A 40,637-nucleotide genomic window follows, 5' to 3' on the forward strand; every position below is an offset into this window, starting at 1 on the left:
TGGGCTGAGGCTCCCAGCGCCGTGGGGGGGGGGCCGGGGGGGGCGCCCGGGCGGGCGCCCCGGCGCGGGCCCGGGGGTGGCGGGGCCGGCTTCCGCGGCCGCGGCGGTGGGGGCGGTCGCGCCGAGGAGGGCCGCGGCGGTGGCGCCGGCGGCGACGCCCAGCATGTTCCGTCTGCTGAGCTTGTGGGTGAGCTCCGGGTCGGCGGGGGTGCGGCGGGTGCGGCTCATCTGTGGATAACTCCTTGTTGTCGGACGGGTCTGCTTCACTGGAGTCCGGTCAGTGAAGACCGGCCAGCTGGAGCAAGAGGGACTTCACATCGGTGGCCGCGACGCGGCCGCTTACAGCGCGGGGGGTGGAGCACAGAATGAGCGGACCTTCGTCATCGCTCGTGGGGAGGCGGCCATGGCTGCCGCGAATAGGTGAGGGGTCGAGGGGGACCACCGCCAGCCGGTAGCGCATGCCGAGCTTCTTGCGGGCGATCGCCTTCGCCGCCTTGATCCGTACGTACGGGTCGAGCGGGTCCATGAACAGCTCGACGGGGTCGTAGCCGGGTTTGCGGTGGATCTCGACGAGCTGCGCGAAGTCCGGTGCCATCGCGTCGTCGAGCCAGTAGTAGTACGTGAACCATGCGTCGGGTTCGGCGAGGGCGACGAGCTCCCCGGAGCGGGGATGGTCGAGGCCGTGCTCCTTCTTGCCCTCGTCGTCGAGGAGCCGCTCGATGCCGGGCAGTCCGGCGAGGGTCTCCCGGACGACATCGAGGTCTTCGGGACGCCGGACGTAGACATGGGCGAGTTGATGATCGGCGACCGCGAAGGCCCGGGAGGCCATCGGGTCGAGGTACTCCATGCCGTCCTGGGTGTGGACCTCGAGGAGGCCGGCTCGGCGCAGGGCCCGGTTGATGTCGACGGGCCGGTTCACGCGGGTGATGCCGTACTCGGAGAGGGCGACGACCGTCCGGCCTTCCGCGCGGGCGTCGTCGAGGAGGGGGGCGAGGGCGGTGTCGAGTTCGGCGGCGGCGCGGAAGGACCGCGGGTCGTCGGGGCCGTACCGCTGGAGGTCGAAGTCGAGGTGCGGGACGTAGCAGAGGGCGAGGTCGGGGCGGCGGGTGCGCAGGATGTGGCGGGTGGCGTCGATGATCCACCTGCTGGAGACCAGGTCCGCGCCCGGGCCCCAGAAGTGGAAGAGGGGGAAGGTGCCGAGCTCGTCCGTGAGTTCGTCGTGGAGGGCCGGGGGCCGGGTGTAGCAGTCGGGTTCCTTGCGGCCGTCGGCGTAGTAGACGGGACGGGGGGTGACGGTGATGTCGGTGTCCGCGCCCATGGCGTACCACCAGCAGATGTTGGCCACGATGTAGCCGGGGTGGGCGCGTCGGGCGGCGTCCCAGAGTTTGTCGCCGGAGACGAGGCCGTTGTGCTGGCGCCAGAGGAGGACGTCGCCGAGTTCGCGGAAGTACCAGCCGTTGGCGACGATGCCGTGTTCGGAGGGGAGGGTGCCGGTGAGGAAGGTGGACTGGGCGGTGCAGGTGACGGCCGGCAGGACGGTGGAGAGGAAGGCTTGCGATCCGGTCCGGCCGAGAGCCTGGAGGTGGGGCATGTGCTCCAGGAGGCGGGGGGTGAGACCGACGACGTCGAGGACCAGGAGGGGGGTGGGTCGGGTGTCGCTCCGGGGGCTGGTCATGGGAGTTCCTTGAGGCCGAGGTCGGTCAACAGGTCACGGGCCAGGGTCAGTTCGGCTGCGATGCCGTCGGCGAGGCGGGCGCGGGTGCGGGGGCGCCGGTCGGCCGGAAGTGCCTGCCACGTGTAGGTCTCGACCTCCAGGTGGTGGGTCCGGGGGCGGGGGCCGCCCACGAGCAGAGCGAGGGCGGCCCTGAGTACGGGAAGGGTGGAGGTGAGCGGGGGCGCCGGTGGGGCGTGGAGGGGGACGTGGAAGTGCGCGCGCCAGGGGGCGCCGTCGGGGAGCGAGCGGCCCGCGAGGGCTTCGGGCAGGTCGTCGGTGCCGCGGAGGCCGGCGGCGGTCCGGGTGCGGGTCTGATGGAGGAAGCGGGGTTCGGCGAACTCGGCGAGCGCGGCGCGGACCTCGGGGAGATGGGGGTGCTCGGCGTGCAGTGCGGCGGAGAGCTGGGTCTTGACGACGGGGATGCCGGCTGAGCCGAGGGCGTCCAGGGCGGTCTGCGGGTCTTCGAAGGAGGTGGCGAGATGGCAGGTGTCGACGCAGACGCCGATACGGGGGCTTGAGAGGGCGGTGAGCGGGGCGATCGCGTCCGCGGTGGTCTCGACGGTGCAGCCGGGTTCCGGTTCGAGTCCGATGCGGACGGACTTCCCGGTGAGTTCCTCAAGGGCGTCGAGGCGTTCGGCGAGGGTGGCCAGGGCGGTGCGGGCGATGTCCGCCGACTGGGAGTCGAAAGGGGTGCGCCAGGCGATCGGCAGCGTGGAGACGGTGCCCTCGGTGATGTCTTCGGGAAGGAGGGCTGCGAGGAGACGGGCCAGGTCGGTGGTGTGGGCGAGACGTTCGGGGCGGGTCCAGTCCGGCTGGTAGACGCGGTACTTGACCTCTTCGGCGCCGAACCCCTCGTAGGGGAAGCCGTTGAGGGTGACGACCTCGAGGCCGCGGCGGTCGATCTCTGCGCGCAGTGCGCGCAGGGAGGCCGGGTCGGTGATCAGGGAGCGGGCGGCGTCCCGGGCGAGCCAGAGGCCGATGCCCAGCCGGTCGCGGCCGAGGCGCCGGCGGACGGGTTCGCAGTGGTCGCGCAGCTGGGCGAGGACGCCTTCGAGGGTCTCGGCGGGGTGGACGTTGGTGCAGTAGGCGAGGTGGACGGTGGAGCCGTCGGGGTGGCGGAAGCGCATCGGCGAACTCGCCTCATTCCCCGCCGCGGAGGATGGAGTTGCCCTGGTGGGACGTGTCGGGTGAAGGGGGGTCGAGACGGAGCCGGCCGCTGAGGCCGTAGAAGGCGACGGGGTTGCGCCACAGCACCTGGTCGACGTCGTCGTCGGAGAATCCGGCGGCGAGCATGGCGTCGCCGACCTTGCGGGTCTTGAGCGGATCGCTCTTGCCCCAGTCGGCGGCCGAGTTCACGAGGACGCGCTCGAGCCCGTGGTCCTTGAGGACGGCGACCATGCGGTCCTCGTCCATCTTCGTGTCGGGATAGATGGAGAAGCCGAGCCAGGCGCCGCTGTCGGCGGCCTCCTTGACGGTGGTCTCATTGAGGTGGTCGAGGAGGACCCGGTCGGGTGCGAGCGCGGACTCGCGGACGACGTCGAGGGTGCGGCGCAGGCCGGCCAGCTTGTCGCGGTGGGGGGTGTGGACGAGGGCGGGCAGGCCGTGGTCGGCGGCGAGCTGGAGCTGGGCGGCGAGGGCGGTGTCCTCGGCCGGGGTCATGGAGTCGTAGCCGATCTCGCCGACGGCGACGACGTTGTCCTTGGCGAGGTAGCGGGGCAGGGCGTCGAGAACGGGGGTGCAGCGGGGGTCGTTGGCCTCTTTGGGGTTGAGGGCGAGGGTGCAGTGATGGGCGATGCCGTACTGGGCGGCGCGGAAGGGCTCCCAGCCGAGGAGGGAGTCGAAGTAGTCGAAGAACGAGGCGGGTGACGTGCGGGGCTGGCCGAGCCAGAAGGAGGGCTCGACCAGGGCGCGTACTCCGGCGTCGTACATCGCCCGGTAGTCGTCGGTGGTGCGCGAGGACATGTGGATGTGGGGGTCGAAGATGCGCATCAGGACTCCTCGGTGGGGGCGGTGAGGGCGAGGACGCGGTGGAGGTCGGCGGGAACGGGGCGGTCGGCGGCGGTGCGTTCGGCGGCGTAGTCGGTGAGCATCCGGGCGAGTTCGCGGTCGCCGCGGGCCCGGTGGGACAGGCCGTCGACGACGTCGACGGGGACGCCGGTGAAGAGGCACTTCAGGACGGCATGGCGCCAGGAGTGCGGGGCGAGATGGGAGGCGGCGTAGGGGCCGAGGGCGGCGGAGAACAGGGTGGTGTCGTTGGTGCGCAGCGCGTCCTCGATCAGAGGCAGGGCATCCGGCCCGGTGACGAGTGAGGGGAGGGCGAGGAGGACGGCGCGTCGTTCGGCGGTGGAGCCTTGGTGGTAGAGGCGGGTGAGGACGTCCGTGTCGGCTTGGGCCGCCTTGAGGAGGAGGACGCGGGCGGAGTCGGCGTGCTCGGGGCCGCAGTGCCGGCCGGCGGACGCGAAGCGCAGCTCCCAGAGGGCGGTGTGGGCCGCGGCGGCGGTGAGGGCCTCGTCGAGCCAGGCGCGGGCGGAGTCGGTCATCATGCCGGGGCCTCCCGAGGGGCGGGCTGGTCACGGAGGAACGAGAGGGAGGAGCGGGCGAGTTCGGGGCCGGCGTGGGAGTGGCGGGGCAGTTCGACGACGGTCAGGCCCGGGTAGCCGGCGGCGGTGAGGTCGGCGAGCGCCGCGAGGACGGGCGGGAAATCGATCTCTCCGTCGCCGAACGGGAGGTGCTCGTGGACTCCGCGGCGCATGTCCTCGATCTGCACGTGGTGCAGCCACGGGGCGGCGGCGCGGACGCAGTCGGCCGGGGAGGCGGACTCCAGGCACTGGCAGTGGCCGATGTCGAGGGTGAGGCCGAGGAGGCGGGGGTCCGGGTCGCCGAGGAGGCCGCGCAGGGTGTGGAAGTCGTCGAGGGTGGCGAGGAGGTGACCGGGCTCGGGTTCGACGGCCAGGGGGACGCCGGCGGAGTCCGCTGCTTCGAGGACGGGGGTGAGGGATGCGGCGAGGCGCTTCCAGGCGGTCGGCTCGGAGGCGGCCGCGGGGGTGATGCCGCTGAAGCAGTGGACGGCGTGGGCGCCGAGGTCGGCGGCGACGCGGACGGCTCGGAGGAGGAGGTCGGTGCGGGCGGCGCGGGCGGCGGGGTCCGGGTCGAGGAGGGATGGTCCGTGCTTGCGGCGTGGGTCGAGGACGTAGCGGGCGCCGGTCTCGACGGTGACTCCGAGGCCGAGTGACCCGAGGCGTCGGGCCAGTCGGGCGGTCCGGGCGGCGAGGTCGGGGGCGAGGGGGTCCAGGTGCATGTGGTCGAGGGTGAGACCGACGCCGTCGTAGCCGAGGTCGGCTAGCAGGGCGAGGGCGTCGTCGAGGCGGAGGTCGGTGAGGCCGTTGGTGCCGTAGCCGAGGCGGAGTCCACGGGGTCGGTGGGTCATGTGGGGCTCACCTTCCGGGCGAGGGCGCGGGCGAGCGGGGTGAGGCAGAGGAGCGCGAGTGCGGTGCGGGGTGCGCCGGCCCGGGCGGCGAGGGTGGCCTGGAGGGGGATGACGGCACGGATGCCGGCGCCGACGGAGCGCTGGGTGAGGGGAGGTGACGGGTTGAGGGCCGCGTGGAGCAGCGGGGTGGCCGGGGTGTGGGCGTAGGCGGCGGCGAGCACGGCGGTCACGAGGGGGCGCGCCTTGGCGGTGCGGGTGGCTTCGGCGGCCAGCGCCAGGGTGGTGGCGAGGGCCAGCAGCGGGGTGCGGGTCGAGCCTCCCTGCGCCTCGTGCCGGGAGACCGTGGTGACGCCGTAGATGTGCGCGCCCAGGAGCGCGGCCGAGCGCAGCGCCTCCCTCGGCGGGCGGTGGGAGGGGCGGAGGGGAGGGTGGGGGGAGGGGGAGGGGGAGGGCCCCCCGGTGGAGGTCGCGACCGTGCCGAGGAGGAGGTCCAGCGCCCGTGCCCCCGCCATCGCCGCGGGCCCGGCGGGGGTGTGTTTGAGGTGGAGGTCGTAGGCCCAGACGGTGGCGGCGAGCGCGGTGGCGACCGTGAGCGCCGGGCGGCCGGCGCGGGCGGCGAGGCCGAGGCCGGCGGCGGTCAGGGCGGCCGAGGCGGTGAGGGCCGCTCGGGGAGTGATGCGGCCGGAGGGGATCGGGCGGTGGGGGCGGTCGACGGCGTCCTCGGCGCGGTCGGCCCAGTCGTTGAGGGCCATGCCGGCCTCGTACAGGCAGAGGGAGGAGCCGATGGCCAGCAGAGTGGACCGGTTCGGGCGCAGGCCCGTGGCCGCCGCGCCCGCGAGTGCGTCGCCGGGCACGGTGAACAGGGCGGAGACGCGCAGCAGTTCCGCCCAGGGGGCGAGGCGTCCGCTCACCGTGCCTCCCCGAGGCGGGCGCCGAAGGCCAGGAGCCGCGCGTACTGTTCGGCCAGCGCGGCGGGGGCCTCGCCCTCCGGGTCCTTGAAGTAGAAGGCCAGGTCCTCCAGGGGGCCCGTCAGTCCTGTCTCGTGGGCGCGGGCGGTCAGCCGGGCCAGGTCGAGCACCAGGGGCGCGGCGAGGGCGGAGTCGCAGCCGTGCCAGGTGGTCTGGAGGGTCATGCGGGAGCCGAGGAAGCCGTCGAAGGCGATGTGGTCCCAGGCGGTCTTCCACTCCCCCAGGGCGGGGACGTCGTCGATGTGGACCTGGCCTTCCGGGGCTCGGCCGAGGATGTCGGCGAGCACGCGTTCCTTGCCGGCGTTCTTGGCCGCGGCGGCGGCCGGGTCGGCGAGGGCGGCGCCGTCGCCGCCGCCGAGGAGGTTGGTGCCGGACCAGGCCCGTACGGTCAGGGCGCGTTGGAGGAACATCGGGGCGAGGGCGGAGCGCAGGAGTGTCTGGCCGGTCTTGCCGTCGCGTCCCGCGTGGGGAAGGCCGCTCGCTTCGACGGTGGCGGTGAGGGTGGGGTGGCGCAGTCCGGTGGAGGGGGTGAAGTTGACGTAGGGGCAGCCGGCGCGCAGGGCGGCGGCCGCGTAGAGGGAGCTGGGTGGGAGCCCGGCGCCCCCCGACGCCGGCTCCGTAGAGGCCACATTGACGACGATGACTCGTCTCAATGCCAGCCGGTTCCGGAAGTCTGTCATGTCTGCGGCGAAAGTGGTGATGAGTTCCCGCTCTTCACGGGTGTCGCCGGGCAGTGGCCCGCCGGCGCGTATCTCCGTGTCGGCGGCGGCGAGTTCGGCGCCGACGGCGGCGGCGAGGCCGTGCGGGAGGACGCCCGCTGCGGTGAGTGCCTCGGCTCGTTTGGGGAGCGGACACGCCGCCGTGTCGTGTCCGCCGAAGACGAGGGAGGCGAGGGGTGGCAGGCCCGCGGTCGTGAAGGGGTCGGTCTCGGTCACCATGCCGGTCGGTGGGTGCAGGCCGGCCGTGGTCGCGGCGCAGCCTGCCACCGCGGTGGTGGCCACGGAGCCTCTCGCTCCGATGAACCAGACTCCCGTGCGCGTTCCGGCTCCCGTGCGTGTTCCTGTGGTCACGGCCCTGCCTCCCTGGGACGGTGGTGGAGACGGCGGGCGGGGGGTACGGCGCCTCCCCGCCCGCCGCCGGCTGTGCGGGAGCTCTACGGGGCGAGCTCCCTGAGCTGGATGTTGCGGAAGGAGACCTGGTCGTCGGCGCCGTGGTTCTGGATGCCGATGTGGCCGTCCTTCAGGCTGCGGACCGGGTCGGTGTTGGTGAAGTCGTTGATCTTCACTCCGTTGAGGAACACCTGGAGCCGCTCGCCCTGCACGCGGATCTCGTAGCTGTTCCACTGGCCGGGCGGCCGCAGCACGGCGTCGCGTGCCTTGAGGTCGGCGGACTTGAAGCCGTAGACGGCTCCGGTGGTCCGGTCGGCGGCGTCGGTCGCGTCGATCTGGATCTCGTAGCCGTTGTTCACGGCGGACCAGGGGTCGTCGGAGGCCGGGAAGCCCACGAAGATCCCGGAGTTGTCGTCTCCGGCGGCCTTCCAGTCGAGCTTGAGGGAGTAGGAGGAGTACTCCTTGGCCTGGTACCAGAGCATCCCCATGCCGCCGACGGAGCGCAGTTCGCCGTCGGTGACGTCGAAGCTGCCGGGTCCGGCCTGCTTCCAGCCCTCGCGGGTCTCTCCGTTGAAGAGGTCGCGGTAGCCGGTCTGGGGCCGGCAGTCGGCGGTGACCTGGCCGGCGGCGTAGCGCAGTCCGCCGAGGAGGTGCTGTCGGAAGGCGGCTTCGGTGTAGGACTCCTTGGTGTGGCCGCCGCCGGTGTAGAAGGAGCGGCCGCCGCCGTAGGACTTGCACCAGGCGATGGGGTGGTCGCCCTTCATGGTGCCGCCCTGGTAGGTGGTCTCGTCGAGGGTGGCGAGGACGCGGGCCTGGCCGCGCGGGTTGGTGCGGTAGTTGTACCACTCGTCGGTGCGCTGCCAGGGGCCGTCGATGTGGGCGGTGGCTGGGTGGTTGTGGTCCTCGACGCGGACGGTGGCGGGCTGGATCTGCGGGTGGGAGGCGAAGTGGGCGCCGACGAGTCCGCCGTAGAACTCCCAGTCGTACTCGGTGTCGGCGGCGGCGTGGATGCCCATGTAGCCGCCGCCGGTGGAGACGTAGTTCTCGAAGGCGGTCTGCTGTTCGGCGTCGAGGACGTCGCCGGTGGTGGAGAGGAAGACGACGGCGTCGTAGCGGGCGAGGTTGTTGGTGGTGAACTGGCGGGGTTCTTCGGTGGCGTCGACGGTGATGTTGCTGCCGGCGCCGAGTTCCTTGAGTGCGGTGATGCCGGAGGCGATGGAGTCGTGCCGGAAGCCGGCGGTGCGGGAGAAGACGAGGACCCGCTTGGCGGTGCGGTCGACGGGGCTGTTCGAGAGGGTGAAGTCGTCGACGTCGTAGAGCGCGCCTGCGCCGCCCTTGAAGACGAGGAAGAGTTCGGTGGTCTTGCGGGGCACGCTACGCAGGGGTACGTCGATGTCCTGGAAGGTCTCCCAGCCGCCGGTGACGGGGACCGGGGCGGAGCCGAGGAGGGTGCCGGTGGGTGATCCGGTGCGGACTTCGAGGAAGCCGCCAGCGCCGCCGGAGGAGACGCGGGCGGTGAGCTTGGTGGATCCGCTCAGGTTGTAGGGCTTGAAGGAGATCCAGTCGCCGTCGTTGATGTCGCCGACGGTCCGTCCGCCGTTCGCCGGGGCCTTGTCGATGACGGCGACGCCGTTCTGGGCGTCGAAGTGTTCGGCCTGGCGGTGGCGGGGCTGGAGTTTGGCCTGGTCGTGGGTGGTGAGGGCGGCCTGGCCGCCGCCTCCGCCGTCGGTGTATTCGGCGTCGAAGACGGCGAATATGTTGGCGTCGTCGTCGTGGCCTCCGTCGGCGGAGGTCTTGATGGTGCCGGTGCAGCCGTTGGCGGAGGTGATGGGGTGGCCGTGGCTGTCGTGGCCGAGGACGTAGGTGACCTTGACCTTGGCGCAGTCGATGGTGCCGTCTTCGGGGTCGGTGACGGTCACCTTGAAGGGGATCTCGTCGCCGAAGCCGAAGAGGGCTCCTTCCGCGGGAAGTTCGAGGGTCACCTTGGGTGCGGTGTTGCCGACGACGACGTGGACGGATGCGGAGCCGGTGCGGCCGCCGGCGTCCTTCGCGGTGACGGTGGCCGTGTAGGTGCCGTTCTTGCGGTAGGTGTAGGTGGGGTTGGCGGCGGTCGATGTGCCGCCGTCGCCGAAGTCCCAGCTGTAGGTGAGGGCGTCGCCGTCCGCGTCGGTGGTTCCGGCGGAGGAGAAGGCGACCCTGAGCGGTGCCTTGCCGGAGGTCTTGTCGACGCTTGCCTCGGCGACCGGGGAGCGGCCGCCGGTGGCGTTCTCGATGCGGTAGAGGCCGGAGTTGTGGTCGCCGCCGAACCAGGCGGTGCCGTAGTCGAGGACGTACAGTGCGCCGTCGGGGCCGAAGGCCATGTCCATGACCTGGGTGCCGGTCCACGGTACGGAGTTGATGGACTGGACGGTGCCGTCGGAGCCCTGTTCGATGCGCTTGATCCAGCGGCGGCCGAACTCGCCGGCGAAGAAGTCGCCGTCGTACGACTCCGGGAACTTCACCGGGGAGGTGGAGTCGGCGTCGTAGCGGTAGACGGGTCCGCCCATGGGTGATTCGGATCCGGTGCCGAACTCGGGTACGGAGCCGCCGTTGTAGGGGATCCAGGCGGGCTCGGCGGGCGGGAGGTCGACGAGGCCGGTGTTGTACGGGGAGTCGTTCTTCGGCGCGGCGCAGTCGAAGGTGCCGCCGGAGACCTTGGTGGCGAAGTCGTAGTCGACGTAGGGGTCGTTCTTGCCGGTGCAGAAGGGCCAGCCGAAGTTGCCGGGCCTGGTGATGCGGGCGAATTCGACCTGGCCGGCGGGTCCGCGGGTGGGGTCGGCGGCGCCGGCGTCGGGGCCGTAGTCGCCGACGTAGAGCACGCCTGTCGCCTTGTCGACGCTGAAGCGGAAGGGGTTGCGGAAGCCCATCGCGTAGATCTCGGGGCGGGTCTTGTCGGTGCCGGGTGCGAAGAGGTTGCCGTCGGGGACGGTGTAGGAGCCGTCGTCGGCGACCTTGATGCGGAGGATCTTGCCGCGGAGGTCGTTGGTGTTGCCGGAGGTGCGTCGGGCGTCGAAGGCGGGGTTGCGGCCGGGGCGTTCGTCGATGGGGGTGAAGCCGTCGGAGGCGAAGGGGTTGGAGTCGTCGCCGGTCGACAGGTAGAGGTTGCCCTGGGCGTCGAAGTCGATGTCGCCGCCGACGTGGCAGCAGATGCCGCGGGTGGCGGGGACGTCGATGACCTTCTTCTCGCTGGCGTTGTCGAGGGTGCCGTCGGCCTTCAGCGTGAAGCGGGAGAGTCGGTTGACGCCGTCGTACTTGGCGAAGTCGTCGGCGGTGCCGTTCTCGGGGGCGTCGCCCGCGGGGGTGGTGAGCGGCGGGGCGTAGTAGAGGTAGATGGCCTTGTTCTGGGCGAAGTCGGGGTCGAGGCCGATGCCCTGGAGGCCTTCCTCGTCGTGGGAGTAGACGGGGATGGTGCCGATGACCGTGGTGTTGCCGGCGGCGTCGGTGCGGCGCAGTTCGCCGCCTCGTGAGGTGTGCAGGACGCTGCGGTCGGGGAGTACGGCGAGCGACATGGGTTCGCCGACTTCTTCGCCGCCCTTGGCGAGGGTGACCTGTTGGAACTCCTCGGCCGCGGCGGTGGTGTCGGCGGGGTCCGCCGCTTCGGCGGCGAGGACCTGGGGGGTGCCGAGGGCGAGGAGTCCGACGGTGAGCAGGGCGAGTGACTTCCTGGTTCGGAGTCGTTTTCTGTGCACGGGTGTCCTCCGGAGTAGGGCCGGGTGTGCGGGTTGTCCGGGGACCGGCGTGCGCCGTCACGCTGGTCGCGTATTCACAGTTACGTCATGTACACATCAGCCACACAGGGACCGTAGCGGGGTTCGTCCATGCCCGAAAGCCCTTGTGCGTCGGTGCTGTCGAACTTTTCACCGCGAGAGGACAAAGCCGCTCGCGGGCAGGGCGGACCGGCCTGATGGCGTTGTCGCCACCAGGCGCCGACCTGCGGATATGAAGCCCCGAGGGCTACCGATCACCGCCGAACGCGGCGTCGAAGGAGGCCGCCGGCGGGTCGAAGTCGAACCGCTTCAGATGGGAGAGCGCTTCCGGAGCGCCGGTGAGCCGGTCCATTCCGGCGTCCTCCCACTCCACCGAGACGGGCCCCGCGTAGCCGATCGAGCGGAGCATCCGGAACACGTCCTCCCAGGGCACGTCGCCGTGCCCGGCGGAGACGAAGTCCCAGCCGCGCCGCGGATCGCCCCAGGGAAGGTGCGAGCCGAGCCGCCCGTTGCGGCCGTCGAGGCGTTTGCGGGCCTCTTTGCAGTCCACGTGGTAGATCCGGTCGCGGAAGTCCCACAGGAAGCCGACCGGGTCCAGGTCCTGCCAGACGAAGTGGCTCGGGTCGAAGTTGAGCCCGAAGGCCGGCCGATGGTCCACGGCCTCCAGGGCGCGCTGGGTGGTCCAGTAGTCGTAGGCGATCTCGCTCGGATGGACCTCGTGGGCGAAGCGCACCCCTTCGGCGTCGAAGACGTCGAGGATCGGGTTCCAGCGCTCGGCGAAGTCCTCGAAGCCGCGCTCGATCATCCGTTCCGGCACCGGCGGGAACATCGCCACCAGATGCCAGATCGACGAGCCGGTGAAGCCGATGACGGTGTCGACGCCCAGCGCCCCGGCGGCCCGTGCGGTGTCGGCCAGTTCGCGTGCCGCCCGCCGCCGTACGCCTTCGGGCTCTCCGTCGCCCCAGATCCGGGCCGGCACGATCGCCTGATGGCGCTCGTCGATCGGATGGTCGCAGACGGCCTGGCCCACCAGATGGTTGGAGATCGCCCAGCACTTCAGGCCGTACTTCTCCAGAAGGGCGCGCCTGCCGTCGACGTACGACGGATCGGCCAGAGCCTTGTCGACCTCGAAGTGGTCGCCCCAGCAAGCGAGTTCGAGGCCGTCGTAGCCGAAGTCCCGGGCGAGCCGGCAGACCTCCTCCAGCGGCAGATCGGCCCACTGGCCGGTGAAGAGGGTGAAGGGACGGGTCACGGTGGACGGCCTCCTAGACCTGTACGGGGGTGTAGACGGCGTTCTTCTCGGCGCTCTCCTCCACCGCGGCGAGGACTCGCTGCACCTGGAGCCCGTCGGCGAAGGACGGCGCGGGACCGGCCCCGGACGCGATGGCGAGGACCAGGTCGCGGGCCTGGTGGACGAAGGTGTGCTCGTAGCCGAGCGCGTGCCCGGGCGGCCACCAGCCCTCCAGGTACGGGTGGTCCGGCTCGGTCACGAGGATGCGGCGGAAGCCGGCGGAGGCGGCGGGCTCGGTGTGGTCGTGGAACGAGAGCTCGTTGAGCCGCTCCAGGTCGAAGGCGAGCGAGCCCTTCTCTCCGTTGATCTCCAGCCGCAGGGCGTTCTTGCGGCCGGCGGCCATCCGGGTCGCCTCGAAGGAGGCGAGCGCCCCGGAGGCGAGCCGCCCGGTGAACAGCGCCGCGTCGTCCACCGTCACCGTCCCGTACGCCCCGCCCGCGGGGGCCCCGGCGAGCCCGGCCGACACCCCGGCGAGCAGCGGCCGCTCCCGTACGAAGGTCTCGGTGAGCGCCGACACCCCGACCAGGAGCTCCCCCGCCAGGTACTGGGCGAGGTCGACGGCGTGCGCGCCGAGGTCTCCGAGGGCTCCCGAGCCCGCGTGCTCGCGCTCCAGGCGCCAGGTCAGCGGGAAGCCCGGGTCGACGAGCCAGTCCTGCAGGTAGGTGACCCGTACGTGCCGGAGCGCGCCGAGCCTGCCGTCGGCGATGAGCCGGCGGGCGTACGCGATCGCCGGCACCCGCCGGTAGTTGAAGCCGACCATGGCGACCTGGCCGCGGGCGGCCGCCGCCGTGGCGGCGGCGACCATGGCCTCGGCCTCGGCGACCGAGTTGGCGAGCGGCTTCTCGCACAGGACGTGCTTGCCGGCCTCCAGCGCGGCGACGGCGATCTCCGCATGGCTGTCGCCCGGGGTGCAGACGTCCACGAGCTGGACGTCGTCGCGGGCGACGAGGGCGCGCCAGTCGGTCTCCGTCGCCGCCCAGCCGTGCTGCGCGGCGGCGGCCCGGACGGCGGTCGCGTCACGGCCGGCGACGGCGGCGAGGACCGGCCGCATCGGCAGGTCGAAGACGCGTCCCGCGGTGCGCCACCCCTGGGAGTGGGCGGCGCCCATGAACGCGTATCCGACCATGCCGATGCCGAGTGTCGGCGGCGTGGCCTCGCCGGCCTCGCTGTCCCTCTGTTCCATACGGATTCCTCCTCGTCGGTTGCGCGGTGGGGGCGGCCGGGGGCCGGTCAGCTGAAGCCGGTCGGCAGGTACTCGTCGACGTTCTCCTTGGTCACGACGGCCGAGTAGAGGGTGATCGAGGCCGGGATCTCCAGCTCCGCCATCCCGCCGACGCCCTTCTTCTGGCCGAGGGCGCGGGCCAGGTCGATGGCGGAGGCGGCCATGGTCGGCGGGTAGAGGACGGTGGCCTTGAGGACGCTGTCGTCGGCCTTGATGGCGTCCATGGCGGACTTGGCGCCGGCGCCGCCGACCATCAGGAAGTCCTTGCGGCCTGCCTGGGCGATGGCGCGCAGCGCGCCCACTCCCTGGTCGTCGTCGTGGTTCCACAGGGCGTCGAACTTCGGCTGGGCCTGGAGGAGTTGGGCCATCTTGGCCTGCCCGGACTCGACGGTGAAGTCGGCGGCCTGGCGGGCCGCCTTGCGGATGTTGGGGTAGTTCTTCAGGGCGTCGTCGAAGCCCTGGGTGCGCTGCTTGGTCAGTTCCAGGCTGTCCATGCCGGCGAGTTCGATGACCGTGGCGTTGGGCTTGTCCTTCAGCTGCTCGCCGATGTAGCGGCCGGCGTTGAGGCCCATGCCGTAGTTGTCGCCGCCGATCCAGCAGCGGTAGGCCTGCGGGGAGGCGAAGATGCGGTCCAGGTTGATGACGGGGATGCCGGCCTTCATCGCCTGGAGGCCGACCTGGGTGAGCGCCTTGCCGTCGGCGGGCAGGATGACCAGGACGTCGACCTTCTTGTTGATGAGGGTCTGGATCTGGCCGATCTGGATGGCGGTGTCGTTGGAGCCCTCGGTGATCTCCAGCGTGACCTCGGAGTACTTCTTCGCGCGCTCCTTGGCGTTCTGGTTGATGGCGTTGAGCCAGCCGTGGTCGGCCTGCGGGCCGGCGAAGCCGATGGTGACGGGGGTGCCGGGCTTGTCGTCGGCGGCCGGGACGTTGCTCGCGGCCGGAGCCTGGTTCTTGGGCTCGTTGCTGGTGCAGGCGGTGAGCAGCGCTCCGGCGGAGACGGCCGCGGTGCCGAACAGCAGTCCTCTGCGGCTGGTTTCTGGCATGGCGATGGATCCCTTCGGGGGTGAGGGAGGTACGGGGCGGTGCGGGGGTAGGGGGTCAGGCCTCGCCGTGGCGGGCGGTGCGGCGCTGTACGAGGACGGCGGCGACGATGATCGCGCCCTTGGCGATCTGCTGGACGTCGCTCTGCAGGTTGTTGAGCGCGAAGATGTTGGTGATCGTGGTGAAGACCAGGACGCCGAGGACGGAGCCGACGATGGTGCCGCGGCCGCCGGAGAGCAGGGTTCCGCCGATGATCGCGGCGGCGATGGCGTCGAGTTCGTACAGGTTGCCGTTGGTGTTCTGGCCCGAGCCGGACAGGATGATCAGCAGGAACGCCGCGATGCCGCAGCACAGTCCGGAGAGCAGATAGAGGTAGAGGCGCTGGCGGCGTACGTCGATGCCGGCGAGGCGGGCGGCTTCCGCGTTGCCGCCGACGGCGACCGTGCGGCGGCCGAAGGTGGTCCGGTTGAGGATCAGCCAGCCCACGACGGTGACGGCGGCGAAGACGAGGACGAGCGGCGGGATGCCCAGGATGTAGGCGTCGGGGATGCCGAGGTCGAGGACGGAGTCGATGGTGACGATCTGGGTCCGGCCGTCGGTGATCTGGAGGGCGAGTCCTCGGGCGGAGGCGAGCATGGCGAGCGTGGCGATGAACGGCACCATCCCGCCGTACGCGATGAGCAGGCCGTTCACCAGGCCGCAGCCGAGCCCGACGACGACGGCCGTGAAGAGGATGCCCGCGAAGCCGTACTCCTGGGTGGCGAGCGTGGTCGCCCAGACGGAGGCGAGGGCGACGATCGCGCCGACGGAGAGGTCGATGCCGCCGCTGGTGATGACGAAGGTCATGCCCACGGTGACGACGCCGATGACGGACGCCTGGGTGAGGACGAGTTGGAGGTTGGAGGGGCTGAGGAACTCGTCGGGCTTGGTGAAGCCGCCCACGGCGATCAGGGCGGCGAGCACCCCGAGCAGGGAGAGGTTGCGGACGTCGGCCTTCAGCCCGAGCGAGCGCCAACCACCCCCTTGCACAGGCGCCTTGGTGCTCTTGGCGGTGGACAGCGTCATGACGTGGGGCTCCCTTCCATCACGAGGTCGAGTACGCGGTGTTCGTCGAGCTCACGGGCGGGCGCCGTGTGGACGACCCGGCCCTCCTTGAGCACCAGGACACGGTCGGCGAGGCCCAGGACCTCGGGCACCTCGCTCGACACGAGCAGGACGGCGAGGCCGTCGTCGGCGAGACGGCGGATGACGGCGTAGAGCTCGGCGCGAGCTCCGACGTCGACGCCGCGGGTCGGTTCGTCGAGCAGCAGGACGCGGCAGCCGCGCAGCAGCCACCGTGCGAGGACGGCCTTCTGCTGGTTCCCGCCGGAGAGGGTGCGGATCCGGGCGTCGGGGTTGTCGGGGCGCAGCGACAGCTCCCGGGTGGCCGTCCGGGCGGCTTCGCGTTCGGCGTCGCGGTCGATCCAGCCGGCGCGCGAGAAGCGGGCGAGGGTGGAGACCGACACATTGCGGGTGACGGACTCCAGCATCAGCAGCCCCTGGGCCTTGCGCTCCTCGGGAGCGAGGCCGAGACCGGCGCGGACGGCGTCGCGGACGCTGCCGGGGCGCAGGGTGTGGCCGTCGACGACGACCCGTCCGGCGGTGGCCTTCCGGGCGCCGTAGATCGTCTCCAGGATCTCGGAGCGGCCCGATCCCACGAGTCCGGCGAGGCCGACGATCTCGCCGGGCCGCAGTTCGAGGTCGACGGGGTCGAACTCGCCTTCCCTGGCGAGTCCGTGGACCTGGAGGACGGGTGCGGCGGCCGGCGGCTCGGCGGGGCGGGGCGGAAAGACGTACTCGACATTCCGACCGGTCATCATGGCAACGATGTCTCGGGTGGGTGTGGAGGCCGCGGGCAGCCCTCCGGCCACGGCCCGGCCGTCCTTGAGGACGGTGACCCGGTCGCCTATGCGGCGGATCTCCTCCAGGCGGTGGGAGATGTAGACGACCGCGACGCCGGCCGAGGTGAGGTCGGTGACGATGCGGAAGAGGTTGTCGACCTCGTCGGGGTCGAGGGCGGCCGACGGCTCGTCCATGACGATGAGACGGACGTCGTGGGAGAGGGCGCGGGCCATCGAGACGATCTGCTGCTGGGCGGCGGACAGGTCGCCGACGAGGCGGGCCGGGTCGATCTCGGGATGGCCGAGTCGCTTGAGGAGTGCGGCCGTGGACGTCCTGGCCTCGCGGCCGCGGACGACGAAGCCGGCGGTGGTGGGTTCGTGGCCGAGGTGGACGTTCTCGGCGACGGACAGCCCTTCGACGAGGTCGAGTTCCTGGTAGATGGTGGCGATGCCGAGCCGCATGGCGGCGATCGGGGAACGGAGCTGGACGGGCTCGCCGAGCCAGGTGATCCGGCCGCCGTCGGGTTGGTGGGCGCCGGCGAGGACCTTGATGAGGGTGGACTTGCCGGCGCCGTTCTGGCCGAGGAGGCAGTGGACCTCTCCGGGGGCGACTTCGAGGTCGACGCCGTCGAGGGCGCGGACGCCGGGGAAGGACTTGGTGATGGCGGACATGGTGAGCAGGGGTGCGTGCGGTGGCGACTCTTGCGGCATGGGTGGGATCCCCTCGGCGGGTGCGGGCTGCGCCTGAGCGAGTGGGTGCTGAGGTGTTTCCGGCGGACGGGGCCGGCGGGTGGTGTGTGCGCATCCGTTCCGTGCCGGGGAATGGATGCCCGTGAACACCCGCGGGCGGGGTTACGCCGGGGAGAAGAGGTGGTCGCTGATGAGGCGGGCCGCGCCGATGACGCCGGCGGTGGGGCCCAACTCGCCGAGCACGATGGGGAGGTTGCCGGTGGCCAGCGGCAGGGACTGCCGGTAGACCTGGGTGCGGACACTGGCAAGGAGGTTGTGACCGAGGCCGGTGACCCCGCCGCCGATCACCACCAGACCGGGATTGAAGAAGCTGACGAGTCCGGCGATGACCTGCCCGACCCGGTTGCCGCCCTCGCGGATGAGCGCGAGGGCGGTGGCGTCGCCCGCGGCGGCCGCCGCGGCGACGTCGATCGCCGTGAGCCGGCCGGCCGCCGCGAGGCGTCCGGCGAGCTCGTCCGATCTGCCCGCGCGCGCCGCGTCCTCGGCGTCGCGGGCGAGGGCGGCGCCGCTGAAGTGGGCTTCCAGGCAGCCCTTGTTGCCGCACGCGCAGGCGCGGCCGTCCGGTTCCACCTGGATGTGTCCGATGTCGCCGGCGCTGCCCGTGGTACCGCGGTAGACGTCACCGCCGACGACGATGCCGCAGCCGATACCCGTACCGATCTTGACGCAGAGGAAGTCGCCGACCGAGCGGGCGACGCCCGCGTGCTGCTCCCCCATGGCCATCAGGTTCACGTCGTTGTCGACCATGACCGGGCAGCCGAGTTCCTGACTGAGTGCCTCCCGTACGGGGAAGCCGTCCCAGCCGGGCATGATCGGCGGTGCGACCGGGATGCCCTCGGGGAAGCGGACCGGGCCGGGGACGCCGATGCCGGCCCCGTCGAAGCCTTCGGCGAGCCCGGAGGCGCGGAGTTTGGCCGCCATCGACAGGGCCTGCTCGAAGACGGCGACGGGTCCTTCGCGGACGTCCATCGGGTGGTTGAGATGCCCGAGCACCTCCAACTCGGCGTTGGTGACGGCCACATCGACGGAGGTGGCGCCGATGTCGATGCCGAGGAAGCGGAGTTCGGGGGCGAGCCGGATGTTGTGCGAACGGCGTCCGCCGCGGGAGGCGGCGAGACCGTCCGCGACGACGAGACCGGTCTCCAGGAGCCGGTCGACCTCGACGGCGAGCTTGGAGCGGGAGAGGTCGATCTGATCGCCCAGCTGTGCACGGGAGTTGGGTCCTCCGTCGCGCAACAGCCGGAGCAGACGCGCCTGGTGCGCGTTGGCAGGTCGTGCCGTCATGCGTCTCACGCGCCCCTCCCCTGGTGCCGTGTGGCGGGCTCTCCGTCGTGCTTTCGAGGGGAACGTAGCAGCGGTGTCCCGGGGTGGGAAGAAGTCGCGCAGGAATCCGAGCAGACTTTTTCCTGAACGAGGACAAAGCCGGGGGGCTTCGGGGTGGCGCGCCGGTTCAGCGCACGGCGACCAGGCGGGCGGAGACGACGACGTTGCCCGCGTAGCCCCGCTGCCGCGAGAAGTCTCCCCCGCAGGTGATGAGGCGCAGCTCGGAAAGGGTGCCCCCCTTGTAGACCCGCTCGGCCGGGAAGCCCTCCTTCGGGACGAGCTCGACGCCGTAGACGGAGAAGACCGCCGTCCTGCCGTCCTTGCGGGCGATCTCGACGCGGTGACCCTTGTCCAGCGCGCCGAGGTCGTAGAAGACGGCCCGCCCGTCCGGGGTGTCGACATGACCGACGACGACGGCGGTGCCCCGCTCGCCGGGGGTGACGGCGCCGGTGTACCAGCCGGCGAGGTTCCTCTCGTACGCGGGCGGGGTGTCGATCCGTCCCTCGGCGTCACGGCCGACCTCCGTGACGGGGGCGTCGATACGGACGGCCGGGACACGGACGCGAAGGGGGCGGGAGGCGGGCAGCGGGCCGGGGGCGGTGTCGCGCTCCGGGGCCGCGACGCCGCTCGCACGGTCCGGGGCCGCGGCGGCGACCGCACGGTCCGGGGCCGCGGCGGCGACCGGCTGCGGGGGGCCTCCGGCCCGCCATTCCTCCGTACCGGTCTGCACGAGGTGGATCCCGACCAGCAGGACGACGGCCACGACGCCCCATGCGCCGCGTCTGGACGTTCCGTTCGGCCCGCTCGACCCCTGCACGATCCGCTCTCCTCGTGTACGCGTGGGCGCTCCTCCGCCCCGGACCTCGTCACCCCGGGCCGGAGGAGCCGTATCGGGTCCCCTCGCCCCGGCGTCAGGCGCGGCCGTCGGCGCGGCGACGGCGCGTCAGCAGCACCCCGGCGCCGCCGAGCGCGCCCGCGATCAGCGCGGTGCCCGCGACGACCTCGGCGGTGCCGAACTCCCCGGCGCCGCCGCCGAAGCCTGCCTTGACGCCCTTGTGCATACCGGTGTCCTGGGCGCCCGTCTCGTAGCCGCCCATGGACAGGGCGCCCGTCTCGTAACCGCCCGCGGACAGGGCGCCCGTCTCGTAGCCGCCCGCGGACTGACCGCCGGTGGAGTCGCCGCCCGCGTGATGGTCGGTGGGGGCGCCGACGATGACGAGGGGTGCGGTGCCCTTCTCGCCCTTGCAGTCGAAGGTCACCTGGTACTCGGCGCCGACCTCCGCCTCGACGTCGACGGTGGCGGTGCCCGCGTTGCCCTCGTCGAGGGTGACGGTCTCGAAGACACCGGACGAGACGGTGACGGACGGGACCTCGCAACTGTCGGACTTCAGCGTGACCGTGCCGCCGGGGGCGACCGTCGAGGGCGAGACGGAGAAGCCGAACGACGTGATACCGCCGCCGGTACCTTCGTCGGCCAGGGCCGCCGGCGCGGCGAGGGCGACGACGGTGGTGGCGAGCAGGGTCGCGGAAGCGACACGTATCGCGCGCATGGCGATCCTCCAGATCACGCGAGGGGCGGGCGCGGACGGTTTCCGCGTACGGCCGGAACTGTCCCTCGACGCGATCGAAGCTAGGGCGGCCCGGGCCCCCTCGCCACCGGGCTCCGCCGAACGGGGAACGGGGAGCGCCGAACGGGGAACGGTGCGCGAGAAAGGCGTCGGCCCTCCACCGCCCGGCGGCCGGACCGCCCGGTCGGCGGCCGGCCCGCCCGGTCGGCGGCCGGCCCGCCCGGTCCGCTCAGCCCTGGCTGTGTTCGCGGTAGGTCGCGCGGGTGTGTTCCGTGTGGGCGCGCATGATGGTGGTCGCGCGGGCCTCGTCGCGGGCGGCGATCGCGTCGATCAGCTCCCGGTGTTCCTTCCAGGACTGCTTGCCGCGCTGCCGGGCGACGGGCGTGTAGTACCAGCGGACCCTGCGGTCCACCTGGCCCGCCAGCTCGGACAGGACCAGGTTTCCGGCCAGTTCCATGACCTTGGCGTGGAAGGCCGCGTTGGTGGCCACGGCGAGGTCGACGTCGTCGTCCGCGACCGCCTGCTCGCCCCGTTCGCACAGCTCTTCCAGCGCGGCGATGCCGGCCGAGCCCGAGTTCGCCGCGGCGAGCCGGGCGGCTTCGGCCTCCAGGAGCGTACGGACGGAGAGGAGCTGGTCGGCCTCCTCGTCGGTGGGCTCGTGGACGAAGGCCCCCTGCGCGGGACGCAGGTCCACCCAGCCCTCGGTGTTCAGACGCTGGAGCGCCTCGCGCACCGGCTGCCGGGAGACACCGAGATGTCCGGCGAGCTCGCTCTCGACCAGGTGCTGGCCGGGGCGCAGGGCGCGGGTGGTGATCAGTTCGAGCAGCGCCTCGTAGACCCGGTCGCGCAGCGGCCCGGGCCGCTCCAGCCTGGGCACGGCTCCTTGCGGCAGTCCTGCGGACAACATCGCGGCCCCCTCGATTCGCCGTGAGCGATCAACGCGGATTGGCTATCGTCTACAGTCTACCGGCGCCGATGTCCAGCCGTGCGGGCCGTCGCGATCTCGGCCGAAACGCTCCCACGTCCGGTCACGGCACCCGCACGACCTGCCCCGCGTACGAGAGGTTGCCGCCGAAGCCGAAGAGCAGGGTCGGCGCGCCGGACGGGAGTTCGCCCCGCTCGACCAGCTTCGCGAGGGCCAGCGGGATCGAGGCGGCCGAGGTGTTCCCGGACTCGATGACATCGCGGGCGACGACCGCGTTGACCGCGCCGATCTTCGCGGCGAGCGGCTCGATGATCCGCAGGTTGGCCTGGTGCAGCACGACGCCCGCGAGGTCCTCCGGCGCGAGGCCCGAACGCTCGCAGGCCTGGCGGGCGAGGGCGGGGAGCCGCTGGGTGGCCCAGCGGTAGACGGACTGGCCCTCCTGCGCGAAGCGCGGCGGGGTGCCCTCGATGCGCACGGCGTTGCCCATCTCCGGGACCGAGCCCCACAGGACGGGACCGATGCAGGGCTCTTCGCCCTCCGCGACCGCCTCGACGACCGCCGCGCCCGCGCCGTCGCCGACGAGGACGCAGGTCGTGCGGTCTGTCCAGTCCGTGACCTCGGTCATCTTGTCGGCGCCGATGACCAGCGCGCGCCGCGCGCCACCCGCCCGGATCGCGTGGTCGGCGGTGGCGAGGGCGTGGGTGAAGCCGGCGCAGACCACGTTGAGGTCCATGGTGGCGGGCGAGCCCATCCCGAGCCGGGCGGCGACGCGGGCCGCGGTGTTGGGCGAGCGGTCGATCGCCGTGGAGGTGGCGACGAGGACCAGGTCGATGTCGGCGGGGCCGAGACCGGCGGCGGCGAGGGCCTTGCCGGCGGCGTGCGCGGCGAGTTCGTCGACCGGCTCGTCCGGGCCGGCCATGTGACGCGTCCTGATCCCGACCCGACTGCTGATCCATTCGTCGCTGGTGTCGACGAGGGCGGCCAGGTCGCCGTTGGTGAGCACCTTGGCGGGCTGGTAGTGCCCGAGCGCGGCGATACGAGTGCCCGTCATGCCCGGGACCCCCTTGGGTTCAGTGTGGCGCGTGGTGAAGCGGAAGCAGGAACCACCCAGTCTTGCCAGCGACTGATCGGTAACCAGGCACGTAAACCACCAAGATTCGCCCGTAGGTGTTGGGAGACCGTGACAACGGGGACAACGGGGCGTTCCGCGACCCCTTGTCGACCCTCCTTCCATACTGTAGACAATATTTCGTCGACACAGTGAACTCCCGCCTGGTCCCTCGCGGTTCCCTCAACCGAACGGAGACCCGCACGTGAAGGTCGCAGTCCTCGGCGCCGGTGCGATCGGCGCCTACGTCGGAGCCGCGCTCGACCGCGCCGGCGCCGATGTCCATCTGATCGCCCGTGGACCGCATCTCGCGGCCATGAGGCAGCACGGCGTACGGGTCGAGAGCCCGCGCGGCAATCTCACCGCCCGGGTGCACGCCACCGACGACCCGACCGATGTCGGCCCCGTCGACTACGTCTTCCTGGGCCTCAAGGCCAACGCGTACGCGGCGTGCGGGCCGCTCATCGCGCCGCTCCTGCACGACACCACGGCGGTCGTCGCCGCCCAGAACGGCATCCCCTGGTGGTACTTCCACCGGCACGGCGGCCCGCACGACGGCCATCGTGTCGAGAGCGTCGACCCGGGTGGCGCGGTCTCGGCCGTCCTCTCCCCCGAGCGGGCCATCGGCTGCGTCGTCTACGCCGCGACCGAGCTCAGCGGCCCCGGGGTCGTCCGCCACCTGGAGGGCACCCGGTTCTCCATCGGCGAGCCCGACCGCTCGTCGTCCAAGCGCTGCGAGGTGTTCGCCGAGGCGATGCGCGCCGGGGGCCTGAAGTGCCCGGTCGAGTCGGAGCTGCGCGACGACATCTGGATCAAGCTGCTCGGCAACATCTCCTTCAACCCCATCAGCGCGCTCGCCCGGGCGACGATGCGCGAGATGTGTCTGCACGGCGGTACGCGGCAGGTGATCGAGCTGATGATGCACGAGACCCTGGCCGTCGCCGCGGCCCTCGGCTGCCGCCCCGACATCTCCGTCGAGCGGCGCCTCGCCGGGGCGGAACGGGTCGGCGACCACCGCACCTCCACCCTCCAGGACCTGGAGCGGGGCAAGCCGTTGGAGCTGGACGTGCTCCTCGCGGCCGTGGTGGAGCTCGCGGCCGTCACCGACGTACCGGTGCCGACGCTCCGTACCGTCCACGCCCTGTCGGATCTGCTCGCGACCCAGTCCAGGAGCACGGCATGACCCAGCCCAGGAGCACCGCATGACGAACACGAGGATGGGGGTACCCCCGGCCGAAGGCTGGGGGAGGGACCGCGCCCCGAAGACGTACACCCGGCTCACCCGTCCGCTCGTACGGGACGAGAAGGGCGGGCCGCTGCGACCGGCGAGCTGGGACGAGGCGCTGGAACGGGCGACGGCCGGATTCCGGGCGGCCCGGGGCGCGTTCGGGATGTTCTCCTGCGCCCGCGCGACCAACGAGATGAACTACGTGGCGCAGAAGTTCGCGCGGGTGGTGATGGGCACCAACGACGTCGACTCCTGCAACCGGACCTGTCACGCGCCGAGCGTCGCCGGCCTCTCGGCGGTCTTCGGCTCGGGCGGCGGCACGTCCTCGTACGAGGAGATCGAGCACACCGACGTGATCGTGATGTGGGGCTCCAACGCCCGCTTCGCGCACCCGATCTTCTTCCAGCACGTGCTGAAGGGGATACGGAACGGGGCGCGGATGTACGCGGTCGATCCGCGCCGCACCTCGACCGCCGAGTGGGCCGAGAGCTGGCTCGGGCTCGACGTCGGCACCGACATCCCGCTCGCGCATGCCATCGGCCGCGAGATCATCCACGAGGGCCTGTACAACCGGGCGTTCGTGGAGCGCGCGACGAGCGGCTTCGAGGAGTACCGGGCCCTGGTCGAGCCGTGGACGCTGACGGCGGCGTCGAAGGTGACCGGCGTACCGGCCGCCGCGATAAGGGAGTTGGCCCACGCCTTCGCCCGCGCGGAGCGGGCGCAGCTGTGCTGGACGCTCGGCATCACCGAACACCACAACGGCACCGACAACGTCCGCGCGCTGATCAACCTGGCGCTGCTGACCGGGCACGTGGGGCGATACGGATCCGGGGTGCAGCCGCTGCGCGGGCAGAACAACGTGCAGGGCGGCGGGGACATGGGCGCGATCCCCAACCGGCTGCCCGGCTTCCAGGACATCCTCGACGCGGGGGTGCGGGAGAAGTTCGAGTCCTTCTGGGGCGTGGGCATCCAGCCGCGGTACGGGCGGACGCTGACCGAGATGTTCGAGGCGATGGAGAGCGGCGAGCTGCGGGCCGTGTACTGCATCGGCGAGAACCCGGCGCAGTCGGAGGCGGACAGCGGGCAGGCGATGGAGCGGCTCGCCAAGCTGGACTGCCTGGTGGTGCAGGACATCTTCCTCACCAGGACGGCCGAGTTCGCGGACGTGGTGCTTCCGGCGACGGCGGCGTGGTGCGAGACGGAGGGCACCACCACCAACAGCGAGCGTCGGGTGCAGCGGGTCCGCCGGGCGGTGCTGCCACCGGGTGAGGCCCGCGAGGACATCGACATCATCTGCGAGCTCGCGCGCCGGCTCGGCCACGAGGAGTGGAAGTACGCGGACGCGGAGGCCGTCTGGAACGAACTGCGGGCGCTGTCGCCGGACCACTGGGGCATGACGTACGACCGCCTGGAGGAGCATCAGGGCATCCAGTGGCCGTGCCCGGACCCGGAGCGAATCGAACCGTCCTTCCTGCACGGCAGGTTGTGGCAGACGGATCCGGAACTTCTGGGCAGGCGGGCGCCGTTCGGAATCGTCCGGCACGATCCTCCGGTCGATCTCACGGACGAGGAGTATCCGATCCGGCTCACGACCGGCCGACGGCTGGACTCGTACAACACCGGTGTGCAGAGCGGGAGTTTCGCCTCACCGCTGCGACGCGGCGAGTTCGTGGAGCTGTGCCCGGAGGACGCGGAGCGGTACGGGGTCGCGGTGGGCCAGCGGGTGCGGGTGACGTCGCGGCGGGGGTCGGTGGTGGCGCCGGTGTGGGTGGATCCCGCGCTGCGGCCCGGGCTCGCGTTCATGACGATGCACTTTCCGGACGAGGTCGACACCAACCAGCTGACGATCGAGGCGAACTGCCCGATCGCGGGAACGGCGGAGTTCAAGGCGTCGGCGATACGGATCGAGAGGGTGGCGGACGATGGATCTGCGCTTCGGTGACGGCAAGCCGACGGACGACGAGCGGGAGGCGGTCGACGCGGTCCTCGGCCCGCCGGAGTCGGCATGGGAGGGCGCGGACGACCGTACGGCGGCGGATCTGCGGTGGGCGCGGGGCGGCCGGGAGGCCCGGGAACGCCGTGACCTGCTGCTGCCGGGGCTGCATGCGCTCAACGACCGGGTGGGGTGGATCAGCGAGGGCGGCCTCGACTATCTGTGCCGCCGGCTGACGGTGCCGCCGGCGGAGGCGTACGGGGTGGCGACGTTCTACTCGATGTTCGCGGTACGCCCCCGCCCGGCGCAGGTCCTCCACGTCTGCACGGACCTCACGTGCGCGGCCCGGGGATCGGCGGCGGTGACGGAGGGCCTGACGGCCGAGGGCGTCGCCTTCGAACCGAGCCCGTGTCTGGGCCTGTGCGAACGAGCGCCGGCGGCGCTGCTGGTACGGGCTGGGGTGAACGCGGCAGGCGCCGGGACCGGCGGGACGTCGAGGCCCGCGCCCGGGACATCGGGGCCCGCCCTGGGTCCTTCGGGGCCTGCGCCCGGTCCGTCGGCGTCACCCCCCGGCCCGTCAGGGCCCTCCCCCGGTCCGTCGTCACCCGCCGGCCCCGGCACCTCGCTGCTCGGCGCGCTCAGCGGCCAGGAGCCGACAGGCCCGGGCGCGACGACGACCAGCGGCACCCGGAACTCCGTCGCCCCGGGAGGCACGACCCGGGGCGACGGGCCCGCCTCCCCTGCGCCCGCGCACCGCACCCGTCTCTCCGTCGTCGTCGCCCCGGCGACGGCAGGCGAACTCGCCCGGGCCGCACGGAACCCCGACGCCGCCTCGCCCGAGGCACCCGCCGTCATGGCCGTTCCACAGGCCGGGCATCCCGGGCTCACGCTCCTCGGCCGGGTCGGGGTCGTCGATCCGGGCAGCGTGGACGACTACCGGGCGCACGGCGGATACGCCGCGCTGCGGCGGGCGTTCGCGCTCGGGCCCGCCGGGGTGATCCGCGAGGTCACCGAGTCCGGGCTCGTCGGACGAGGAGGGGCCGCGTTCCCGACCGGGCGGAAGTGGCAGGCCACGGCCTCGCAGCCCGACTCCCCCCACTACGTCGTGTGCAACGCCGACGAGTCCGAGCCGGGCACCTTCAAGGACCGCGTGGTCATGGAGGGCGATCCGTACGCGCTCGTCGAGGCGATGACCGTGGCCGGGTACGCCGTCGGCTCCCACCAGGGCTACCTCTACATCCGGGGCGAGTACCCCCGCGCGTACGAGAGGCTCGCGCAAGCGATCGACGAGGCGCGTGCCCGCGGGCTCCTCGGCGACGACATCCTCGGCAGCGGCTTCGCCTTCGACATCGAGATGCGGCGCGGCGCCGGAGCGTACATCTGCGGTGAGGAGACGGCCCTCTTCAACTCCATCGAGGGGTACCGGGGCGAGCCCCGCTCCAAGCCGCCCTTCCCCGTCGAGAAAGGGCTGTTCGGCAAGCCGACGGCGGCGAACAACGTCGAGACGCTCGTCAACGTGCTGCCGATCCTCACCCAGGGCGCCGAGGCGTTCCGCTCCACCGAGACCAAGCTGTTCTGCGTCTCGGGCGACGTCGGCCGCCCCGGCGTGTACGAGCTCCCGTTCGGGGCGACCCTCGGCGAGCTGCTCGATCTCGCCGGGCGGCCGGACACGCTGCGCGCGGTGCTGCTCGGCGGGGCGGCGGGCGGCTTCGTCCGCCCGGACGAGCTGGACATCCCACTCACCTTCGAGGGCACCCGGGCCGCCGGCACGACCCTCGGATCCGGTGTCGTCCTCGTCCTCGACGAGTCCGTGGACCTGCCGCGGATCCTGCTGCGCATCGCCGAGTTCTTCCGCGACGAGTCCTGCGGCCAGTGCGTGCCCTGCCGGGTCGGCACGGTCCGCCAGGAGGAGGCGCTGCACCGCATCCAGGACCGCACGGGCGAGGCGGCGGCCGGTGACATCGCTCTGCTGCGCGAGGTCGGGCAGGCCCTGCGCGACGCCTCGATCTGCGGTCTCGGCCAGACCGCGTGGAACGCCGTCGAGTCCGCCATCGATCGTCTGGGGGTCTACAAGTGACCACGGTTCCCCTCGCCCCGCCCCGCCGTCTTCTGGAGTTCACGCTCGACGACGCGCCCGTGCGCGTCCCCGAGGGCGGAACCATCCTCGACGCCTGCCGTGCGGCCGGGAAGGACGTGCCGACCCTGTGCCACGGCGACACGCTCACGCCGAAGAACGCGTGTCGGGTCTGTGTGGTCGAGGTCGAGGGCGCCAGGACCCTCATCCCGGCGTGCTCGCGTCAGGCCGAGCCCGGGATGGTCGTCCGTACCGACACCGAGCGCACCCGGCACAGCCGGAAGGTGGTCCTGGAGCTGCTCGCCTCCTCGGTGGATCTCTCCACCACCCCGCGCGCCGCCGAGTGGATCAAGGAGTACGGGGCGGAGCCCGACCGCTTCGGCCCGGAGGCCCGCCGGCTCGGCGAGGAGCCGCGGATCGACAACGACCTGTACGTCCGCGACTACGACAAGTGCATCCTCTGCTACAAGTGCGTCGACGCCTGCGGCGACCAGTGGCAGAACTCGTTCGCGATCTCCGTCACGGGCCGCGGCTTCGACGCCCGGATCGCCGTCGAGCACGACGGGCCGCTCACCGAGTCCGCGTGCGTGTACTGCGGCAACTGCATCGAGGTCTGCCCGACGGGCGCGCTGAGCTTCAAGCGGGAGTTCGACATGCGCGCGGACGGCTCCTGGGACGAGGAGGCGCAGACGGAGACGACGACGGTGTGCGCGTACTGCGGAGTGGGCTGCAACCTCACGCTGCACGTGCAGGACAATGAGATCGTCAAGGTCACCTCCCCGCACGACAACCCGGTGACCCACGGCAACCTCTGCATCAAGGGCCGCTTCGGCTTCCAGCACGTACAGAATCGGGTGTAGCGATCATGGGACGGGTGACCGAGCGACGACGGGTCCTGCGGATCCGCGGCGAGGCCGTGAACGAGCGCCCGGACACACTGGTGGCCGAGGAGCCGCTGGAGATCCGGCTGAACGGCAAGCCGCTCGCGATCACGATGCGCACGCCCGGCGACGACTTCGCGCTCGCGGCCGGGTTCCTGGTCAGCGAGGGGGTGCTCGGCGCCGCGTCGGACGTACGGAACATCGTGTACTGCGCGGGCGCCAAGGACGACGGCACGAACACGTACAACGTGGTGGATGTGCAGCTGGCGCCCGGTGTCCCCGTCCCGGACATCACCCTGGAGCGGAACGTGTACACGACCTCGTCGTGCGGGCTGTGCGGCAAGGCCAGCCTGGACGCCGTACGGACCACGGCCCGCTTCCCGATCGCCGACACTCCCCCGGTCCGGCTGGCCCCGGAGCTCCTGGCCCGCCTCCCCGACCGGCTGCGCGCGGCCCAGCGGGTCTTCGACCGGACCGGGGGCCTGCATGCGGCGGCGCTGTTCTCGGAGGACGGTGAGCTGCTCGACGTACGGGAGGACGTGGGCCGCCACAACGCGGTGGACAAGCTGGTGGGGCGCGCCCTGACCGACGGGCGGCTGCCGCTGGACCGGTCGGTCCTGCTCGTCTCGGGCCGGGCATCGTTCGAGCTGGCGCAGAAGGCGGTGATGGCGGGCATCCCGGTGCTCGCGGCGGTCTCGGCGCCGTCCTCGCTCGCCGTGGACCTGGCGGTCGAGACGGGCCTGACGCTGGTGGGCTTCCTGCGCGGGCCGGACATGAACGTGTACGCGGGCGAGCACCGGATCGCCCTCGGGGCCGCGGCCTCCCACGGCTGACCCCGGGGCCCGTCCGCCACACGGGTCGGGCCACCGGCCGGCGGGGAGCGCCCCCTGCGCCGGCCGGCCCCGCGCCCTCCCCCGGCATTCGCGCCGAACGACCGGGGGACGAGTGAGCACCCCCTCCTTGTGGTGTAACTGCGCACCGGAGAGGGGGAACTGATGACGCAACAGATCTCCGCGGCGCTGCCGCGGTACCTCGACGACGAGGCGACCCCACTCGCGGCCGAGGTGCCTAGCGGGCGCGGCGGCTGTTCGTCTCGGCCGGGGGGTCGATCATCTGGAGGGCCAGGGTGGGCGGGGGGTCGGCGATGCCCGGGCCGCCCGCCGCCGTCCAGGCCAGGATGTCGTCGAGGCAGTCGTCGTCCACGGTGAAGCCGATCCAGGCGGCCCGGCCGCCGCGACGGCGGCCCTCCGTGGAGGGCTGGACCACGACGACGTTGGCCTGCGCGCACGGGCCGAGACAGTCGCTCGTACGGACCGCCAGCCGGCCGCCGGAGTCCGCCGCGGCGCTGCGGAGCCGGGCGAGCTGGCCGAGGTGGTCGATGCCGGGGTTCTTGCGGGCGTCGCCGCAGCAGCAGCCCCGGCAGACGACGAGGGAACAGGGGCGGGCGCCGTAACGTATCGGGACGGGCGTCACGCGGCTCCCTCCAGGGTGATCGCGGAGACGGGGGCGACCGTGCCGAGGCGCGGGAAGTCGAGTGTCACCGAGGCGTGGTGCTCGTCCGCGGTGAGGGCGGCCATGGCGTCCTCGGCGAAGACGCATTCGTAGCCGAGGTCGCAGGCGGCGCGGGCCGTGGATTCGACGCCCAGGTTGGTGGCGATGCCGCCGAAGACGACGGTGGTGATCGCGTGCTCGGCGAGCAGTTCGTGGAGCCCGGTGCCCTGGAAGCCGCCGATCGTCCGCTTGACCACGACATGGTCGCCCGCCTGGACGAGGGAGGGGACCAGCTCGCTGCCGGGCGGCTGGGTCTCGACGTTGGGGCGCTCGACCCTGATGTGGACGACGGGCGCGCCGGCGGCCCGGAACGTGGAGGCGAGCCGGGCGGCCGCGGCGACGACGTCGGTTCCGGGGCGGGGTGCGAGGGGCAGCGCGACGATGCGTTCCATCAGGTCGACGAGGACGAGCGCGGTGCGGCCGGGATCGAGTGCGGGCATGGGAGCACGGTAGCGGGCCGGTTGATCTTGGCGGCGGGGGTGGGGATGTGATCCCGCCAACGTGGGGCCCTGTCGGCGACGGCCTCAGCCCCTCGCCGCGGCCGCCTCCGGCGTCCTCGCGTCGTCGGGCGCCGGCTCCGCGGTCGAAGCCTCGTCCTGTTCCACGTCCCGGGCGCGGCGCCTGGCGAGGACCGCGCAGACCATCAGCTGCATCTGGTGGAAGAGCATCAGGGGCAGCACGGCGAGCGACGCCTGCGGCCCGAACAGCACGCTCGCCATCGGCAGGCCCGCTGCCAGGCTCTTCTTCGAGCCGGCGAACTGGATGGCGATCCGGTCCCCCCGGTCGAAGCCCAGTCGCTTCGCCCCGTACCAGCTCAGCGTGAGCATCAGCGCGAGCAGCACGGCCTCGACGGCGAGGAGGAGTCCGAGCCGCGCCGGGGTGACCTGGTGCCAGATGCCGGCGACCATGCCGTGGCTGAAGGCCGTGTACACGACGAGCAGGATCGAGCCCCGGTCGACGTAACCGAGCGCCTTCTTGTTCCGGACCAGGAACGGGCCCACCCAGCGGCGCAGCAGCTGGCCCGCCAGGAAGGGCACGAGGAGCTGGAGCACGATCTTCATCAGCGAGTCGGCGGAGAAGCCTGCCACGCCGCCCCCGATCAGGCCGGCGGCGAACAGCGGGGTCAGCACGATCCCGGCGAGGGAGGAGAAGGAGCCCGCGCAGATCGCGGCGGGCACGTTGCCGCGCGCGATGGAGGTGAAGGCGATCGAGGACTGGATGGTGGAGGGCACCAGGCAGAGGAAGAGGAGGCCGCTGTAGAGCGGGGGTGTGAGAACGGCCGGTACCAGTCCCTTCGCCGCGAGTCCGAGGAGCGGGAAGAGGAGGAAGGTGCAGGCGAGGACCGTGAGCTGGAGCCGCCAGTGCTTGATTCCGTCGAGCGCCTCGCGGGTGGAGAGCCGGGCGCCGTAGAGGAAGAACAGCACGGCTATGGCCGCCGTCGAGGCCCCGTTGGCGACCGTCGCGGCGGCGCCGGAGGCGGGCAACAGGGCAGCGAGACCGACCGTGCCGAGCAGCGCCAGGATGAACGGGTCGATCGGCAACCAGGACGGGAGGAGGGTCGTGCGGCGGCTCATGTTCTCCACTGCTTTCGGACGGGGTCGTTCCCTCCCCATCCTGCTCCCTCGCACGGACATCGGGAATCCCGTACAGCGCTCTGACTGTCATCACGAATCGCGATGACCGGGTTACGGTGGACGGATGTACGACCCCTCCCAGCTCCGGACGTTCCTCGCGGTCGCGCAGACGCTGAGCTTCACGCAGGCGGCGCGGCGGCTCGGTGTGCGCCAGTCGACCGTGAGCCAGCACGTACGGCGTCTGGAGGAGGCGACCGGGCGTCCGCTCTTCACCCGGGACACCCACAGCGTCGAGTTGACGGAGGACGGCGAGGCGATGCTCGGCTTCGCCCGGACGATCCTTCAGGCCCATGAGCGGGCCTCGGCCTTCTTCACCGGGACCCGGCTGCGTGGGCGGCTGCGGTTCGGCGCATCGGAGGACTTCGTGGTGACCCGGCTGCCCGAGATCCTGGAGTCGTTCCGGCGTGAGCACCCCGAGGTGGATCTGGAGCTGACGGTCGAGCTCTCGGGGACGCTGAACGCCCGTCTCGAGGCGGGACGTCTGGATCTGATCCTCGCCAAGCGGCGCGCCGAGGAGAGCGGGGGCGAGCTGGTCTGGCAGGACTCGCTGATCTGGATCGGTTCTCCTCGGCTGCGTCTGGACCCGGACCGGCCTGTTCCGCTGATCGTCTTCCCGCCGCCCGGGATCACCCGCGCCCGGGCCCTCGAAGCGCTGGAGGCGCACGGGCGGGCGTGGCGGATCGCCTGTACGAGCAGCAGCCTGAGCGCGAACATCGCGGCGGCCCGCGCCGGGCTCGGCGTCATGGCCCACACGCGCGGCCTGGTTCCGCCCGGTCTGACCCGACTGCCGGCCCGGGCGGACCTGCCCGAGCTGGGCGATGTCGACTTCGTCCTGCGCAAGGGCCGACGGCGGGGGCCGTCCCAGGATGCGGCGGACGCCCTGGCCGCGGCGATCCTGGCGGGCGGCGACCGTCTGCACCGGCCGCATCCGCCGAGCTGACGGCGTACGCGAGGGGCAGGGCACCCGGCGCGGACACGGCGGTGGCGTGAGGCCCACCCGCTCGGCCGGCTCGACATGGGCCGGTCGGCCGGCCCGCCGGAACCGTACGACCTCACCCGGCTTCCGCCGGGATCGTGAGCGGCCGGTACAGATTCCGTGGAGATTCGGGCCCACCCTGCTTACTCGCCAGTCAGTAACCTGCCCCGGTCACCCGCCACTTACCTCCTTCCCCTCCCCTGACCTGTGAGAACACCCAATGTCCCGGCTTGGTGAAGGCCCTCCCGCCCGCCAGTCGGGTGGGGTACCGTCACCCGCGCCGTACGGAGAGCGACAACGAGCGGGCGAGGAGCAGGTCATTGCGCGAGTTCACCGTGCCGCCCGTCGAGGCGGCGCCTCAGGTCGGCGGTCTGGCGGACGCCGTGTTCGATCACGCCGAGCGGACGCCGGACCGGGTCACGTTCGGACGCAAGGACGCCGACGGACAGTGGCAGGACGTGACGGCGGCGCAGTTCCGGGACGAGGTGCTCGCCCTCGCGAAGGGTCTGATCGCGCACGGCGTACGGTTCGGCGACCGGGTCGCCATCATGGCCAGGACTCGCTTCGAGTGGACGCTGTTCGACTTCGCGTTGTGGACACTGGGCGCGCAGTCGGTGCCGATCTACCCCACGTCCTCGGCCGAGCAGGTCTACTGGATGCTGCACGACGCCGAGGTGACCGCCTGCGTCGTGGAGCACGAGGACCACGCCATGACGATCGGTTCGGTCATCGACCGGCTGCCGCGGCTCCAGCGGCTGTGGCAGCTCGACGCGGGCGCGGGCGCGGTCGCCGAGCTGGTCGCGGCCGGCGCGGAGATCGACGAGGACATCGTGCAGCGCCACCGGCGGGCGGTGACGCCCGAGTCGGTGGCGACGATCATCTACACCTCGGGCACCACGGGCCGCCCCAAGGGCTGCATCATCACGCACTCCAACTTCATGTTCGAGACGGACATGCTGGTCGGCCGCTGGGAGCCGGTCTTCCACTCCAAGCCGGGCGACGAGGCGACGACCCTGCTCTTCCTCCCGCTCGCCCATGTCTTCGGGCGGATGGTGGAGGTCGCGGCGGTGCAGAGCGGGGTGAAGCTGGGCCATCAGCCGGTTCTCGCGGCGTCCGAGCTGCTGCCGGACCTCGCCGCGTTCCGGCCGTCGTTCATCCTGGCCGTGCCCTATGTCTTCGAGAAGGTCTTCCACGCGGCCCGCCGCAAGGCGGAGGGCGAGGGGAAGCTGGGCCCCTTCGACAAGGCGGTGGACGTGGCGGTCAAGTACGCCGAGGCGATGGAGCAGAAGGCGTTCGGGCTCGGCCCCGGCCCGTCGGCGGGGCTGCGGATGCAGCACCAGTTCTTCGAGAAGGTGGTGTACGGGAAGGTCCGCGACGCCATGGGCGGCCGGGTCCGGCATGCCATGTCGGGCGGCTCGGGCATGGAGCGGCGGCTCGGACTCTTCTTCGAGGGCGCGGGGGTGACGGTGTTCGAGGGGTACGGGCTCACGGAGTCCTCGGCGGCCGCGACCGCGAATCCGCCCGAGCGCACCAAGTACGGAACGGTGGGGCAGCCCGTCCCGGGCACGACGGTGCACATCGCGGAGGACGGGGAGGTGTGGCTGCACGGCGGTCAGATCTTCTCCGGGTACCTCAACAATCCGCAGGCCACCTCCGCCGTCCTCAACGACGGGTGGCTGGCCACCGGCGATCTGGGGATGCTCGACGAGGAGGGCTATCTGACGATCACCGGGCGGAAGAAGGAGATCCTGGTGACCTCGGGCGGCAAGAGCGTCTCGCCGGCCGGCCTCGAGGAGCGGGTGCGGTCGCATCCGCTGATCGCGCAGTGCATCGTGGTGGGCAACGACCGGCCGTACATCGCCGCGCTGGTGACGATGGATCAGGAGGCGGTGGAGCACTGGCTGGCGATGCAGGGGCGGCCGCCGATGCCGCCGGCCGAGCTGGTGCGCGACCCGAGCCTGGAGACCGAGATCCGGCGGGCCGTGGTGGCGGCCAACACGCTGGTCTCGCAGGCCGAGTCCATCCGGACCTTCCGGATACTGGCCCACCCGTTCAGCGAGGAGCACGGGCTGCTCACGCCCTCCCTCAAGCTGAAGCGCAAGGCGATCGAGAAGGCGTACGCGACGGAGGTCGCGGCGCTGTACGGCTGATCGCCGCGCACGGGCCCGACCCCCATCGGGCCCCCGGCCAAACCTTGCTGACGCATCATCAATTGACGGTGTATCAGTTATTGACGGTTCATCGGCCCGGTCACAGAATGCGGTCACCCCGACGGAGGGATCGCCCGTGCCTCGACCGCTCGGCACCATCGCCGCCGCATTCGCCCTGCTGCTCGTCACCGCCTGCAACTCCGCCTCCAGCGGCGGGAGTACGACCGGTCCCTCCGCACGCGGAGTCACCGCCGACACGATCAAGGTCGGCGGGATCGTCTCCATGACCACCGCGAGCGGCTACTCCAAGAAGGACACCGACCTCGGCGCCAAGGCGCGCTACGACCGGGCCAACGCCGAAGGCGGTGTCAACGGGCGCAGGATCGACTACCTGGGCGCCGAGGACGACGGCCAGGACCCCGCGAAGAACCTGGCGGCCGCCCGCAAACTCGTCCAGCAGGACAAGGTGTTCGCCGTCTCCCCCATGAGCTCCGTCACCTTCGCCGGAGCGGACTTCCTCAACGGCCAGAAGGTGCCCACCGTCGGCTGGGGCACGCTCCCCTCGTTCTGCGGCCCCCCGTACATCTACGGCTTCAACGGCTGCCTCGTCCCGACCCCGGGCGGCACCCTCAACCAGACCTGGCCCGAAGGGCTCGCCACCGTCCTCGGCGGAGCGCGCGGCAAGTCCGTGGCGCTGATCGCCGGCGACAACGACGCCGGCAAGTTCGGCATCCGTACCTTCACCCAGGGCTTCAAGGCGGCCGGCTTCCAGGTCTCCTACGCCAAGGCAGCCGTGCCCGCGACATCGATGCCCAGCGACTGGTCGGCGTACACGAAGGAGATCCTCCGCTCGGGCCCCGGCGGCGGCGCGCCCGACGCCGTGGTCTCCGTGATGCAGACCCCTTACAACATCGGCCTGTTCACCGCGCTCAAGCGGTCCGGGTACAAGGGCGTCATCTCCGACCCGACCGACTACGACCCCGGGCTGCTCGCGAAGGACGCGACGCGGCAGGCGCTGGACGGGGTGCACGTGCTGCTGCAGTTCCAGCCCTTCGAGGCCGACAGCCCCGCGATGCGGCAGTTCAAGGCGGACATCAAGAAGGCGGCGGGCGGGAAGGACGTCCCGCTCAACATGCACATGATGACGGGCTACATGTCGGCCGACCTCTTCCTCGCCATCGCCGCCAAGGCCGGCAAGGAGCTGACCGCCGAGTCCTTCCAGAAGGCCGCGGCCGGCTTCTCCGACACCGGAACGCTCGTGGGCGACCGCGCCGAACCGAAGGGCCAGAAGGAGAGCTTCGGCTGCGGTGCCCTCGTCCGGCTGACGAACGGACGCTACGAGGTGGCGGTGCCGTTCAAGTGCTACCCGCCGATCCCCTTCGGCTAGGGCGTCGCCGTGGGTGACCTGCTGGGCTTCGTGCTGAGCGGTCTGGTCTCGGGCGCGTTGTACGCGCTGCTCGCGACCGGGCTCGTGCTCTCGTACTCCGCCTCCGGACTCTTCAACTTCGCGCACGGCGCCACCGCCTATCTGTGCGCGCTGACCTTCTACGAGCTCCACTCCGGCTTCGGCTGGCCGGCCGTGCCGACGGCGCTGCTGCTCGTGTGCGTCGTGGCGCCCGCACTGGGCTGGGGCCTGGACCGGCTGATGTTCCGCAAGCTGGCCCGGGTCGGCGAGACGGCGCAGATCGTGGCCACGATCGGACTGCTGGTCGCGCTGCCGGCCGCCGGCCTGTGGGTCGTCGAGCTCCTGGAGCGGGCCGGCGCCCCGGTCCAGCCCGCCGAGAACCAGTTCGGGCTGCCCGGCGTCGGGCCGAGCCCGGCGGTGTCCTGGCAGCCCCTCGACGGCGTCGGAATCGACTCCGACCAGCTGATCACCTGGATCGCGACGGCGCTCGTGGCGGCCGGGCTGTGGGTGCTGATGCGGCACACCCGGCTCGGACTCCGACTGCGGGCCGCCGTCGACAACCGCTCGCTGACGGAGCTGCGGGGCATCAGCGCGGACCGGCTGTCCTCGATCGCGTGGATGCTGTCGTCGGGGCTCGCGGGCCTCGCCGGAGTCCTCGCGACCCCGCTCCTCGGTCTCTCCGCCCACGACTACACCCTGTTCCTCTTCGTCTCCGCGACGGCGGCGGTGCTCGGACGGTTCGTGTCGGTGCCGCTCGCCTTCGCGGGCGGACTCGGTCTCGGGGTGCTGCAGAACCTCGTCGCCGGGTACGCGTCGTTCGCGGAGGGCATCACCGGATTCCGTACGGCTGTGCCGTTCCTGATCCTCTTCGGCGGCCTCGTCGTCCTGGCGCGGCGCCGGCGCGCGGCCGGCACGGCCGCCGCGGACCCGCCGCCGGTCGACTACCTCGCCGGGAAGGGCTGGGGCCGCCGGTGGGGCGCGTGGGCCGTTGCCGGCGGGCTGCTCGCCACGGCGTTCTACACGGTCACCACCCCGTTCTGGAACGGGATCCTGGCGCAGGGCCTCGCGATCGGGCTGGTCTTCATGTCGTTCACGGTGGTGACGGGGCTCGGGGCGATGGTGTCGCTCGCCCAGGCGACGTTCGTGACGGGCGCGGCGCTGGTGGCGGGGCTGCTGATGAGCCGCGGCTGGCCGTTCGTGGCCGCTGCGGCGGTCGGCACGGTCGCGGCGGCGCTGCTCGGCGCGGTGGTGGCGCTGCCCGCGCTGCGGCTCGGGGGCCGGTCGCTGGCGCTGGCCACGCTGGCCCTCGCGTTCCTGGCGGACCAGGTGCTGTTCCAGGTGGGGTGGTTGCGCAACGGGGACACGGGCTGGGAGATCCCGCGCCCCGTCCTCGGCCCGGTGGACCTGGGCGACGACCGGGCGCTGGGCGTCGCGCTGGTGGTGCTGTGCGCGGCGGTCGTATGGCTGCTGACGTGGCTGCGCGGCTCCCGCTGGGGCCGTGCCGTCCTGGCGGTCCGCTCGGCGCCGGAGGCCGCGTCGGCGTCGGGGGTGTCGGTGGTACGGACGAAGCTCCTGGTCTTCACGGTGTCGGCGGCCCTCGCGGGCTTCGGCGGCGTGCTGTACGCCTCGTACAACACCCGGATCACGGCCACGGACTTCACGGCCATGACCGGTCTGGTGTGGCTGGCGGTGGTCGTCGCGGCGGGGGTGCGGCGGCCGCAGTTCGCGGTGGTGGCCGGGCTGGTCTTCGCGGTGGTCCCGCATCTGATGGCGACGTACGTGACGGAGTCCGCGCACCTGCCGGTGATCCTCTTCGGCCTGGCGGGCCTCGCTCTCGCGAACGACCCGGACGGCTACTGCGCGGCGCTCCCGTCGCGCCGAGCCACCCGCCGGGCAGTCTCCCGCCGCCCGGAGACCGACGCCCTCAAGCCGGGCACCGCGAACGCACCGACGCACCCACTGCCCGCCCCGCGCCCGGGGCGATGGGCTGAGACGGCGGGAGCATCGGCTCACCCGGCGGGGGCGGCCGGCAGCACGGAGGCGACGGGGGCCGCTGCGGGGGCCGCCGGCGCCGGGCTGACGACGGACGCCGCAGAGGCAGCCGCACGGACCGCGGGCGCCGGGCTCACCGCGGCGCGGACCTCGGGCGTCGGGCCGTCGGCGGGGGCAGCCTCGCAGACCGCGGCGTCGTCCGTTGCCGGTGCCGTGGTGGCGGTCCCCGCGGGCGCCGTGCCCTCGCCCGCCCTCGAACTGCTCGGCGTGCGTGCCGGGTACGGCGGCGCGTCCGTGTTGCACGGGGTGGATCTCGGAGTGCGCGCCGGGGAGACGCTGGTCCTGCTCGGGCCCAACGGGGCCGGGAAGTCCACCCTGTGCCGGGTCGCCGCGGGGCTCCTGCGGCCCGCCGGGGGGCTGGTGCGCGTACGCGGGGAGGACGCCGGCCGCGACACGGTCGTCGCACGGGCCAGGCGTGGGGTACGGCTCGCGCCCGAGGGACGGGGAATCTTCGCCGGCCTCTCCATCGAGGAGAACCTGGCCCTCCAGCTCCCCTCGTCCGAGGACCGCGACGCGGTGTACGCGCGCTTCCCCGCGCTCGCCGCCCGCCGCTCCGTCGCCGCCGGCTCCCTGTCCGGAGGCGAGCAGCAGCTCCTCGCGCTCGCCCCGCTCCTCCAGCGCCCGCCCGCCGTCCTCGTCGCCGACGAGCCCTCGCTCGGGCTCGCGCCCCGCCTCGTGGACGAGGTCTTCCGCCTCCTCACCGAGCTGCGGGCGAGCGGCACGGCGCTGCTCCTGGTCGAGGAGAAGGCGGCGGAGGTGCTCGGCATCGCCGACACCGTCGCGTACCTCTCGCAGGGCGGGATCGCCTGGTCCGGGCCGCGCTCCGAGGTGGACACGGACCGGCTCGCCGAGGCCTATCTGGGAACGGGGGTCGGCCGATGACGAGTGCGATGCTCCACGCGGCCGGGATCGACGTCCGCTTCGGCGGCGTCCACGCCCTGCGCGACGTGACGATCTCCGTACGCCCCGGTGAGGTCTGCGGCCTCATCGGACCGAACGGCGCCGGCAAGACCACGCTCTTCGACGTCCTGTCCGGGATCCGGCGGCCGGACGGCGGATCCATCGCGTTCGCGGGCGAGGACATCACGCGCCGCTCCCCGGTGTGGCGGGCCCGTCACGGCATCCGCCGGACCTTCCAGCGCCAGCAGCTCTTCGGGCAGCTGACGGTGACCGACAACCTGGTGGTGGCCCAGGACTGGCGGCCCGGCGGTACGCGCCGCCATCGGGAGCGGGCCGCCGCGGTGCTCCGCGAGTGCGGGCTCGACGCGCTCGCGGAGTCGTACGCCGGTGCGCTGCCCGTCGGGCAGGCCCGGATGGTCGAGCTGGCCCGTGCACTCGCCGACCCGCCGCGCGTACTCCTCCTGGACGAGCCGGCCTCCGGCACGACCGCGGAGGAGCGCCGCCAACTCGCCGCCGTCGTGCGGCACATGGCCGAGGAGCAGAACTGCGCGGTGCTGCTCGTCGAGCACAACGTGGCCTTCGTGATGGAGCTGTGCGCGCGCGTCGTGGTCCTTGACCTCGGCCGGGTCCTGGCCGAGGGGACGGCCGCCGAGGTGCGCGCGGACCCTGCCGTACGGGAGGCGTATCTCGGGGCCGCACCGAGCGCGGCTCCGAGCAGGGTTCCCGGCACCGTTCCCGGGGTACATCCGCAGACGCCTCCGGGCTCCGAGGAATGCGAGGGGGTCTGAGATGGTTGACCGTGGGAGTACCACCCGACGACGTTAGGATCGACCGCACGTGAGCACGGACAACAAGGTCCCTTCCCTCACCCTGAACAACGGCGTGGAGATGCCGCAGCTCGGATTCGGCGTCTGGCAGGTGCCGGACGACGAGGCGACGCACGCCGTGACCACGGCTCTGGAGGCGGGCTACCGCTCCATCGACACCGCCGCGATCTACCAGAACGAGACGGGCACCGGAAAGGCGATCGCCGCGTCCGGCGTCGCTCGCGAGGAGCTGTTCGTCACCACCAAGCTGTGGAACAGCGAGCAGGGCCACGACTCGACCCTGCGGGCCTTCGACGCCTCCCTGGACAAGCTGGGTCTGGACTACGTCGACCTGTACCTGATCCACTGGCCGGTGCCGACGAAGGACGCGTACGTCGACACGTACCGCGCGTTCGAGAAGATCCACGCCGACGGCCGGGCGAAGGCGATCGGCGTCTCCAACTTCCTTCCGGAGCACCTGGATCGGCTGATCGGCGAGACCTCGATCGTCCCCGCCGTCAACCAGATCGAGCTGCACCCGCACCTCCAGCAGGCGGCCTCGCGCGAGGCCCACGCCGCGCACGGCATCGCCACCGAGGCCTGGTCGCCGCTGGGGCAGGGCAAGGGCCTCCTGGAGGTCCCGGCGATCGTCGCCGTCGCGCAGAAGCACGGGCGCACCCCGGCCCAGGTGGTGCTGCGCTGGCACCTGCAGGTCGGCAACGTGGTCATCCCGAAGTCGGTGACCCCGTCCCGCATCCAGGAGAACATCGACGTGTTCGGCTTCGAGCTGGACTCCGAGGACATGGCGGCGATCGCCGTCCTCGACGAGAACCGGCGTCTCGGGCCGAACCCGGCCGAGTTCAACGTCGGCGCCTGAGCGCGCGGAGGGGCGCCCCCCGGGAGAGGCCGGCCACCACCACACCCCCCCGGTTCGCCCCCCCCCGCGGGGGGGCCCCAGCCACACATACGGAA

Annotated in this window: 32 protein-coding genes and 1 pseudogene; 11 read left to right on the plus strand and 22 right to left on the minus strand. The window is 72.2% G+C overall.

The window, feature by feature from the left end:
- The 19 genes and pseudogenes from ACFQ7Q_RS11620 to ACFQ7Q_RS11710 all read right to left on the minus strand — a co-directional run.
- Nucleotides 1-228: pseudogene (locus tag ACFQ7Q_RS11620) on the minus strand (hypothetical protein); the annotation flags it as partial.
- A gap of 49 nt (nucleotides 229-277) precedes the next feature.
- Complete coding sequence (locus ACFQ7Q_RS11625) at nucleotides 278-1,675, minus strand: alkaline phosphatase family protein (protein WP_383552657.1); 1,398 nt, start codon at nucleotides 1,673-1,675, stop codon at nucleotides 278-280.
- Nucleotides 1,672-2,841: a metabolite traffic protein EboE gene (eboE, locus tag ACFQ7Q_RS11630; protein WP_383552659.1), complete on the minus strand. Its 1,170-nt coding sequence runs from the start codon at nucleotides 2,839-2,841 to the stop codon at nucleotides 1,672-1,674. The genes ACFQ7Q_RS11625 and eboE overlap by 4 nt, the downstream gene beginning before the upstream one ends.
- A 13-nt stretch (nucleotides 2,842-2,854) precedes the next feature.
- Complete coding sequence (locus tag ACFQ7Q_RS11635) at nucleotides 2,855-3,703, minus strand: TatD family hydrolase (RefSeq protein ID WP_383552661.1); 849 nt, start codon at nucleotides 3,701-3,703, stop codon at nucleotides 2,855-2,857.
- The gene (locus tag ACFQ7Q_RS11640; protein WP_383552664.1) at nucleotides 3,703-4,257 is read right to left on the minus strand and encodes an EboA domain-containing protein; all 555 of its coding nucleotides are present in this window, start codon (nucleotides 4,255-4,257) and stop codon (nucleotides 3,703-3,705) included. Before ACFQ7Q_RS11640 ends, ACFQ7Q_RS11635 begins: the two co-directional genes overlap by 1 nt.
- Nucleotides 4,254-5,141: a sugar phosphate isomerase/epimerase family protein gene (locus ACFQ7Q_RS11645; protein ID WP_383552666.1), complete on the minus strand. Its 888-nt coding sequence runs from the start codon at nucleotides 5,139-5,141 to the stop codon at nucleotides 4,254-4,256. Before ACFQ7Q_RS11645 ends, ACFQ7Q_RS11640 begins: the two co-directional genes overlap by 4 nt.
- On the minus strand, nucleotides 5,138-6,052 hold the full coding sequence (locus ACFQ7Q_RS11650) for an SCO3242 family prenyltransferase (protein WP_383552668.1): 915 nt from the start codon (nucleotides 6,050-6,052) through the stop codon (nucleotides 5,138-5,140). Before ACFQ7Q_RS11650 ends, ACFQ7Q_RS11645 begins: the two co-directional genes overlap by 4 nt.
- A complete protein-coding gene (locus ACFQ7Q_RS11655; RefSeq protein WP_383552670.1) occupies nucleotides 6,049-7,179 on the minus strand; it encodes an inositol-3-phosphate synthase in 1,131 nt (376 codons plus the stop codon). The genes ACFQ7Q_RS11650 and ACFQ7Q_RS11655 overlap by 4 nt, the downstream gene beginning before the upstream one ends.
- A gap of 83 nt (nucleotides 7,180-7,262) precedes the next feature.
- Entirely contained in the window at nucleotides 7,263-10,946 is a 3,684-nt protein-coding gene (locus ACFQ7Q_RS11660) for a ThuA domain-containing protein (RefSeq protein WP_383552673.1), read from the minus strand.
- Nucleotides 10,947-11,211: 265 nt separating this feature from the next.
- Entirely contained in the window at nucleotides 11,212-12,216 is a 1,005-nt protein-coding gene (locus ACFQ7Q_RS11665) for a sugar phosphate isomerase/epimerase family protein (protein WP_383552676.1), read from the minus strand.
- Between the two features lie 13 nt (nucleotides 12,217-12,229).
- Complete coding sequence (locus ACFQ7Q_RS11670; RefSeq protein ID WP_383552679.1) at nucleotides 12,230-13,438, minus strand: Gfo/Idh/MocA family protein; 1,209 nt, start codon at nucleotides 13,436-13,438, stop codon at nucleotides 12,230-12,232.
- A gap of 47 nt (nucleotides 13,439-13,485) precedes the next feature.
- The gene (locus ACFQ7Q_RS11675; RefSeq protein ID WP_383552682.1) at nucleotides 13,486-14,523 is read right to left on the minus strand and encodes a substrate-binding domain-containing protein; all 1,038 of its coding nucleotides are present in this window, start codon (nucleotides 14,521-14,523) and stop codon (nucleotides 13,486-13,488) included.
- Between the two features lie 55 nt (nucleotides 14,524-14,578).
- Entirely contained in the window at nucleotides 14,579-15,586 is a 1,008-nt protein-coding gene (locus ACFQ7Q_RS11680; RefSeq protein WP_383552685.1) for an ABC transporter permease, read from the minus strand.
- Nucleotides 15,583-17,112 carry a sugar ABC transporter ATP-binding protein gene (locus tag ACFQ7Q_RS11685; RefSeq protein WP_383552687.1) on the minus strand — a complete coding sequence of 510 codons (1,530 nt, stop codon included), beginning with the start codon at nucleotides 17,110-17,112 and terminating at the stop codon, nucleotides 15,583-15,585. Before ACFQ7Q_RS11685 ends, ACFQ7Q_RS11680 begins: the two co-directional genes overlap by 4 nt.
- Before the next feature lie 141 nt (nucleotides 17,113-17,253).
- Complete coding sequence (locus ACFQ7Q_RS11690) at nucleotides 17,254-18,435, minus strand: ROK family protein (protein WP_383552689.1); 1,182 nt, start codon at nucleotides 18,433-18,435, stop codon at nucleotides 17,254-17,256.
- A gap of 166 nt (nucleotides 18,436-18,601) precedes the next feature.
- Nucleotides 18,602-19,291, minus strand: coding sequence for a class F sortase (locus ACFQ7Q_RS11695; protein ID WP_383552692.1), 690 nt, complete (start codon nucleotides 19,289-19,291; stop codon nucleotides 18,602-18,604).
- 94 nt (nucleotides 19,292-19,385) lie between these two features.
- The gene (locus ACFQ7Q_RS11700; protein ID WP_383552695.1) at nucleotides 19,386-20,024 is read right to left on the minus strand and encodes a hypothetical protein; all 639 of its coding nucleotides are present in this window, start codon (nucleotides 20,022-20,024) and stop codon (nucleotides 19,386-19,388) included.
- Between the two features lie 247 nt (nucleotides 20,025-20,271).
- Nucleotides 20,272-20,949 (minus strand): GntR family transcriptional regulator, encoded by a 678-nt coding sequence (locus tag ACFQ7Q_RS11705; RefSeq protein WP_383552698.1) that lies wholly within the window; start codon nucleotides 20,947-20,949, stop codon nucleotides 20,272-20,274.
- 121 nt (nucleotides 20,950-21,070) lie between these two features.
- A complete protein-coding gene (locus ACFQ7Q_RS11710) occupies nucleotides 21,071-22,018 on the minus strand; it encodes a beta-ketoacyl-ACP synthase 3 (protein WP_383552700.1) in 948 nt (315 codons plus the stop codon).
- Nucleotides 22,019-22,280: 262 nt separating this feature from the next.
- Here ACFQ7Q_RS11710 and ACFQ7Q_RS11715 point away from each other — a divergent pair, with 262 nt between their 5' ends.
- From ACFQ7Q_RS11715 to fdhD, 5 genes are read left to right on the plus strand one after another with little or no spacing between them, the layout of a single operon-like run.
- Complete coding sequence (locus ACFQ7Q_RS11715; protein WP_383552703.1) at nucleotides 22,281-23,258, plus strand: 2-dehydropantoate 2-reductase; 978 nt, start codon at nucleotides 22,281-22,283, stop codon at nucleotides 23,256-23,258.
- 19 nt (nucleotides 23,259-23,277) lie between these two features.
- A complete protein-coding gene (locus ACFQ7Q_RS11720; RefSeq protein ID WP_383552706.1) occupies nucleotides 23,278-25,245 on the plus strand; it encodes a molybdopterin oxidoreductase family protein in 1,968 nt (655 codons plus the stop codon).
- Nucleotides 25,226-27,313 carry an NADH-ubiquinone oxidoreductase-F iron-sulfur binding region domain-containing protein gene (locus ACFQ7Q_RS11725; protein ID WP_383552708.1) on the plus strand — a complete coding sequence of 696 codons (2,088 nt, stop codon included), beginning with the start codon at nucleotides 25,226-25,228 and terminating at the stop codon, nucleotides 27,311-27,313. Before ACFQ7Q_RS11720 ends, ACFQ7Q_RS11725 begins: the two co-directional genes overlap by 20 nt.
- Complete coding sequence (locus tag ACFQ7Q_RS11730) at nucleotides 27,310-28,170, plus strand: 2Fe-2S iron-sulfur cluster-binding protein (RefSeq protein ID WP_383552710.1); 861 nt, start codon at nucleotides 27,310-27,312, stop codon at nucleotides 28,168-28,170. Before ACFQ7Q_RS11725 ends, ACFQ7Q_RS11730 begins: the two co-directional genes overlap by 4 nt.
- A 5-nt stretch (nucleotides 28,171-28,175) precedes the next feature.
- Entirely contained in the window at nucleotides 28,176-29,024 is an 849-nt protein-coding gene (gene fdhD, locus ACFQ7Q_RS11735; RefSeq protein WP_383552713.1) for a formate dehydrogenase accessory sulfurtransferase FdhD, read from the plus strand.
- 235 nt (nucleotides 29,025-29,259) lie between these two features.
- On the opposite strand, the gene ACFQ7Q_RS11740 is transcribed toward fdhD, so the two are convergent.
- The 3 genes from ACFQ7Q_RS11740 to ACFQ7Q_RS11750 all read right to left on the minus strand — a co-directional run bounded on the left by ACFQ7Q_RS11740 (nucleotide 29,260) and on the right by ACFQ7Q_RS11750 (nucleotide 31,316).
- Entirely contained in the window at nucleotides 29,260-29,664 is a 405-nt protein-coding gene (locus ACFQ7Q_RS11740) for a (2Fe-2S) ferredoxin domain-containing protein (RefSeq protein ID WP_383552716.1), read from the minus strand.
- The gene (locus ACFQ7Q_RS11745) at nucleotides 29,661-30,182 is read right to left on the minus strand and encodes an isochorismatase family protein (RefSeq protein WP_383552718.1); all 522 of its coding nucleotides are present in this window, start codon (nucleotides 30,180-30,182) and stop codon (nucleotides 29,661-29,663) included. Before ACFQ7Q_RS11745 ends, ACFQ7Q_RS11740 begins: the two co-directional genes overlap by 4 nt.
- 84 nt (nucleotides 30,183-30,266) lie before the next feature.
- Complete coding sequence (locus tag ACFQ7Q_RS11750; RefSeq protein WP_383552721.1) at nucleotides 30,267-31,316, minus strand: bile acid:sodium symporter family protein; 1,050 nt, start codon at nucleotides 31,314-31,316, stop codon at nucleotides 30,267-30,269.
- Between the two features lie 124 nt (nucleotides 31,317-31,440).
- Between ACFQ7Q_RS11750 and ACFQ7Q_RS11755 the strand changes: the two genes are divergently transcribed.
- The 6 genes from ACFQ7Q_RS11755 to ACFQ7Q_RS11780 all read left to right on the plus strand — a co-directional run bounded on the left by ACFQ7Q_RS11755 (nucleotide 31,441) and on the right by ACFQ7Q_RS11780 (nucleotide 40,542).
- Nucleotides 31,441-32,316, plus strand: a complete 876-nt coding sequence (locus ACFQ7Q_RS11755; RefSeq protein ID WP_383552724.1) for a LysR substrate-binding domain-containing protein — start codon at nucleotides 31,441-31,443, stop codon at nucleotides 32,314-32,316.
- Between the two features lie 356 nt (nucleotides 32,317-32,672).
- Nucleotides 32,673-34,502, plus strand: coding sequence for an AMP-dependent synthetase/ligase (locus ACFQ7Q_RS11760; RefSeq protein ID WP_383552727.1), 1,830 nt, complete (start codon nucleotides 32,673-32,675; stop codon nucleotides 34,500-34,502).
- A 136-nt stretch (nucleotides 34,503-34,638) separates the two neighbouring features.
- Entirely contained in the window at nucleotides 34,639-35,889 is a 1,251-nt protein-coding gene (locus ACFQ7Q_RS11765; protein ID WP_383552730.1) for an ABC transporter substrate-binding protein, read from the plus strand.
- Between the two features lie 9 nt (nucleotides 35,890-35,898).
- The gene (locus ACFQ7Q_RS11770) at nucleotides 35,899-38,841 is read left to right on the plus strand and encodes an ATP-binding cassette domain-containing protein (protein ID WP_383552733.1); all 2,943 of its coding nucleotides are present in this window, start codon (nucleotides 35,899-35,901) and stop codon (nucleotides 38,839-38,841) included.
- Nucleotides 38,838-39,647, plus strand: coding sequence for an ABC transporter ATP-binding protein (locus ACFQ7Q_RS11775; RefSeq protein WP_383552735.1), 810 nt, complete (start codon nucleotides 38,838-38,840; stop codon nucleotides 39,645-39,647). Before ACFQ7Q_RS11770 ends, ACFQ7Q_RS11775 begins: the two co-directional genes overlap by 4 nt.
- Nucleotides 39,648-39,747: 100 nt before the next feature.
- On the plus strand, nucleotides 39,748-40,542 hold the full coding sequence (locus ACFQ7Q_RS11780; RefSeq protein ID WP_383552894.1) for an aldo/keto reductase: 795 nt from the start codon (nucleotides 39,748-39,750) through the stop codon (nucleotides 40,540-40,542).
- The last annotated feature ends 95 nt before the right edge of the window (nucleotides 40,543-40,637 follow it).

The organism is Streptomyces sp. NPDC056527, from assembly GCF_042794475.1.
GTDB lineage: Bacteria > Actinomycetota > Actinomycetes > Streptomycetales > Streptomycetaceae > Streptomyces.

Coding starts and splice junctions, on each gene's coding strand:
- ACFQ7Q_RS11680 (WP_383552685.1), bottom strand. CDS start 15,586: ATGACGCTGTCCACCGCCAAGAGCACCAAGGCGCCTGTGCAAGGGGGT.
- ACFQ7Q_RS11780 (WP_383552894.1), top strand. CDS start 39,748: ATGCCGCAGCTCGGATTCGGCGTCTGGCAGGTGCCGGACGACGAGGCG.
- ACFQ7Q_RS11775 (WP_383552735.1), top strand. CDS start 38,838: ATGACGAGTGCGATGCTCCACGCGGCCGGGATCGACGTCCGCTTCGGC.
- ACFQ7Q_RS11710 (WP_383552700.1), bottom strand. CDS start 22,018: ATGACGGGCACTCGTATCGCCGCGCTCGGGCACTACCAGCCCGCCAAG.
- ACFQ7Q_RS11750 (WP_383552721.1), bottom strand. CDS start 31,316: ATGAGCCGCCGCACGACCCTCCTCCCGTCCTGGTTGCCGATCGACCCG.
- ACFQ7Q_RS11640 (WP_383552664.1), bottom strand. CDS start 4,257: ATGATGACCGACTCCGCCCGCGCCTGGCTCGACGAGGCCCTCACCGCC.
- fdhD (WP_383552713.1), top strand. CDS start 28,176: ATGGGACGGGTGACCGAGCGACGACGGGTCCTGCGGATCCGCGGCGAG.
- ACFQ7Q_RS11625 (WP_383552657.1), bottom strand. CDS start 1,675: ATGACCAGCCCCCGGAGCGACACCCGACCCACCCCCCTCCTGGTCCTC.
- ACFQ7Q_RS11675 (WP_383552682.1), bottom strand. CDS start 14,523: ATGCCAGAAACCAGCCGCAGAGGACTGCTGTTCGGCACCGCGGCCGTC.
- ACFQ7Q_RS11690 (WP_383552689.1), bottom strand. CDS start 18,435: ATGACGGCACGACCTGCCAACGCGCACCAGGCGCGTCTGCTCCGGCTG.
- ACFQ7Q_RS11745 (WP_383552718.1), bottom strand. CDS start 30,182: ATGCCCGCACTCGATCCCGGCCGCACCGCGCTCGTCCTCGTCGACCTG.
- ACFQ7Q_RS11635 (WP_383552661.1), bottom strand. CDS start 3,703: ATGCGCATCTTCGACCCCCACATCCACATGTCCTCGCGCACCACCGAC.
- eboE (WP_383552659.1), bottom strand. CDS start 2,841: ATGCGCTTCCGCCACCCCGACGGCTCCACCGTCCACCTCGCCTACTGC.
- ACFQ7Q_RS11725 (WP_383552708.1), top strand. CDS start 25,226: ATGGATCTGCGCTTCGGTGACGGCAAGCCGACGGACGACGAGCGGGAG.
- ACFQ7Q_RS11705 (WP_383552698.1), bottom strand. CDS start 20,949: ATGTTGTCCGCAGGACTGCCGCAAGGAGCCGTGCCCAGGCTGGAGCGG.
- ACFQ7Q_RS11700 (WP_383552695.1), bottom strand. CDS start 20,024: ATGCGCGCGATACGTGTCGCTTCCGCGACCCTGCTCGCCACCACCGTC.
- ACFQ7Q_RS11670 (WP_383552679.1), bottom strand. CDS start 13,438: ATGGAACAGAGGGACAGCGAGGCCGGCGAGGCCACGCCGCCGACACTC.
- ACFQ7Q_RS11685 (WP_383552687.1), bottom strand. CDS start 17,112: ATGCCGCAAGAGTCGCCACCGCACGCACCCCTGCTCACCATGTCCGCC.
- ACFQ7Q_RS11645 (WP_383552666.1), bottom strand. CDS start 5,141: ATGACCCACCGACCCCGTGGACTCCGCCTCGGCTACGGCACCAACGGC.
- ACFQ7Q_RS11755 (WP_383552724.1), top strand. CDS start 31,441: ATGTACGACCCCTCCCAGCTCCGGACGTTCCTCGCGGTCGCGCAGACG.
- ACFQ7Q_RS11720 (WP_383552706.1), top strand. CDS start 23,278: ATGACGAACACGAGGATGGGGGTACCCCCGGCCGAAGGCTGGGGGAGG.